Source organism: Terriglobia bacterium, from assembly GCA_020072645.1.
Lineage (GTDB): Bacteria > Acidobacteriota > Terriglobia > Terriglobales > Acidobacteriaceae > Angelobacter.
This window is the reverse complement of sequence record JAIQGK010000004.1, coordinates 254,803-312,473: the sequence shown is the minus strand read 5'-3', so window position 1 is coordinate 312,473 and position 57,671 is coordinate 254,803. Positions and strand designations below refer to the sequence as shown.

50 protein-coding genes (2 of these 50 only partly in view) are annotated in these 57,671 nt (G+C 55.1%); 30 read left to right on the top strand and 20 right to left on the bottom strand.

Annotation, left to right across the window (positions count from 1 at the left end):
- Nucleotides 1-1,230, bottom strand: the 5' portion of a protein-coding gene (locus tag LAO76_08335; GenBank protein MBZ5490924.1) for a GGDEF domain-containing protein. The gene continues 60 nt to the left of window position 1, outside the view; the window shows 1,230 of its 1,290 coding nt (coding positions 1-1,230); it begins with the start codon at nt 1,228-1,230; the stop codon falls past the left edge of the window.
- 395 nt (nt 1,231-1,625) lie between these two features.
- Here LAO76_08335 and aqpZ point away from each other — a divergent pair, with 395 nt between their 5' ends.
- Nucleotides 1,626-2,372: an aquaporin Z gene (gene aqpZ, locus LAO76_08330; protein MBZ5490923.1), complete on the top strand. Its 747-nt coding sequence runs from the start codon at nt 1,626-1,628 to the stop codon at nt 2,370-2,372.
- Between the two features lie 328 nt (nt 2,373-2,700).
- Here the strand turns inward: aqpZ and LAO76_08325 are convergent, their stop codons facing one another.
- Nucleotides 2,701-3,303, bottom strand: coding sequence for a hypothetical protein (locus LAO76_08325; GenBank protein ID MBZ5490922.1), 603 nt, complete (start codon nt 3,301-3,303; stop codon nt 2,701-2,703).
- A 677-nt stretch (nt 3,304-3,980) separates the two neighbouring features.
- Between LAO76_08325 and LAO76_08320 the strand changes: the two genes are divergently transcribed.
- From LAO76_08320 to LAO76_08290, 7 genes are all read left to right on the top strand, one after another.
- Nucleotides 3,981-5,324: a hypothetical protein gene (locus LAO76_08320; GenBank protein ID MBZ5490921.1), complete on the top strand. Its 1,344-nt coding sequence runs from the start codon at nt 3,981-3,983 to the stop codon at nt 5,322-5,324.
- A 1,020-nt stretch (nt 5,325-6,344) separates the two neighbouring features.
- Nucleotides 6,345-7,028: a hypothetical protein gene (locus tag LAO76_08315; GenBank protein MBZ5490920.1), complete on the top strand. Its 684-nt coding sequence runs from the start codon at nt 6,345-6,347 to the stop codon at nt 7,026-7,028.
- Entirely contained in the window at nt 6,980-7,294 is a 315-nt protein-coding gene (locus tag LAO76_08310; GenBank protein ID MBZ5490919.1) for a hypothetical protein, read from the top strand. Before LAO76_08315 ends, LAO76_08310 begins: the two co-directional genes overlap by 49 nt.
- 381 nt (nt 7,295-7,675) lie before the next feature.
- Nucleotides 7,676-8,161, top strand: coding sequence for a (2Fe-2S)-binding protein (locus tag LAO76_08305; GenBank protein ID MBZ5490918.1), 486 nt, complete (start codon nt 7,676-7,678; stop codon nt 8,159-8,161).
- Between the two features lie 297 nt (nt 8,162-8,458).
- The gene (locus LAO76_08300) at nt 8,459-10,867 is read left to right on the top strand and encodes a xanthine dehydrogenase family protein molybdopterin-binding subunit (GenBank protein MBZ5490917.1); all 2,409 of its coding nucleotides are present in this window, start codon (nt 8,459-8,461) and stop codon (nt 10,865-10,867) included.
- Nucleotides 10,868-10,882: 15 nt separating this feature from the next.
- Nucleotides 10,883-11,746 carry a xanthine dehydrogenase family protein subunit M gene (locus LAO76_08295; GenBank protein MBZ5490916.1) on the top strand — a complete coding sequence of 288 codons (864 nt, stop codon included), beginning with the start codon at nt 10,883-10,885 and terminating at the stop codon, nt 11,744-11,746.
- 196 nt (nt 11,747-11,942) lie between these two features.
- Nucleotides 11,943-12,407 (top strand): carbon monoxide dehydrogenase subunit G, encoded by a 465-nt coding sequence (locus LAO76_08290; GenBank protein MBZ5490915.1) that lies wholly within the window; start codon nt 11,943-11,945, stop codon nt 12,405-12,407.
- A gap of 333 nt (nt 12,408-12,740) precedes the next feature.
- On the opposite strand, the gene LAO76_08285 is transcribed toward LAO76_08290, so the two are convergent.
- Nucleotides 12,741-14,192, bottom strand: coding sequence for a nicotinate phosphoribosyltransferase (locus LAO76_08285; protein MBZ5490914.1), 1,452 nt, complete (start codon nt 14,190-14,192; stop codon nt 12,741-12,743).
- Nucleotides 14,193-14,607: 415 nt separating this feature from the next.
- Here LAO76_08285 and LAO76_08280 point away from each other — a divergent pair, with 415 nt between their 5' ends.
- Genes LAO76_08280 through LAO76_08270 form a run of 3 tightly spaced genes read left to right on the top strand, consistent with a single transcriptional unit; the run spans nt 14,608 to nt 18,262 of the window.
- Nucleotides 14,608-15,825, top strand: coding sequence for a hypothetical protein (locus LAO76_08280; protein MBZ5490913.1), 1,218 nt, complete (start codon nt 14,608-14,610; stop codon nt 15,823-15,825).
- Complete coding sequence (locus LAO76_08275; protein MBZ5490912.1) at nt 15,822-16,304, top strand: DUF6521 family protein; 483 nt, start codon at nt 15,822-15,824, stop codon at nt 16,302-16,304. The genes LAO76_08280 and LAO76_08275 overlap by 4 nt, the downstream gene beginning before the upstream one ends.
- The gene (locus LAO76_08270) at nt 16,301-18,262 is read left to right on the top strand and encodes a DUF3732 domain-containing protein (GenBank protein ID MBZ5490911.1); all 1,962 of its coding nucleotides are present in this window, start codon (nt 16,301-16,303) and stop codon (nt 18,260-18,262) included. Before LAO76_08275 ends, LAO76_08270 begins: the two co-directional genes overlap by 4 nt.
- A gap of 210 nt (nt 18,263-18,472) precedes the next feature.
- Here the strand turns inward: LAO76_08270 and LAO76_08265 are convergent, their stop codons facing one another.
- The 3 genes from LAO76_08265 to LAO76_08255 are packed head-to-tail and all read right to left on the bottom strand — an operon-like array spanning nt 18,473 to nt 25,687.
- On the bottom strand, nt 18,473-22,435 hold the full coding sequence (locus LAO76_08265) for a translocation/assembly module TamB domain-containing protein (GenBank protein MBZ5490910.1): 3,963 nt from the start codon (nt 22,433-22,435) through the stop codon (nt 18,473-18,475).
- A 31-nt stretch (nt 22,436-22,466) separates the two neighbouring features.
- On the bottom strand, nt 22,467-25,445 hold the full coding sequence (locus tag LAO76_08260) for a BamA/TamA family outer membrane protein (GenBank protein ID MBZ5490909.1): 2,979 nt from the start codon (nt 25,443-25,445) through the stop codon (nt 22,467-22,469).
- Nucleotides 25,442-25,687 carry a hypothetical protein gene (locus LAO76_08255; GenBank protein MBZ5490908.1) on the bottom strand — a complete coding sequence of 82 codons (246 nt, stop codon included), beginning with the start codon at nt 25,685-25,687 and terminating at the stop codon, nt 25,442-25,444. Before LAO76_08255 ends, LAO76_08260 begins: the two co-directional genes overlap by 4 nt.
- A gap of 103 nt (nt 25,688-25,790) precedes the next feature.
- On the opposite strand from LAO76_08255, the gene LAO76_08250 reads away from it, so the two are divergent.
- Nucleotides 25,791-25,940: a lmo0937 family membrane protein gene (locus LAO76_08250; protein ID MBZ5490907.1), complete on the top strand. Its 150-nt coding sequence runs from the start codon at nt 25,791-25,793 to the stop codon at nt 25,938-25,940.
- A gap of 66 nt (nt 25,941-26,006) precedes the next feature.
- On the opposite strand, the gene LAO76_08245 is transcribed toward LAO76_08250, so the two are convergent.
- Nucleotides 26,007-26,222, bottom strand: a complete 216-nt coding sequence (locus tag LAO76_08245) for a hypothetical protein (protein MBZ5490906.1) — start codon at nt 26,220-26,222, stop codon at nt 26,007-26,009.
- 111 nt (nt 26,223-26,333) lie between these two features.
- Here LAO76_08245 and LAO76_08240 point away from each other — a divergent pair, with 111 nt between their 5' ends.
- The 4 genes from LAO76_08240 to LAO76_08225 are packed head-to-tail and all read left to right on the top strand — an operon-like array spanning nt 26,334 to nt 30,420.
- The gene (locus LAO76_08240; GenBank protein MBZ5490905.1) at nt 26,334-27,743 is read left to right on the top strand and encodes a M20/M25/M40 family metallo-hydrolase; all 1,410 of its coding nucleotides are present in this window, start codon (nt 26,334-26,336) and stop codon (nt 27,741-27,743) included.
- A gap of 35 nt (nt 27,744-27,778) precedes the next feature.
- On the top strand, nt 27,779-28,699 hold the full coding sequence (locus LAO76_08235) for a CoA ester lyase (GenBank protein MBZ5490904.1): 921 nt from the start codon (nt 27,779-27,781) through the stop codon (nt 28,697-28,699).
- A gap of 30 nt (nt 28,700-28,729) precedes the next feature.
- The gene (locus tag LAO76_08230) at nt 28,730-29,896 is read left to right on the top strand and encodes an acyl-CoA/acyl-ACP dehydrogenase (GenBank protein ID MBZ5490903.1); all 1,167 of its coding nucleotides are present in this window, start codon (nt 28,730-28,732) and stop codon (nt 29,894-29,896) included.
- Nucleotides 29,897-29,910: 14 nt separating this feature from the next.
- Entirely contained in the window at nt 29,911-30,420 is a 510-nt protein-coding gene (locus tag LAO76_08225; protein ID MBZ5490902.1) for a MaoC family dehydratase, read from the top strand.
- A gap of 9 nt (nt 30,421-30,429) precedes the next feature.
- Here the strand turns inward: LAO76_08225 and LAO76_08220 are convergent, their stop codons facing one another.
- Entirely contained in the window at nt 30,430-31,251 is an 822-nt protein-coding gene (locus LAO76_08220) for a response regulator (GenBank protein MBZ5490901.1), read from the bottom strand.
- A 164-nt stretch (nt 31,252-31,415) separates the two neighbouring features.
- A complete protein-coding gene (locus LAO76_08215) occupies nt 31,416-32,000 on the bottom strand; it encodes a porin family protein (protein ID MBZ5490900.1) in 585 nt (194 codons plus the stop codon).
- A gap of 214 nt (nt 32,001-32,214) precedes the next feature.
- Here LAO76_08215 and LAO76_08210 point away from each other — a divergent pair, with 214 nt between their 5' ends.
- Nucleotides 32,215-32,877, top strand: a complete 663-nt coding sequence (locus LAO76_08210; GenBank protein MBZ5490899.1) for an HAD family hydrolase — start codon at nt 32,215-32,217, stop codon at nt 32,875-32,877.
- A 10-nt stretch (nt 32,878-32,887) separates the two neighbouring features.
- On the opposite strand, the gene LAO76_08205 is transcribed toward LAO76_08210, so the two are convergent.
- Nucleotides 32,888-34,414 carry an AAA family ATPase gene (locus LAO76_08205; GenBank protein MBZ5490898.1) on the bottom strand — a complete coding sequence of 509 codons (1,527 nt, stop codon included), beginning with the start codon at nt 34,412-34,414 and terminating at the stop codon, nt 32,888-32,890.
- A gap of 180 nt (nt 34,415-34,594) precedes the next feature.
- Here LAO76_08205 and LAO76_08200 point away from each other — a divergent pair, with 180 nt between their 5' ends.
- The 5 genes from LAO76_08200 (at nt 34,595) to LAO76_08180 (ending at nt 38,261) form a co-directional block, all read left to right on the top strand.
- Entirely contained in the window at nt 34,595-35,020 is a 426-nt protein-coding gene (locus LAO76_08200) for an OsmC family protein (GenBank protein MBZ5490897.1), read from the top strand.
- Between the two features lie 102 nt (nt 35,021-35,122).
- Nucleotides 35,123-36,187, top strand: a complete 1,065-nt coding sequence (locus LAO76_08195) for a DUF2911 domain-containing protein (GenBank protein ID MBZ5490896.1) — start codon at nt 35,123-35,125, stop codon at nt 36,185-36,187.
- A 90-nt stretch (nt 36,188-36,277) separates the two neighbouring features.
- Nucleotides 36,278-36,589, top strand: coding sequence for a DUF1203 domain-containing protein (locus tag LAO76_08190; protein ID MBZ5490895.1), 312 nt, complete (start codon nt 36,278-36,280; stop codon nt 36,587-36,589).
- The gene (locus LAO76_08185) at nt 36,517-36,780 is read left to right on the top strand and encodes a DUF1203 domain-containing protein (GenBank protein MBZ5490894.1); all 264 of its coding nucleotides are present in this window, start codon (nt 36,517-36,519) and stop codon (nt 36,778-36,780) included. The genes LAO76_08190 and LAO76_08185 overlap by 73 nt, the downstream gene beginning before the upstream one ends.
- Before the next feature lie 101 nt (nt 36,781-36,881).
- Nucleotides 36,882-38,261: a glycoside hydrolase family 47 protein gene (locus LAO76_08180; protein MBZ5490893.1), complete on the top strand. Its 1,380-nt coding sequence runs from the start codon at nt 36,882-36,884 to the stop codon at nt 38,259-38,261.
- Between the two features lie 445 nt (nt 38,262-38,706).
- On the opposite strand, the gene LAO76_08175 is transcribed toward LAO76_08180, so the two are convergent.
- Both LAO76_08175 and LAO76_08170 read right to left on the bottom strand, forming a co-directional pair.
- Entirely contained in the window at nt 38,707-39,579 is an 873-nt protein-coding gene (locus LAO76_08175; protein ID MBZ5490892.1) for an arsenite methyltransferase, read from the bottom strand.
- 30 nt (nt 39,580-39,609) lie between these two features.
- Nucleotides 39,610-39,951 (bottom strand): metalloregulator ArsR/SmtB family transcription factor, encoded by a 342-nt coding sequence (locus LAO76_08170; GenBank protein MBZ5490891.1) that lies wholly within the window; start codon nt 39,949-39,951, stop codon nt 39,610-39,612.
- 98 nt (nt 39,952-40,049) lie between these two features.
- Here LAO76_08170 and LAO76_08165 point away from each other — a divergent pair, with 98 nt between their 5' ends.
- On the top strand, nt 40,050-40,841 hold the full coding sequence (locus tag LAO76_08165) for a urate hydroxylase PuuD (GenBank protein MBZ5490890.1): 792 nt from the start codon (nt 40,050-40,052) through the stop codon (nt 40,839-40,841).
- 6 nt (nt 40,842-40,847) lie between these two features.
- Here LAO76_08165 and LAO76_08160 read toward each other — a convergent pair whose 3' ends face one another.
- Both LAO76_08160 and LAO76_08155 read right to left on the bottom strand, forming a co-directional pair.
- Nucleotides 40,848-41,240 carry a hypothetical protein gene (locus LAO76_08160; GenBank protein MBZ5490889.1) on the bottom strand — a complete coding sequence of 131 codons (393 nt, stop codon included), beginning with the start codon at nt 41,238-41,240 and terminating at the stop codon, nt 40,848-40,850.
- An 85-nt stretch (nt 41,241-41,325) separates the two neighbouring features.
- Nucleotides 41,326-42,087: an RNA methyltransferase gene (locus LAO76_08155; protein ID MBZ5490888.1), complete on the bottom strand. Its 762-nt coding sequence runs from the start codon at nt 42,085-42,087 to the stop codon at nt 41,326-41,328.
- Nucleotides 42,088-42,288: 201 nt separating this feature from the next.
- Here LAO76_08155 and LAO76_08150 point away from each other — a divergent pair, with 201 nt between their 5' ends.
- Both LAO76_08150 and LAO76_08145 read left to right on the top strand, forming a co-directional pair.
- A complete protein-coding gene (locus LAO76_08150) occupies nt 42,289-42,678 on the top strand; it encodes a BlaI/MecI/CopY family transcriptional regulator (GenBank protein MBZ5490887.1) in 390 nt (129 codons plus the stop codon).
- A 2-nt stretch (nt 42,679-42,680) separates the two neighbouring features.
- Nucleotides 42,681-45,761: a hypothetical protein gene (locus LAO76_08145; GenBank protein MBZ5490886.1), complete on the top strand. Its 3,081-nt coding sequence runs from the start codon at nt 42,681-42,683 to the stop codon at nt 45,759-45,761.
- A 177-nt stretch (nt 45,762-45,938) separates the two neighbouring features.
- On the opposite strand, the gene LAO76_08140 is transcribed toward LAO76_08145, so the two are convergent.
- The 4 genes from LAO76_08140 to LAO76_08125 form a co-directional block, all read right to left on the bottom strand.
- A complete protein-coding gene (locus LAO76_08140) occupies nt 45,939-46,718 on the bottom strand; it encodes a cyclase family protein (protein ID MBZ5490885.1) in 780 nt (259 codons plus the stop codon).
- 128 nt (nt 46,719-46,846) lie between these two features.
- Nucleotides 46,847-47,446: a thiamine pyrophosphate-binding protein gene (locus tag LAO76_08135; protein ID MBZ5490884.1), complete on the bottom strand. Its 600-nt coding sequence runs from the start codon at nt 47,444-47,446 to the stop codon at nt 46,847-46,849.
- A complete protein-coding gene (locus LAO76_08130; protein MBZ5490883.1) occupies nt 47,446-47,964 on the bottom strand; it encodes a sulfopyruvate decarboxylase in 519 nt (172 codons plus the stop codon). The genes LAO76_08135 and LAO76_08130 overlap by 1 nt, the downstream gene beginning before the upstream one ends.
- Before the next feature lie 72 nt (nt 47,965-48,036).
- Nucleotides 48,037-48,810: a hypothetical protein gene (locus tag LAO76_08125; GenBank protein MBZ5490882.1), complete on the bottom strand. Its 774-nt coding sequence runs from the start codon at nt 48,808-48,810 to the stop codon at nt 48,037-48,039.
- 336 nt (nt 48,811-49,146) lie between these two features.
- Here LAO76_08125 and LAO76_08120 point away from each other — a divergent pair, with 336 nt between their 5' ends.
- The 3 genes from LAO76_08120 to LAO76_08110 all read left to right on the top strand — a co-directional run bounded on the left by LAO76_08120 (nt 49,147) and on the right by LAO76_08110 (nt 52,361).
- Nucleotides 49,147-49,836 carry an outer membrane beta-barrel protein gene (locus tag LAO76_08120; protein ID MBZ5490881.1) on the top strand — a complete coding sequence of 230 codons (690 nt, stop codon included), beginning with the start codon at nt 49,147-49,149 and terminating at the stop codon, nt 49,834-49,836.
- 407 nt (nt 49,837-50,243) lie between these two features.
- Nucleotides 50,244-50,789, top strand: a complete 546-nt coding sequence (locus tag LAO76_08115) for an NUDIX domain-containing protein (protein MBZ5490880.1) — start codon at nt 50,244-50,246, stop codon at nt 50,787-50,789.
- A 111-nt stretch (nt 50,790-50,900) separates the two neighbouring features.
- The gene (locus tag LAO76_08110; protein MBZ5490879.1) at nt 50,901-52,361 is read left to right on the top strand and encodes a CHAD domain-containing protein; all 1,461 of its coding nucleotides are present in this window, start codon (nt 50,901-50,903) and stop codon (nt 52,359-52,361) included.
- A gap of 38 nt (nt 52,362-52,399) precedes the next feature.
- Here LAO76_08110 and LAO76_08105 read toward each other — a convergent pair whose 3' ends face one another.
- Together LAO76_08105 and LAO76_08100 are read right to left on the bottom strand one after the other, a co-directional pair.
- Nucleotides 52,400-52,804, bottom strand: coding sequence for a response regulator transcription factor (locus LAO76_08105; protein MBZ5490878.1), 405 nt, complete (start codon nt 52,802-52,804; stop codon nt 52,400-52,402).
- A 198-nt stretch (nt 52,805-53,002) separates the two neighbouring features.
- Nucleotides 53,003-55,009 (bottom strand): PAS domain-containing sensor histidine kinase, encoded by a 2,007-nt coding sequence (locus tag LAO76_08100; GenBank protein ID MBZ5490877.1) that lies wholly within the window; start codon nt 55,007-55,009, stop codon nt 53,003-53,005.
- Nucleotides 55,010-55,500: 491 nt separating this feature from the next.
- Between LAO76_08100 and LAO76_08095 the strand changes: the two genes are divergently transcribed.
- Together LAO76_08095 and LAO76_08090 are read left to right on the top strand one after the other, a co-directional pair.
- Entirely contained in the window at nt 55,501-56,133 is a 633-nt protein-coding gene (locus LAO76_08095) for a response regulator transcription factor (GenBank protein ID MBZ5490876.1), read from the top strand.
- A 294-nt stretch (nt 56,134-56,427) separates the two neighbouring features.
- Nucleotides 56,428-57,671, top strand: the 5' end (the start) of a protein-coding gene (locus LAO76_08090; GenBank protein MBZ5490875.1) for a hypothetical protein. 1,300 nt of this gene lie beyond the right edge of the window; the window shows 1,244 of its 2,544 coding nt (coding positions 1-1,244); its start codon is at nt 56,428-56,430; its stop codon lies beyond the right edge, outside the window.

Below are 57,671 nucleotides of genomic sequence, written 5' to 3'. Positions count from 1 at the left end.
CTTGGCGGTAATGGTGCAGTTGCGGCCTTTGGCTTTTGCCTTGTAGAGCGCCTGGTCGGCCATGCGGAGCACTTCTGCCGGGGCAAGTTTGTCGCCGTTGGTTGCGGCCAGCCCAATGCTTACTGTTACGTTGGTTTGTTTCCTGGCACCGCGACCGATTCCGCTCTTCCCTTTTCTGCGCCGGTCCGCGCCGCGCACGGTGAAGACCGATTGCTCAATCACCCGCCGCATCCGGTCAAGGTAAACAAACACTTCCTCTGAAGATTTATTCGGGAACACTATGGCGAATTCTTCTCCGCCGTAGCGATAAGCTTTTCCGCCACCGGTAATGTGTGACAGCCTGGACGCCACGAGCCTCAACGCCTGATCGCCCGACTCATGGCCGTAACTGTCATTAAATTTTTTGAAGTGGTCAACATCCAGCATGGCGATGGAGTATGTATCGCCCAGTTTGAGCAGCGCTTCATTCAACGACCTGCGGCTGGGAAGCTGCGTCAGCTCGTCCAGGTACGCCATGGCGTAAGACGTTTCAATTAACGCCACGATCAGCGCCAGCCCACCGGCGGCGAAGTAAACTCCGTCCAGATGGCTTGTGCCCGCGGCGTGTAGCGCGATAAACGACGCTACAACGCTCCACAACAAGCTGCTTTCCACCGCTTTATAACGACGCAGCAGCAGGGCCGTCATCACGGTTATCGCCAGGATAAACGCCAGCAGCGCCGGCTGTGACAAGCGGCTCCACTGCGAGAATATCAGTGGGATAAATGCGCGCCTTAGCTGCGCGGCAATATGTGCCACGGCAGGCATGCACAGAATGGCGACGCTCATCACCTGCAAAGCCACCATCGCAAGGCGACGGCGGCCTGCGGGTGAAATAATTCCGCGCTCACGCAGGAACGCCAGCACCAGCAGGTTCAGCGGCAACAGGATGGCGATTGCGTTAGCTACGATCCTGGCGGAATCCACTGATAGACGTGGCATCACCCATGCGAAAGCGCTTTGCGCCAGAGCGATCACCAGCAGCGCAAAGAACAACCGGCTGCGCCGGAAAAATGCACTGACCGCCAGCCCGATACCGAAGACCGTTACGGGAAAAAACTTGACCAACGATGATTGCGGATCGGCCAGCACGCCTACGCGGATCAGAAGCGCGGAGAAAACCAAAAGAAGGCTTCCCGGCAGAGTCAGCCGGTACAAAATGGTGAATATTTTTCGATTGACCTTGATCACTGCGCCGCGCTCCCGGTTTGCAGATTGAAGGGGTGCCGAATGAAGCCGAGCTTTTGTTAAACCATTTGGTTACAGCAACTTACAGACAGACAATCCATAGCCTGATAGAAAACTATATAGAGACCGCGGCACTCCATAACAGATGCCAATAGTGCCATGGCCTATTTCTCTCCTTTATTAAACTCCTGGGTACCTTGTGCCGCTAAACCAGGTCCGCCAACCGCAACGCACCAGCCCAGATACGTGCGAAAACAACTTCCGCCATGTAGAATTCCCGCTGAGAATTTCAAGGCAATTTTTTGCAGAATGAGTCTGCACTATAACTGTCAGGCCTTGCCGCGCGGGACATTGCGCGGACCAGGCAGTGGCTGAATTTTCCCTGAGGTGAAAGTCGCATGAAATACGCTGCAGAGTTGTTTGGCACATTTGTTCTGGTCTTCGCCGGGTTGACCACAGCCGTGATCGCTGGCGGAAAAGTTGGCAATGTGGGCGTTGCCATGGCCTTTGGGCTCTCTCTGCTGGCCATGGCATTTGCCGTGGGCCCAATTTCCGGCTGCCACATCAATCCCGCCGTCACTCTGGGGATGTTGGTCAGCCGCCGCATGGGGATCAAAGAAGCGGCCGGCTACTGGGTGGCCCAGTGCGTGGGCGCGATTATCGCCTCCGCCATAGTGCTGTTTATAGCGAGCGGTGCGCCGGGCGGCTCCATTGCATCATTGGCTGGCGCGGCCAATGGTTTTGGCGAGCATTCTCCCGCCAACTATTCCATGGCAGCCGCTTTTGTGGCGGAAATGTTTCTTACCTCCCTGCTGGTGTTTACGGTCCTTGGCGCCACAGATGATCGGGCCCCGGCGGGGTTTGCCGCAATCCCTATCGGCCTGATCCTCACAGTTATTATTCTCGCCGGCATCCCGGTCACCAATGGATCGTTTAATCCTGCCCGCAGCATTGGACCCGCGGTGCTGGTGGGCGGATGGGCCATACAGCAACTTTGGCTGTTCATTGTGGCGCCGATGTGCGGCGGCGTTCTCGCCGCTGTGCTTTATAAGACCATCCGCGTGCCGGGCCCGCTCATCTCTGCCAAGCAGGCGGAGCAGGCACTGCCCAGCCATCGTGCTGAACGTCGCCAAAACAGCAAATAAAATGTCCGGCGCGGGGTTGGTCCCGCTCCGCGCCCATGTCTTCCCAGACGGTAGAGCGCGGCACGGCTGCCGTCTGAGTAAGAAAAGGTAGCCTTCCCAAGGCGAAGCGGGAGCGAGCAGCTAGCAATTAGCCATTAGCAATTAGCCTTTGTATCTGGGTACGCCCATGGTTATGGCGCGCAGCGCGCAGAAGAATAACTCTGTGGCGCACCTACGGCGCTCGAGTTTCATTTTGCAGCCTACGTTCCACGAAACTAGAAAAGCTAATGCAGAGTGAGTTGTCGGGCCGAGTTGTTTTGCGACATTGCGCGAAAATGCGCTCCAACGGTCATCTAATCCAATCATCGGCCAACTGCATTGCTACGCATTTTTTGTCTTGTCTCAACAGATAAAGGCTCGTTGGTGATGGCATCGAACTGTTGGAAACCCAAGAGAAGAATCCGCCCAAGATTCTGTCCGGTACCGAATCCGTAGGTGTTGCATTCTTTGAATCTCTGCATACCAACTCGAAGAGGTTCCACACACCGAGTTTGTGGGGGTAGTTTTTGGGCAGCGCAACAATTGCAAAATCAGCACCACAGTGCAAATACATGTGACACTTCAGGATGTCGCGGAGAATTTTCTCTTGATTCGTTTTCTCGATTTCAACAGCTATGGTGCGCCCAGCATATTCGAAGGCGAAATCCAATTCTTGGGGAACCCCCAAGGGAAGCGGAAAATCAACGGACAATGCCCCAAGGGCAACGATGCTCTTTTCCAGGGCCTTATCCAGGTCGGACATCATCTGCCCTGGGTTTCGCGAAGGATCTGCGACGCTGAGAACATAATCAACCCTCTTAAGATGCCCTAGGAGTGTCGACAAGAAATCATGCGCTATACCGTCCTTCGGGTACGTTTCGAAGTTTCCAAGGAAAGCTGGAAATGTGACCATGATGTATCTCGACCAATCTGAATCATAGGCAGTCAAATGCGATTTGTCTGTTGCCTTTTGATGGTGATCAGAATACCGGGAATTTCAAAGCCCAAGGAAATTTTTTGTGGATGTGCCGCACCTACGGCGCTCGAAGTCATTTTTCCCGTTTACCCGCCCTTCCGGCTTCCTGCCCAAAACGCGCAAAAGCGGCGCGTTCCGGGGCCCGTTCGCATGCGCTCGCCTTCAGCGCGGGCTAATCTGTGGGCGCGCCTCCGGCGCTTCCCTGCCTACATGGTATCGAAACCATGTACACCTCGACCTCAAGAAACCCATCTTGCGGTGGCAGGGCAAGCCCTCTATCTATCAGCCCACCCAAAATACACCTTCGCAATCTAACCATAGCTTTTTCACAAAGCCCTTGTGACGAAAGGGATGGTACCAATGAAGTCCCATAATGGGAAGCAACATAATATTTTTTAGTTTACTTAGATCATATCTATCAAGGCAAAGCCTACAATGTAGACAAACTCAGTAGTTAAATGTTCGTTCACTATCTCACTATAGCTTCACAACCTGAAATAACCAGGCTGAAGAAGTAGCTGCATACCAGCATGCAGAAAGCAAAGGCTTGGCGGGCGTGGTGTATGCATCAGATCGCAACTCTAGAAAGCATCCAAGGAAAAAGGACCTCCTCTATGTATAGAAAATTTCTCTTTCTACTGCTGGCAATAGCCATACTATCAGTGCATGCCAGCGCCCAAGCTACCACGACCCAATGTACTTCTGTCTCCGTTCCAGCGGGATGGGTATCCGTTAGCTATTCGACGAACTCAGGCTGCGGCGTCGGAACCAACAACCAGAGAACGATTGAACAGATTTCAACCTTGTCCACGGGAGCCAGTGTAGGAGCGTGCAACGACGGCCTGCCAATTCCCTCGGGATGGGTGATTACCGGGTTTCCAGCTAGCTCCGTCTGCGGCTCCAACACCGCGGAAAGCCTCTTCAACATCAACGGCGAGTCATCCGGATTCTCCGTAAATAATGTGTGCTTTCAATCGACCATTCCTGCCTTCTGGGTGATCACCGACACGCCAACAATCAGCGCTTGCGGAAGCGGTACAGGAACTGGCCGCAACATCCTGAATGTGGCGAATTTACCCACGGGGATCCAGGAGACCGTGTGCCGCATCAGTACCGTTCCGTCAGGCTGGTCTGTGATCAGCACGGGCAGCAATTCAACGTGCGGAGGATCCAGCGGCAGCGGGTATGAAGTGATTCAAAATAATAACGTGCCGCCGCCGCAGCCGATCCATGCGACCATGCAGAGCGACGGGAATTTTGTTGTCTTTAATTCTTCCGGCTCGGCAGTGTTTTCAACAGGAACGGCCGGCACCGGCGCAGTGATCATTCGAGTACAGGATGATGGCAATCTTGTGCTCTATAAATTCATATGGCAGGCAGGCACCTATGCAACCCCAGCTCCGGGCCCATTCCCGCCACAAACCTGTAAGATTGGTACCCTTCTCCATGCCCCGCAGTTCATGTTTGGCGGCCAGTGTATTGTTTCACCCAGCGGACAATACATGTTCTATGTTGACCCCAGCGGGCTTACCTTTATCTACGACATCGCACATTCTACTGGAACCTGGGCAGCGCCAGGAACCGGAGGAAACGCAGGCGACTATGTCCTCCTTCAGACGAACGGCAACCTGGTTGTCTACAACTCGGCTGGTACGATAGGTTTGTGGAACAGCGTAACGACAGGCTCCGGCGCTGATCTGCTCAACATGGAAAACGATGGACGAATCATTCTCTATGCCCCTGTCTGGAATGCAGGTACTTCACGGGGATGGGACACTAACAGCTATCCCCACCCGGCATGCGACGTCGGGCCTGGAACAGGATCGACCGGAGTACTGGGTGTAGGCCAATGTTTTGTTTCACCGAATGGAAGGTATGAGCTATTGATGCAGGATAACGATCACGTAGTGCTTTATGACCAATCCGTGAGCCCGCCGGCAATTCTGTGGACGAGCTAACTCTTCAGCGTTCACAACTAACAAAGGCAAGCTCGCGTGTGGAGTATGCGCGGGCTTGCTTTCCGTCAGTTCCAGCATGCCAGCCACCTCGCAAAAAGCAACTCATGACTATGCGGGAAGCGGCTCCCGCTGCACCTCTATGGATACCCAATGTGTCCGAAAGCATTGATTCTGGACTCAGCCATCCCTGAAGGGGACTAATCGGGCGGGACTGGAGTTTCTCCCTGATGCAGCCTGTTGAAGGATGCATCCTCGGGGTGCTTCCACTCCCATCCCAATGCGCGAAAACCGCGCGCGTTGGGGACCCCGACCCGGGACGCCACCAATACGGCCCAAGATGTCCTGTTTCCCGCCCGAGGACTGGCCGAAAATCCCATTGACTGCCGTATTTTTTTCGCCGATAATGCAAGGCGAAAGACCGAGAGCGGCATCGGCGGGAAAAACCCTTGAACACCCGGAAAGGCCAGCAACCCTGCAGTCTGCGGGCCATCGTTGGGTCCACAGTTACCGCGGCCTCATGTGGTTTGAATCAGCCCCTTAAAGTTGCGGGCTTTCGTGTGTTCAAACCGATCCCAATACAAGCACTTAGCAATTAGCCATTGGCAATTAGCTGTTGGGCTCTTAGCTATTGGCTGTTGGCTTTGTGATCCAGCAGGAGATTTGATCGCCAGCTACCGCCAGGCAGCAGCGGAGCCGGTCCCTCACCCTGCGGTCTCACCAAAGGCTCGACCTCGGGATTCGGGATGGCATGTCGTGGGGGATAGGTGTTACTGGAATCGGATGCAGTGCAGATGAGGCTGTCTGGGAAGAACTCCCTGATGCGGCATGTTAAAGGATGCATTCTCGGGGTCCTTCCACTCGCCCGAACTCCTCCGTCGTCCGGACTCGGTCAGGATGACAGGGTTATTGGGCATGGGTGACGTTGGAAGCCTGGTTGGGATAAGGGATGGCTACCGCGAAGTAGCAGCGGAGCAGATCCTTCACCTGCGGTCTCACCAAGGTTCGACCTCGGGATTCAGGATGGCATGTCGTAGGGGAGGCTGGGTTCACTTTGAGAGCTGCTATCGGCAGGTTGGCATTCACTATCTGGCTTTATATAAGGAGCAGGCCGTGAGCAAAGAAGAAATCCTTGAAGCAATCAAGAAGATGGCTGAAGAGCTGGGCCGCGCGCCGAGCCTGCCGGAGCTGAGAGACAGGAGCGGGATCAGTCCGCGGCAGGTCAGGAGAAATTTTTTATCGTACACGGGCGCGCTCAAAGCATGCGGCCTGGAAAGAGGAGGCGCCGGATACACGACGCCGATGGATGCCCTGTTTAAAGACTGGGCGGAGCTCACGCGGAAGCTGGGCAGGGTGCCGAAGATTGGCGAGTACGAGATGTACGCAAAGTACAGCGCCAAGCCACTGCTTACGCGGTTTGGGACATGGGGCGATGTCCCGGCTGGGCTGCTGTTTGCCGCAGAACAGCAGGGCTGGGAAGGCGGATGGGAAGACGTACTGGAGGTGGCGCGCGTCCATTTACGGGACGCGGGGAAGGCGGTAAGGAGGTCAAGGACGGCCAACAGGACGCCAAACCAGCCCAAGATCATGAGAGACCGTCCAACCTATGGGCCTCCGCTGATGAAGGTGCCGCTAGTGGGCCGACCAATGAGCAGGGCGTGCTGTTTCTGTTTGGATCAATTGCCGAAGACCTGGGATTTGTGGTGACTCGAGTCCAGATCGCGTTCCCTGACTGCGAAGCCATGCGCGAGGTTGCGCCCGGCGTATGGCAGCCGGTGGACATTGAACTGGAGCAATACAGCCGGAATTTTGTTTCACACATGCACGATCCCAACAAATGCGATTTGATTGTGTGCTGGGAACATAACTGGCCGGAGTGTCCGATTGAAGTAATTGAGCTGAAGACGGAGTTTGAACGGCTGCAGAGAGAGGGCAGGAGACGTTCGCCGCAGATTGACGCAGATGAGCGCTGATGAGGAAAATCGGAAAAAACTTAACCACAAAGGACACGAAGGAACACAGAGGAAGATCGGGAGATCGCGGGTGATCTGGTGATCTGGTGATCGGCAAAACAACACCTACCACGGAGACACGGAGAAGGGAGGAGAAAAAGGCTTGCCGCGGATTTACGCGGATGAACGCGGATCAGGAAACCGGAAAAACCTTTAACCACAAAGGACACGAAGGAACACAGACGAAGATCGGGAGATCGCGCGTGATCGGGTGATCGGAAAATTCAAAATCGGAAATCGCCAGCCCCCGTGGTGGCAAGTCGCTGTGGAACCATTTAATATGTCCTGCGACCAAAAGTTACAAGCTCTTGCAGACCAGCTGCTGGATATGAGGTGGAGCAAATGAAGAAACAAATCAACGTGACCGTGAATGGCGTGACGCACCAGAACGAAATTGAGCCGCGCCTGCTGCTGGTGCAGTACATACGCGACGTGCTGAACCTGACCGGCACACACGTGGGATGCGAAACCTCTTTGTGCGGCGCATGCACGGTGATGGTTGACGGGCAGGCCGTGAAGAGCTGCACGATGCTGGCGGCGCAGGCGGACGGATCGACGGTGACGACGATTGAAGGGCTGGCGCAGGGCGGCGAGCTGCATCCGGTGCAGAACGGTTTCTGGGAACATCATGGGCTGCAATGCGGATACTGCACGCCGGGAATGATCATGGCGGCAGCGCAGATTCTGCAGCGCAATCCTGATCCCACGGATGAAGAGATACGGCACGGGCTGGAAGGAAATCTGTGCCGGTGTACTGGATACCAGAACATTGTGCAGGCGGTGCAGTGCGCGGCTAAGAAGATGAAATCGAAGAGCGTGGCGCGGTAGAGGAGGGTTCACCGCGGAGACGCGGAGAAAAGCAACTGCTTACCGCGGATTAACACGGATAAACGCGGATTAGGAAAACGGAAAAAGCTTGAACCACAAAGGGCACTAAGGAACACAAAGGTGGATCAGGTGATCGGAAAAGCAAAGGCATACCACGGCTTAACACGGATAAGCAGGGATTAGGAAAAGCGGCCATGATTGAAATCCGAGCTTAAGAACCAAGAACCAAGAGCCAAAAGCTAATGGCCAGCAGCTAGCAGCTAGTCGAGAGCGACGGGAAACTTAAAGAGGCGATATATGGAAAAGACAGTTGGCAAACCAATCAAGCGCACGGAAGATCCCCGGCTGATTCAGGGGCTGGCGCATTACGTTGACGACATTCGCCTGCCGGACACGCTGCATGCGGCGTTTCTGCGCTCCATTTATGCGCACGCTCGGATCAAGAGCATTGACACCACGGCGGCGCAGAAGCTGCCTGGAGTGGTGGCCGTCTATACGGGTAAAGACACAGCCAAGATTGGGCCGGTGCCGTGCGCGGCGGCGTTGCCGGACTTGAAGGTGCCGGACCATCGTCCGTTGGCGGGCAACAAAGTTTATTTTGTGGGGCATCCGGTGGCGGTGGTGGTGGCGGAAACAAAATCTGCCGCGCGTGACGCCGTGGACCTGATTGAAGTTGACTATGAAGAGCTGCCGGTGGCGCTGGATGAAGAAAAAGCCGCGGACGCAAAGAGCGCGGTGATCCATGAGCAGTTTGGCACGAACGTGGCTTACAAGCTGACGGCGGGCGAGGGCGATATTGAAGCGGCGCTGAAGAGTGCGGACAAAGTGGTGAAGCAGAGAATCCTGCACAAACGCCTGGCGCCGATTGCGATGGAACCGCGCGGCGTGCTGGCGAGATATTTTCCGGGCGAGCAGGAGCTGACGCTGTGGACGTCGACACAGATACCGCATTTGTGCAGGACGCAAGTGGCGATCATGATTGGCATGCCGGAAAACAAGCTGCGGCTGATTACGCCGGAGGTCGGCGGCGGCTTTGGCTCAAAGCTCAACGTGTATGCGGAAGAAGCGCTGATGGGATGGATTTCCATGCAGCTCAATCGTCCGGTGAAATGGATTGAAGGCCGCCGCGAAAATATGCAAGCAACGATCCATGGGCGCGGGCAGACTGGGTACATTGAGATTGGCTTCAAGAAAGACGGCACGCTTACCGGTCTGCGCTACAACGTGTTTGCCGATATGGGATCGTACTTCCAACTGCTGACGCCGGCGATTCCGACGCTGACCGGGCTGATGCTTTCTGGCTGCTACAAAATTCCGGCGATCCAGATTAACGTGACCGGCGTGTTTACGAACAAGATGTCAACCGATGCTTACCGCGGCGCGGGACGGCCGGAAGCAACATATGTAGTGGAGCGCGCGCTCGACCTTGTAGCTGCGGAGTTGGGGATGGATCCGGTAGAAGTGCGGCGAAAGAATTTTCCGCAGCCGAATGAATTCCCTTTCAAGACCGCAACCGGACTTTTTTATGACAGCGGCAATTATCAAGGCGCGCTGGATAAAGCGCTGAAGATGGCGGATTACAAGAAGCTTCGTGAAGAGCAGAAAGCCGCGCGCAAAGATGGCCGCATTATGGGGATTGGCGTATCGACCTATGTGGAGATCTGCGCGCTTGGGCCTTCTTCTGCAATGCCGGCGGGCGGCTGGGAAAGCGCAACTGTCCGTGTGGAGCCGACGGGAAAAGTTACGGTGCTGACAGGAGCTTCTCCGCACGGCCAGGGCGAGGAGACTTCTTTTGCGCAAATCGCCGCGGACGAACTGGGCGTGGCAGTGAATGACGTGACGGTGATCCACGGTGATACCGCCATCGTGCAGTACGGCATTGGCACGTTTGGCAGCCGCGGGCTTGCAGTAGGCGGAGTCGCGGTGTATATGGCGATCCAAAAGCTGAAAGACAAGGCCAGCAAGATTGCGGCGCACGTGTTGCAGTGCGAGAAGGCGAGTTTCGTTGACGGAAAATTTTGCGCCGATGGGAAAGCCAAGGGCGAAGTGGGCGCGCCGTCGATGCCGGTGGGACAGGCTCCCGCAGCGGCTTTGCCGGAGCCGAATACAAGCGGAAAAACTTTGACGATGATGGATATCGCGTTGGAAGCGCACGTCGCCAAAAACCTGCCTGCGGACATGGAGCCCGGACTTTCCGCCACGGCTTTTTACGAGCCGAAGAACTTTACGTTCCCGTTCGGCACGCATATTGCAGTGGTGGATATTGACCCCGACACCGGCGAAATCCATTTCCAGCGTTACGTCGCGGTCGATGATTGCGGCAAGCAGATCAATCCCATGCTTGTGGCTGGGCAGGTCCACGGAGGAATTGTTCAGTCGATCGGCCAGGCCATGTTTGAAGAAGTTGTGTACGACGAGACCGGCCAGCTCGTCACCGGCACGCTGATGGATTACGCTCTGCCCAAAGCTGTGATGATCCCACATCTTGAGCTTGATCACACAGAAACGCCGTCGCCGGTGAATCCTCTTGGGGCAAAAGGGGTAGGTGAGGCTGGGACAATCGGAGCGACACCGGCAATCGTGGCCGCAATCGTTGATGCGCTCTCGCCTTACGGGGTTCGCCACATCGATATGCCCATCAAGCCGGAAGTCGTCTGGCAGCTCATCAAAAACGGTCCTAAAAAGAATTCAGCAGGCGCCGCGTAAGCGCAGGAGACTCACATGATCCCAGCAAGTTTTGATTACATCGCCGCCAAGTCCCTCGACGAAGCACTCTCGCTCCTGGCCAAGCACAAAGATGACGCCAAGATTCTGGCTGGCGGACACAGCCTGCTCCCCGCCATGAAGCTGCGTCTCATGCAGCCCAAAGTTCTCATCGATCTCGGCCGCATCCGCGACCTCTCCTATATAAAGGAAGATGGCGGACAAATTCGGATCGGCGCCATGACCACGCACTTCCAGGTTGAAATCTCCGATCTCCTGCGCCGCTCCTGCCCGCTGCTCCCTGAAACCGCCAGCCACCTGGGCGATATGCAGGTGCGCAACAAAGGCACCATCGGCGGAAGCCTTGCTCACTCCGATCCCGCGGCTGACTGGCCTGCCGCCATCCTCGCGCTCGACGCAGAGCTTGTCGCCACCAGCGCCAAGGGTGACCGCGTAATCAAAGCCGCTGACTTCTTCGTAGAAATGCTCACCACTTCCCTGCAGCCTGGTGAAATTCTGCGCGAAATCCGCATTCCTGCCGCTAAAGGCAAACTCGCGCAGGCTTATGTCAAGGTTCGTCATCCAGCTTCTGGATTTGCGGTCGTCGGCGTCGCCGTCAATCTCTCCATCGACGGAGGCAAGTGCCAATCGGCTGCCATCGGAATCACCGGTGTCTCTCCCAAGGCGTACCGTGCGAGCAAAGTTGAAGGCGCGCTGAAAGGCAATGCGCTCGATGCCAAGACTCTCAGCGCCGCTTGCGCCCACGCTGCCGCTGGAGTCGATGTCAATTCCGATCTCTACGCTTCAGCCGAGTACCGCAAGCAACTGGCAAGTGTCTATACGCGCCGTGCGATTGAAATGGCGGCAAGCAGAGCAAAATAAAACGTATTAACCACAAAGGCGCTAAGGAGCACGAACGAACCCAACGAATCACAAAACTCCCTCAGTGATCCTCTGTGTCCTCCGTGGTAAAAGTTTTTTGTTTTTGTAAAGCTGTTAACCACAAAGAACACAAGCCAGCACGATGGAATCGCAAGATCAAAACTCCTTCGTGATCCTTTGTGTTTAAAAATTTCCCATGAAGATTGAAGGCACTCAGAAAATCGCCGCACCGCGTGAACGCATCTTTGCCGCGCTGATCGATCCTGCCATCTTGCAAAGGTGCATCCCTGGCTGTGAGCAGATGGAAAAAACCGGGGACAATCAATACAAAGCCAAGCTCACCGCTGGAGTCGGCCCTGTGAAAGGCGTTTTTACCGCCACGGTCTCGCTTCAGGATATCGTCGCACCGGAGCACTACAAACTCGTCGTCGAGGGCAAAGGCCAGCCGGGATTCGTAAAAGGCTCCGGCGAACTTAATTTAAAAGACGCTGATGGCGCAACTGAAATCCAGTACACAGGAGACGTCAACATCGGCGGCCTTATCGCCAGCGTTGGCCAGCGCATGATTCAAGCCACAGCCAACATGCTTGCCGCGCGCTTCTTCAAGGCCCTGGAAGCCGAAACCGCCTCAACCAATCCTGCCTCTTCCACCGGAACCTGAGCACAGTTCAGCCCTGGCAGAGTGCGAGGAATGCAGCATTGCTTCATTTCCCCGCGCCTCCGCAGTGTGATTCTGGTTTTTCCCGATCACCCAATCACCGGGGCGCCCGACACGCGCAGTTTTCGCGTGTTGGGGTGGGATCATGGCGATCACCCGATCTACCTTTGCGTTCCTCTGCGGCCTTTGCGGTAAAAGGTTTTCCACTTTCGGCGACGTTTGGCAATTTTGGCATTTCTAGCAATGTTCCTGATCCGCGTTTATTCGTGTCAGTCCGCGGTAAGGTTTTTGGTTTTCTCCGCTCCTCCGTGGTGAAAATTCCGTCTTTTTGTAGGGCTAGCCGCCACTCTTCCCCGCTCCATTCTCTTCCAGTCTTGCCCGTCTCCGCACTTCCGTCACGCTCTGCTCCACCAAAAGTTCCCCATCGCGGAACACGGGCTTCAGCCTGTCTTCCGGATCTTCCACTCCCCGGCGCGCCCGCACCGTGCTCCACTTGCCATCTTTCAAGTACAGGGCCAGCCGCCCACGTTTTGAAGCTTTGTCGTGTCCTTCCACAGGATCTTTAAACACGTCGCGGTCTTCGCCATCCACCGTCACGTTGGAACATTTGAAAGCAAACTGCTGCGTATCGCGATTCAGTTGTTGCAACAGTGCGCCACCCATGCCAAACGTAATGTTGTCCGCCGACCATCCAGCGCGATTCATCGCCGTAATCGCGTCCTGAATCGTCCAGTAATTCACGCCATCGCCCTGGATCACGCGTATCTTCGGGTTCAACACGCGATAGCCCTTCGCATTCGTCTCATAGCCAAACTTCGCGCCCAGAATGTCCAGCACCTTCAGCACCACCTCGCGCGGCTTGCCTGAATCAGGCCGCACCACCAGCGTTCCCTGCCGATGTTCAATTTTTTCGCGTAGCAGCGTGCCCCAGAGTTTTTCACACGCTTCATAAACGTTATAGGAATCGCTCACTACGGCCACTAAGCCCTGCGGAAATTGTGTGAGCATATTTTCATAGGCTTGGTCTTCATTTTCGCGGCCCCACGCGGTAATCGTCGAATGCTCCGCCGCCGGAATGCTGAATCCTTCCATCTCTTGCGACTGATAAAACTCCTGCAGCACGCGGATGCCCGCCACCGTATCCGTGCCTTTAAAGTTGATCAGGTGCGCCGCCGCGCCAATGCCGGCCGTCTCCTCGCTTGAGACGCCTCGATAACCGAAATCATGCAGTTTGAAATCGATCAACGACGGATCGCCCGAGCGATGCAGCGCATCCAGGATCACCTTACGTATCCCTCGTGAAAGCGTCGCTACCGTGATCGGGTACCACACCTTCAGCAGCAGAGTCTCAAGATAATTCGTCAGCCAGTAGCAGGCAGGGTCGGTATTTTCAATCGTCATCAGTACGTTCTGCACACCCACTGAACTGCCTTCCGGCACGGCCTTAATCTCTACCGGCAATCTTCCGCCCAGATCACGAACAATATGCATCCATCCTTCAACGTTGAACATGCCAGGCCGAATGTGGCGATCAACGAAGTCCCGTGCTTCCCCCACGTCTTCTTCCGTCACCACGGTGCCGCACAAATATCTCAGCAGGTAATATTGCAGGCCAAAGAAAACCGTCTGGGAAAACATTCCGCCGCGCGACTCCAGATAGCTGTAAACGTACTGCGTCCCCGGCGGATACTGCTTCCAGTGCGTGAACTTATAGCTGTCGGTTTGCAGGACCAGGTTTCCAGATAAATGGGTTCTCGATAAAATGTCGCGTTGCTCTGTCTTGGGCATGAGTGTGCATGGTCTCATGCAAGGTGAGTTTGAGGCAATCGTGGCATGGTGCCCGACAGTCGATCATTCCGTGTTGCCGATAGGTCGATAGTGTCCTAGCTAGGTTTAGAACTACTCATAATTCGGCAAAATGACAGAAAAGGCGTTTATTAGAATATATATTGCGCTGCTCTCCGAGCTTTTAATTTGCATCGACATCTGCGTTCGCGGGTGCTACATTCTTCTCACAAGAAAGCTTTAGCCGGACGACGCCTGCCGCATGAGCACGTCGAACAAGACATTTCCGCATCGGCTCATGCGTTGCTCAGGTTACCAGTGCCCGCGGCAATCTGCAGAAGATGGTAGCCGTTTTCTGCCGCGTCGGGTAAGGGTAATTCCAGTCGACTGAGCTAGCTCTCGCTTTGGGAGAAACACCATGGATGACAGTCGGCAGGGCGGAGGTCATTCCGCCGCAGCCGCCGCGCTGGGATTTTACTATCAAGCGTTCTTTGCGCTGCTTACGCTACTCGGACAGAACACCGATAATGCAGCAGTGGCGATCGAGCAGCTCGATGACGTAGAACTGAAGGCCGATGGTCACACGCTTTTGTACCAGCTGAAGCATTCGATGATTTCAGAGCCGCCGGCGATCAGCGTTAAATCTAAGTCTCTCTGGCGTACGATGAAGGCCTGGATCGATATTCTGCCGGCAGTGACGCTATCCGAAACTACCTTTCACCTCGTCGCCGTTGGCAGCATTTCGCCCGATAGCTCGCTTAACGCTCTGAGGGATAGCGATGCAGATCGTGCGGAACTCGTTGCGGTAATTTTAGAAGAAGCGCAGCGGGTGATTGACAGTCGCGCTGCTGCTGAGAAATCCAAGAATCCGCTGCCGTACGCAGATCGTGTGGATGGTTGCCGCGCCTTTATCGCACTCTCAGGAGCGGAGCGGCTGAACCTAATGCGCCGCGTGAAGATCCAGCTTCACAGCCCAAATATCGCTGCGATTGAGGATCTTGTTGCCGACCATTTGAAAATACTCCCCGCCGAGCAGCGGCCGAAGGTAGCGCAGCGCTTGATCGAATGGTGGGATCGCCAGATTGTTTACTCCCTCTGCAACAAGCGGCAACGTGTCATATCGAGAGCTGAGTTGCAGCATCAGGTAAGTGCCATCGTGGCAGACATTCAGCAGGGAAAGCTATTGGCGGAATTCGAAACCGTGAGCCCGCCTGATGATTACCAGCCGGACAGCTTACTCGCTCGTCAGATCAAGCTCGTTGACGGTACGCCGTCCGACCATTCAAAAGCCATTCGAGAGGAGTGGAAGGCCCGCGAACAACGCTCGAAATGGCTTAACAGTAACCCCGCCATGGGGCCGGTTATCAATGAGTATGACAGCATACTGGAAGAACACTGGTCAGATCGCCATAAGCAGATGTCGGAGCGCTGCGCCGAACTTGAGCACAAGGAGAAATGCGCGTCCGGATTGAAGATACTGCGCTGGACACACGAAGAAGCCCCCAACGTGGTGCGTCCAATTGCCGAGGGTTGGAACGCCGCCTATTACGTCCGCGGCAGTTATCAAGTGCTTGCGATTAGCCTGCAAGTTGGCTGGCATCCAGAGTACAGGAAGCTTCTTGGGGAGAATGGATGACTGCCCACGATATCTACTCCGAGACTAACCCCGCATTTTGTGCATACGCTTTGGCTGCCTTCATAAAAACATACCTTTCCATAAATGCGAACGGGCCGGAAGTTCCAGTTGCCTATCTCTCACTGCCTCTTGCCTTATCCGGCGACTTCGACAGCGCCTTCTTGGGAACAAACAAGAATACCGGTTTACTCGAGTGGTTGGAGCGCAGTCCGCAAGTGCAAATCGGTCTCGCCGAACGCGTCAACGGCTCTATAGATATTGTCACAGAGGCGATTCGCTTCGGATGCTTTACGCGTGTCCTGAAGTTTGGTGAGGGTGCCCGCCTTGGTATCGGTGATAGGAAAATCAAAACAAGCGTGGCGAAAGCCCTAGGTGAAGAGCCGGGCCAGGTGCTTAAGCGCGCCGCTCGGCTTGGCTATTGGTTCGCAAAAGCGGGGTCGACTCGCGCGGTCTTCCACATGATGGGGTTCACAGTATGATTCGCTGGAACATTGATAACATTTTTTTTCTTGGAACATCCGGCCAGCGGCGCGATGTGAAACTCGAATCCGATGCCGTTAACATAATTACTGGCGCATCAGGCACCGGGAAGTCAACGTTGATCAAGGCAATCGATTATTGCCTTGGCTCGAACACGTGCGAACTTCCCGTACACGTGCGTAGGCGCAGCGTAGCTGTCGGGGTCAAGTGGATAGCCGGAGATGCGGAGATGATAGTGGGCCGCATCATTCCGCCTGTAGGCCAACGTGCTAGTACGCACATGTTCGTGGTGGCCGGCCGCAATCTACCCTTGCCGAGGAATCTAGATGACTTCGACGGTGCGACCACAATTGAGGCGGCTAAATCTTTTATTGAGCGGGCGTTTGGTATCGGCGACTTGGCGGGCGAACCAAATGAGGAGGGCGAAGAACGAGGACGCGCCACCTTACGCCATGTGACTCCATACCTTTTTGTCACGAAGGAAGTCATCTACAGCGAGTCGGTCCTACTCCACGGGTTGGAGAAGGCCGACAAGGCCCACGACATTGTCGCAGCCATACCCTATTTCCTACGTGCGACGGACGAAGCTAGCGGCGTCGACGAGCGGAAGCTACGCAGGCTGCAGCGGGTACTCGAAAGAGAAAGAGCACGTGAGCGCTCGCGGGCAGCATCTGATAGTGCACTCAAGCAGCGCGCATTTGGTCTAGTAGCGGAGGCTGTCCGAATAGGGATATCTGCCGCATTATCTGAACAGGCTTCCGAAGCAGACTTGCTGGCGCACCTAAGAACGATTTCAGATACCCAACTCCAAGCCAACTCCTACCCGGCTGAGGGTGAACTTGGAACACTACATACCCGCCGGCGCGAAATTTTGGAAGCCGTAGGTATAGCGCGCCGTCAATTACAAGCGACGCGAGACGCTGTTCGGGAAGCAACAGGTTTCGAGGGCGCAGTCACGCGCCAGCGCGACAAGTTGATGTTAGCCGAACATCTCCACCTCCAAGATATTTCGGAAGTTTGCCCTGTTTGTCAGGCTCCTTCGGAGCTTGGACGGGAAGCAGCACGGGCATTGCAGTCCACCCTGCGTACCGTGCGAGCGGAGAGTGCGGCGGTTGAAAGAGTGAAGCCGAGACTAGTTGAGCATGACCGGACTCTCGACGAGGCAATTACCGCGCTCAATGGTGAGTTACGCCGGGTAGACGACCAGATCCAAAGTTGGCTTCGTCAGAGCGCGGAAACGCGGCAACTTGCTAACATTGCGCAACTCCGAGCGCATCTGTTAGGCCGGATCTCCTTTTTCCTTGAGACTAGCGCAGACGAGCCGCGCCAAGTTTCGCGAGACTTGACCGTGCTCAGGGCGGAGATTGCTGAGCTTGAGGCGCGCGTTGATCGCGAATCCAAGGCGATCAAAGTCCACCGGGCAGAGATGAAGATTTCGCAGTTTGCGTCTGAGGCATTCGCTGTCTTGCCAACTGTCGCTCCGTGCGTCGGTGCCGAACTCGCTTTCTCCTCTCACGTGCCCGAAGTTGCGGTTATCGAAGCCGGGAGTCAGGCAGTTCTGCGGATGCCTGATGTGGGTTCGGATCAAAACTACCTGGCCGTGCACATTGCATTATCATTTGCGCTGCAGCGCTACTTCGAAACAGTCGAGGCACCCGTACCTGGGCTGCTCATACTGGATCAAGTGAGTCGGCCATATTTCCCGACACGCGGTGAGGACGAGGATGAAACTGAAATTGTGGGCCGCGAAGAGGATGAGGACATGCAAGCGATGCGCAAGCATATCGACTTCCTTTTCACCGAAACCGCACGGCGATCGGGCTTGCAGGTTCTGCTTATTGAGCACGCATATTTTGCTGATGATGCGCGCTATGTAGCCGCTACCCGGGAGCGTTGGAACCGCGCTTCAGGCAAAGCGCTAATCCCGCTGGACTGGCCCGTGCGCGCCGACGTATAAGCGCCGCCGATTAAGCGCTGTAAACATACTGCAAACCTGCTTCGAGTGCATGAAGTTGCACTTCAGTTTACAGAACAAGGAGTTAATGATGGGCAGCATTAGGCGCAGCGAATAAAACGCCAGCAGCGCGCCAGGCCATGGTCACAAGACAGCAATGTGGGAATTCAGCCAGTGAAACGGCGGCACAAAAATCGGGGCTATGAGTACCGGCTAAAAATCCTTCCTATACCTTCCATCCACGCCAAAGCCGCCGTTCTGGTTGCGCGTTCCGCTCACGGACCATTTTGGATTGAACTTGTACTCAATCTGTATTGCCTGCCGTTGCGTCGATGTAATGTCAGTGGCAAATGTCACCAGCAGGTTGCTGGTAACGCGCTGCTGGATTGCGACGCGCGCCCCGGGGTTCTGTCCGTTGTCGGTTCCCAAGCCGGGGTCGATCTGCAACTGTGACACGCCGGCCAGCTTGGCGATCTTGCCGCTTACCTGGCTGCTGATGCCCGATGCCAGCAGTGATTGCGCGCCCAGCGAACTCGTCGGGCTTGGGCTTGGATTGGCCGCCGCTGACTCCACGGTCTTCCCCGTCGCGATCAGGTTAATAATGTCCACCGGCGGCAATGCAGGATCGGACGTGTACGTTGTTTGCAGGCGTTCCACCGGTCCATTCAACGCCAGCGTGATGTTGTATTCGTCAATCCTGGTTTTTACCTGGATGTTCAGCACCGGCTCTGTGCGTACGGGGTTCAGGAAATCGATTGTTCCGTGGTCCACCTGATAGCGGTTCCCGGCCAGAAAGAATTCGCCGCCTGTCAGGTTGCTGCGCCCCAGAATCACAGGATCAGCGGCCGTGCCCACCACGCGTAAATTCGCGTCACCCTTTACGCTTACCTGGCTGCTCACCAGGTTCATCTGGCTCGTCGATTGCACCGCGATATTCAGCTTCATGCTCTGCGTGAATGAGCCTGGCGTTCCGCTGTCGCTCGACTCCCCACTGAACTGCGAAGTAAATGTGCCCAGATCAAAGTCCGGCGTGAATGATACGCGCTCAATTCTCACCTGGCCGTTTAGCTCTGACGCTTGCGGGTTCCCCGTGAGCGCAAGGTTAGAGGCCAGAATGGCGCGTACCCCTTCCGGATAGCGCACACGGATGTTGTTGGCTGAAAGCCCAAGCTGGAACTGGATTGCCGGCCGGTACGCCACTGCGCCCGTCGCATTGATGGTCCCTCCGCCCATCTGCCCCTGAAAGCTGCTGATCTCCAGCCGTGTATGCGTTACATTGATCACCCCGTTCGCGTGGTCCAGGCCAACGGGGGAATCCGCCGTATGCAGGTTGGCATTCACAATCTTGATCTGGCCGTTCAAATTCGTCCCCTGGCCATAACGCTTTGAATCAACATCAAATTGCAACTGGCCGGAACTGGTAATGTCCGGTACAACCAGTTGCGCAATTCCCAGGTCAACATTGCCTTTCACTAGGAACGACGCGGCCTTTGGCGTAGTCACCGGCACTATTCCTTGCGCATCTATACTCGTGCCGGTCCCGCGAATTGAAGTTGGCTGCAGCGTTGCGGTGCCGTTCTGGTAGTCAACGCGAATGGGTTTTGCCGCCGCCAATTGAAATTGTTTGTAGTTTACGTTCAGGTTCGGCACTTCAAGATGCGCTTCCACTCGGTTCTTATCCGCCAGCGGTCCGCGCACCGTCGCATGCAGCTCTGTCTGACCGGACAAATCTGCCGCCTGCGCCGGAGCATACAGCGCAACCAGCGGCTGGAAATCAATCTTCCCGCTGTCCAGGCGGATGTCCGCCATATACGGCGTCTCGATTCCCACCGTGCCGCGCGCTTTGAGCGCGACCTTGGCTACGTCTGAATCGAGCGCAATTGTCGCCACATGGTTCTGCACCGTGGTTTGGAACTTCACCCCCTGCACCGTCTGCTTCTGCATCTGCAATTGCAGCACTTCGATAGTCGCCTGCAATTGCGGATCTTTGACTGTTCCCTTCCCGCTCACATTCAGGTTCACGCCGCCCGCAATCTGCATGTTCCGCGCGATGACGGTCTGCAGCTTTTCCAGCCGGAAATTTTGCGATTGCACATGCGCATCGTATCCCTCCGTCTTGGGAAAATAATTCACATCCGCCCGCGCCGACCCGGCCGGCATTTGCACCGTCAGATTCGCTTTCACGGTGTTACCATCGCCTTCAAACTTCACGTTCAGATTTTGGATCGGCTCGGTCGATACCTTCGCTTTCGTCACCGTCAACGTTCCCTGCCCCACGGGATTGAGCTGCGATCCGTGGACAGAAACGTTGAGCGCAAGCGTGCCGCTCACCGGGTACGTCTTATTCAACAACCGCTCCAGGTCAGCAATCGAAATCTGCGAGCCGGAAATATTCGCCGTAATCGGACTGGACGGCGTGTAGGCCCAGTTCTTCAGCCGCGCTTGCGCGCTGAAATTGATTCGGCCCTGCGGCACAGCTTCCAGGTTGCCATTGCTCAGCGTCACCTGTGAAGGATTCGCCGCAAAAGCCGTGTGCAGCACCTTCCACGAACTTCCCTTTACGCGGAAATTGCGCGCATCCATCTGGCCATTGATCCGCGGCGCCGTGAGCGATCCACTCACCGTCGCATTCACATTGGCTGTGCCGTAAAGTCCCAGCGGCTGTGGCGCGGGCTGCCCGGGCATGGGTTTCTGCAATGCCGCCGACAACGTCTCCAATTCGTGCAAATCATTCGATCGCAACGCCACCTGCAATTGCGAACGATCACTGATTTTTCCATTCAGGTTAATGCTTGTTTGCGGCGTCCGAATGTAGCTATTAGCCAGCGCAAGCTCTTTATGCGCCGCGGCGTAGTCAGCATGGATCACGCCATTCACCGGCATCGCAGGCCCTTGTCCAAGACTTGCTTTGATTATGGCATCGCTATGCGCTACAAGATTGTCCAGCGTCTTGGCCCAATGCGCGCTCGCATCCGCATCAACGCTTCCGCTCAAATGCGCCTGCCGCATCGACGTGTTGTGCGTCGCCGTCTGCGCCTGGTCCAGCGACAAACCTTTCAGCGAAGCCTGCAACTGCGCGATCGACGCTCCCGCAACGTCTTTAATCGTCAGCTTGCCGCTCAGCGTGCCGCCCAGCACTCGCGCGCGAATGTCATTCACTTCCGCATTGCCGCCTGAAAGCTGGTACTTCGCGTAAAGATCGCGGACTTCGGTCTGCAATCTCGGCGTCTTCACGTTGAGCCCAGCACTGCTCACGTTGCCGTCAATAGACACCGTCTCCAGCATCGGCCGCTTCGGGTCAGCCTGATACTTCATTTGTCCCGTTAGCTTCACCGTCCCGCCGGGAAGCGAAGGATCTTTCAGGATTCGTTTGAAGTCATTGATGACCAGCGTCCCTTCATATCTGCCCGTGGCCTGCATGTTCGGCGAGCTGTAATCGTTTACCGTTGCATTCAACCCAACCCGCGACTCCCCTGCCGTAAGATCAAGTCTGTCCAGCGTGAATTGTTGTGGCGTTACGCCAAACTTTGCCTGCAAGTTGTGCTCTACCGGCGAATATTTTCCATACACGATTTTTCCCGTGTTGTAGCCAAGATCGCCAGTATATTTCTTCTGCGCCGGATCGTAGTTCGCATTCACCGCAAAGTTATGCAGATCGGCTTCCAGCGGCGTCTTCTGGTCGTTGTAATAAATTTCGCCGTTGTTCAGGCGCAGTTCCCGTATCGCCAGATCAAAAACGTTCGTGTTGCTGCTGCTGGTGCTTTTCTTTTCCGGTTTGGGCAGATTGTTTTCCCCTGCCTTGTTCACCGCCATCCGCACCACTGGATGGTCCACAATAATGTCGCGCACATGCCACTTCTTATGCAGCAATGAATCAATCGTCAACCCCACCTGCAGATGGTCAACTGCCACCAATGGCTTGCTGGGATCGGCTTCGGTCCCATGCACCACGACATTGTAAAGATCCAGGCTTAGATTGGAGAGCCTGAGGCTGAAGTCTCGCACCTCTAGCCGCGCGCCGGTCGATTCACGCACGCTCTTCTCCACCTTGGCCAGAATGCTATGGCGAAAACCTTCATTGTGGTCGAGCAACAACACCAGCGTCACCACGGTACCCACAAGCAGCACGATGATTGCCGCCAGACTCCACAGAGTAATCTTTTTCCACTTCTTCACTGATTCACCCTTTTTTAATGCCTCGCCCTTGTTAGAATGCCTGTCCCAGCGTCAAAAAGAATTGATATGTCTTCACTCCCGGCGGCGCATTTAGCAGATGTCCAATATCAATGCGGACCGGCCCCACCGGCGTCTTGTAACGGAATCCGAATCCAACGGTATGCGTCAGGTCGGAGGCCACGTTCTTGAAACTCACGTTGGAATAAACGTTGCCGGCATCATAAAATGCCGCGCCGCCCAGAGTTCCGCCCACAAACGGTACGGAAATGCCCAGCGGAAATCGCAGCTCTGAATTCAGGATCACAAGCTGCTTACCACCTACCGGCACAGCAATCTTTTCACCGCAGTTCGGGTTGTCCGTTGGACAGACCAGGACCTCGCGCTGCGGTCCGGCGCCATTCAAGCTGAAGCCGCGCAACGTGCTGCCGCCTCCAGAGAAAAAGCTTTCGCTGATGGGAATGTGCGCGCCTCCAAATGCATGCTCCATTCCCAGCCGCAGGCTGTTGGCCCACACCAGCGATGAATCGCTCGTCAAAGATTTGTAGTAAGCGGTTTGTCCCAGAAAGCGTCCAAAGCTTGTGCTCGATCCAAGAAAGCTCGGGTTTATGTCCACTTGAAAGCTCTCATAGATTCCTTTGTGCGCATCCAGCAAGTTGTCGCGCGAATCACGGCTGAAGGATGCGGAGAGTGCTGAGAGCCGCACGTTCTGGTCTTCCGGCAGCACCAGGTCTGGTATCACTATGTTCGAAAGGTTCGTGCGGCGGAAGTCGTAGCGGAAAATCACGGACTTTTGCCGGTTCCTATCCAGATAATGCTGGAACTGGACTCCCGCTCCGCCCAGGCGCGCGGTGTAGATGGGATTTTCGCTCGTCCGCTCGCCGGAGAATGTGACGGTGGAACTCCATCCTGTATTCCAGATTGTAGGGTTGTTCCAGCTTGCTGACCCACGCTGGTCCAGCCTTCCGCCAAACGCAGAGAGAGTTACAGTCTCCGCGCGACCTCGGAAATTCCTGCGTGTGTACTCAACCGACCCTTCCGGTCCCCAGAATGTTTTTTGGCTGGTGGTAAATTTCTGCGGCAGACCTACGGGCGGAAGTCCCGGCAGCGCAATCGTTCCGCTGGGAATGCTGCCACCGCGATTGATGACCTGAAAGCCGAATCCATACGCAATGGTGTTGCGCTTTGATTCGTGCAGCTTCACCAGCACGGCCGCATTGGGATCGTCGGTGATCGGCGCGCGTGTATCCACGCTGGCCCAATCAAACACGCCCAGGGTGTAGAGCTGGCTCTCGCCGCGTAGAAGGGCTGTCTCGCTCAACGGCTTGTTCACTTTGATATTTGCATTGCGCGCAATAATTTCCGGACGCGTATGCTGGGCTCCCACTGGCTCCACGCTGGCCGTATGCACCTGCGGTCCCTCGTCTATCTCATAAACCACGTGCACATGGTGCGGATCGTCCTTCGTGTGCTCCACTTTCGACTTAAACGTCACGTTCAGAAAACCTTTGTCCAGGTACGTTGCCATGATCTGGTCGCGGTCTTTGGTTAGCAGCAGTGTGGAGTAAGGCTTCCCCGGCTCCAGGTTCATGCCCTTGGGCGCGAGCTCCTGCTGTGTGAGCGCCTTAGTCCCTTCCACCTGTAATGACTCCACCACGTCACGCACGCCTTCTTCCACCTGGAACGCAAGCTGCAGCTCATTGTCCTTGTTCACCACCTTCGGCGTGACTTTCACCTGGCTATATCCGGCGCCCCGATACAGCCCTTCAATATTCTTCACGCTCTTACGCACCAGCTGTTCGCTATATTTCCCATGAGAAAACGGGATCAGCGGAGTACGTTTGGTTACCAGCACGTGTGATTTCAGGTCTTTGTCAGAAAAGTGCTCGTTGCCATGGAATTCAATAGCTTCTACCTTGCCTCGCGGGCCCTTGGTGATCTGATATAAGACCGTCACGCCCGACGGGTCTCTTTGAATCTTGCTCTGCACTTTTGCGCCAAAGTAACCTTTCGACTGGAAGTAGGACGTCAGGTCCTGTGCGCCTTCATTCACCAGGTCCGGATCAACAGTATTTTCCTGGTACATGGGGATAAGCTTCTTTTGTGTTCGTCCCCAAACGTGCGCTCCAGCCAGCTTGATCTCGATCCTCGACCGTTGATTTATGTCATATCGAATGTCAGTCCGGTTGGTTTCCGGATTGTATAGCGTTGAGACCAGCTTCACCCGGGCGGCAAGGAAGTGCTGGCTTGCCAACTGCTGTTGCAGAAATGCCGTTGCCGCGGTCAACTTCTTCAGGCGATACGGTTTCCCCGGCTTGATGTACGCGCCTTTGATTCGCGCCTTGATGGAACGAAGGCTGGCATTCAACCTCGCGGTTTGCTGCTCTGAAACTCCGGTTAAGATCACGTTTCCAAACTTCGCACGGCGTTTCAAGTTGATGTCGAATTCCACATTGACGATGCGATGGGCCTCGTCGGTTTGCATCTTCGGTTCCACCGTGGCCATAAAGAAACCGACGCGATGAAAGAATTCCAGTAAGTTCGATTCCGCCTCTTCTACTTTTTCCTGGGCGAATGGCTCCTGCTTGGAATAGCTGGCTGCTTGCAGCAGACGCGTGTAAGAAAAAACCTTCTCTGCCTTGGGAAACGTATAAACGCCAAAATAGTAGGCGGGCTTCAACACAAAGAGCACGTGTAGTCCTTCGGGCGCAGGCGTTACCTGTACTTCCACGTCCTTCGCACCCCCACCTTTTATGAGGGCTTGCGCGGTTTCATTTACTTTTGCCTGCGAGTACGGCGCATTGATGGGCTGAGTGATCAATGCCTTCAGCCTGCGTGGCGCGCCATCCGGTTGGCCAGCCAACTGCACTGACGCCACGCGCTGCCCTTCATAAGAAACGGCCGCAGTCTCAGCTTGCACCTGCTGCGAGTGTATCTTTGGCGCCAGCAAAGTCAGCCCCGCGGCCACCGCCACTAGCATTGAAGTGCCGATCCATCTTTGAAAAGTTGTCATTGTGCTGAAGGTCTGCCAATCCGTGCGGCCAGCGATGCCGCAGCTCTGCCAATTGCCTCTTTGGTTAGAGTGGAAGCAGAGACTTCTCGTTGCTCACTCAGAGAGACCTGCCGGAAGACCCGCATCATTGCGGGTAAAGCAGAGCTGCTGCTTTGCAGACCTGCTTCAGCAGAGTTGCTGATTGCGTATTCTGAAGCAGGGTTGAACTTTTCGGAGTTCGTCCACCAGAGTCGCTGGCGCATTCCCGCTCACGGACTCCTAGTTCAGTCCAGCGTGTCAACTCGTGTCTGGACTCAAGCATCTAATAGACAAAAGGTGGGGTGTCGCGCCCGCCTGGAGACGCGAATGCTTTGGACGGTTTTTGCAATTCTGCTGCTTCTCTGGCTGTTAGGTTGGGGATTTCATATCGCCGGAAGTTTGATTCACTTGATTCTAGTCATTGCCCTGGTCGTATTGCTGATTGAGGTGATAACGGGGCGCAGAGCAGCTATTTGATTTCACTCGCTCGGCTATCGGGACACTTCTGGCTTGGCTTCCGCCGAAGTCCGGCTTTGGCGTTCTTTACTGCGGCTTCACCAGCCTGGCCAGCCTCTCGTCGATTTCGCTCAACGCCTGCTGCAAGGACCTGGTGTAACGCTCATTGGTGGAAGCTTCAATCTGATGCACGATATAAGCGCGGGAAAGTTTTAGGCTATCGCGCTCGTGCCGGGCTTTCTTCTCGCCGTCAGTAAGTGGGCCCTTTGCGCCTGGCGTCGCGCCATCATTTGCAGTTTCCATTTGCGCTTCAACTGACTTGCTTTCCCAACCTCTTGCCATACCTTAATTATAAGGATTTTGGTCGCATTGCGAGCTGTTTTTCTGCCGCCAGAATTTATAATCCAACGCACAATGATTAAATGGTTTCTAACTCTGGCTTGCGGCGCGGCTTTGCTGTGCGGCGTCGCTTTCGCCCAATCTCAAGCTGCTCTGTCACCGGAACATCAGTTTGCCCGTGACATTTTTAAGCAGCTCATTGAAATCAACACCACTGACACGCCTGCCGGCAACGTAACCGCCGCCGCAGAAGCTATGGCCGAGCGTTTTCGGGCGGCAGGCTTCCCCGCAGAAGATATTCACGTCGATGGGCCAAAGCCGAACAAGAAGAACCTTGTCGTCCGCCTGCACGGACGCGGCGCAGGCAAGCCCATCCTGTTTATCGCTCATCTCGACGTGGTAGAGGCTCTGCGTCAGGATTGGTCCATGGATCCGTTCAAGTTCAATGAAGTGGATGGCTTTTTCTATGGCCGCGGCACGTCTGACATCAAGCAGGGCGACACCATCCTGGTCGCAAATTTTATCCGCTTGAAAAAAGAAGGCTGGGTTCCCGCGCGCGACCTCATCCTGGCGCTCACGGCAGACGAAGAGGGCGGCGACTCCAATGGCGCGCAATGGCTGGCTAAAAACCATCACGATTGGATCGATGCCGAGTACTGCATCAACACCGATGCCGGCGACTTCGAAACCAAAAAAGGCAAGCGCATGCTGCTGGGCATGCAGACCAGCGAAAAGAACTACGTCGATTTCCGTCTGGAAGTAAAAAGCAATGGCGGCCACAGCTCGCGGCCGGTGAAAGATAACGCAATCTATCATCTTTCGCGGGGATTGGCGCGTCTCGCAGACTTTGATTTTCCTGTGAGCCTCAATGAGACGACGCGTGGATACTTTGAGCGGACCGCCGCGCTGGAGACGCCAGCCACCGGTGCCGACTTTCGCGCAGTGACTGGTTCCGACCACGCCAAAGCGGATGAAGCCGCCAAGCGCCTGAGCCAGTCGGCATTCTTCAATGCTCTTCTGCGCACCACCTGCGTCGCAACGCGTCTTGAAGGCGGGCACGCCAACAACGCCCTGCCGCAAACCGCTGCCGCCAACGTGAATTGCCGCATGCTGCCCCAGGATTCACTACAGAATGTTCAGGACACATTAAAGCGCGTACTGGCGGATGATCGCATCATGGTGAGTGTGTCTGGTGAAGCCATTCCCGCTCCTGCGTCTGCCATCAATCCTTTAATTGTAAGCAAGCTGCAAGCGCTGAGCGCAAAATTGTATGGCGGCCTTCCCATTGTTCCAGTAATGGATACCGGGGCTAGCGACGGCAAGTACCTGCGCATCGCAGGAATTCCCACCTACGGCGTTCCCGGCGTGTTTGAAGATGTGGACGATGTGCGCGCGCATGGCAAAGACGAACGCATTGGAGTAAAGGATTTTTACGATGGCGTGGACTTTTATTATGAATTCATCAAATCTCTGGGAGCACAATAATCCCATGCGAACTCGCCGCGACGGGAGGAGATACGATGTCAGCCTCGCTAGATAGCGCCGACGCCATCACTGTCCGGCGCAGTGAACTCGCCTGTCCCGCGCATTCTCTCAAGATGATGGCCAGGGCCGCGACCAGCGAAGCCGACGAGGTCATCTTCGACTTGGAGGATGGCTGCGCTCCTTCGCAGAAAGTTGCCGCGCGCAAAACGCTGATAGAGGCCCTTACTTCTCTCGACTTTCGTGGCAAGATTCGCGCCTTCCGCGCAAACGGGATTCATACGAAATTCTTCTACCGCGACGTAATCGATGTTGTGGAAGCAGCGGGCAGAAACATTGATGTCGTTGTGGTTCCCAAAGTGGAGGATGCATCTGACGTGCACTTCGCGGACCGGCTGCTCACGCAGATTGAGCAGAACATTGGACTCCCTGCTGGCCGTATCCGGCTGGAAGTTCTAATTGAGAGCGCGAAAGGTGTTCTCCACGCCGAGCAGATTGCAGCATCAACGCCGCGCCTGGCTGGTCTGATTTTTGGCGTGGTGGATTATGCCGGCAGCATCGGCGCAAGAGATGCGGTGCGCGAGCAGTTCGCGCTCTATCACTACCCCAAAGCCAAGACGGCAGCCGCTGCGCGGGCCGCCGGAATCGACGTTGTGGATGGCGTCACGCTTCAGTTTCGCGACCTGAAACAATGCGAGCATGATGCGCGTTCCGCCGCGCAAATGGGTTTCGACGGAAAGTGGGCCATTCATCCCGATCAGGTTCCGGTCATCAACCGGGTCTTCACTCCTTCACCGGAGGAAATCACGCGGGCGCGGGAGATCATTGATCTTTACGAGCACTCTGATGTTAATTCCGGCGTCGGCGCCATGGTTTATAAAGATGAAATGGTGGATGCGGCCAGCTTGCCCGCCGAACGCAAGAAGCTGGCTATCGCCAGAAAAATTGGATTAGTGTAGAGTGCAGTCGCGGTCGAACGCCGAACCATCATGTCTCCTACTACAAAGACCGAGCTGCAACAGGAACTCAAAAGCGCCGTCGCTGAATTGTGCCGCAATTTTCCCGATTCTTACTGGCGTGAACTCGATAGCCGGCGCGCTTATCCTGAAGCTTTTGTGCAGGCGCTGACCAAGGCCGGATACATGGCTACGCTCATTCCAGAAGAATACGGCGGCGCTGGGATGGGTATCAGTGAAGCCGCAACCATTCTGGAAGAAATCCACCGTTCCGGCGGCAACGCCGCGGCCTGCCATGCTCAGATGTATGTAATGGGAACGCTTCTGCGCCACGGCTCGGAGACCCAGAAGAAGAAATATCTACCTGCACTGGCCCGTGGTGAGCTTCGTCTTCAGGCCTTCGGCGTCACCGAGCCGACCACCGGTTCCGACACCACGCAGATGAAGACCTTTGCTCGCCGCGTTGGCGACAAGTACTTGGTGAAAGGCCAGAAGATATGGATCTCCCGCGCGGAACATTCTGACCTGATGCTGCTGGTCGCGCGGACAACGCCAATCGAGCAGGTAAAGAAACGGAGCGAAGGTCTCTCCGCCCTCTTGGTGGATCTTCGCCACGCCAAGAATCATGGGCTCACGATCCGTCCGATACGCACCATGATGAACCATGCAACGACAGAGGTCTTTTTTGATGATGTTGAAGTTCCTGCGGAAAATCTTATCGGCGAAGAAGGTCAGGGTTTCCGCTACTTGCTCGACGGCCTGAATGCCGAGCGCATTCTGATTGCTGCTGAATGCATTGGCGACGGACGCTGGTTTCTGGAGCGCGCATGCCGTTACGCCAGGGATCGCGTCGTGTTTGGTCGGCCTATCGGGCAGAACCAGGGCCTCCAGTTCCCTCTTGCCCGCGCGTATGCCAATGGTGAAGCAGCATCGCTCATGGTGGAAAAAGCCGCAACGCTGTTCGACGCCCACCTGCCTTGCGGCCCACAAGCCAACATGGCCAAGCTGCTGGCAGCGGACGCGTCTTGGGAATCGGCCAATGCCACGGTGCAAACCTATGGCGGCTTCGGCTTCGCCGAGGAGTATGACGTAGAACGCAAGTTCCGTGAAACGCGACTCTACCAGGTAGCGCCGATTTCCACCAACCTTATCCTTTCTTATATTGCCGAACACGTGCTGGGATTGCCGCGTTCGTATTAGCACGGAGAACAACCATGACGGTTAAACAAGGCTGGACTGGACGCGTTTTTGAAGATTTCGAAGTGGGTGATATTTATCAGCATCCACTGGGACGAACTGTGATTGCCGCCGATAATATCTGGTTCACGCTGCTCACGCAGAATACAAATCCCATTCACTTTGACGCGGCGTACAGTGCGCAAACCGAATATGGCAAGCCGCTGGTCGATTCCACGTTCACTCTGGCGCTGGTTACCGGACAGTCCGTGGCCGACGTTTCACAAAACGCCATGGCAAATCTGGGCTGGGATGAAGTGCGCCTGCCCAATCCACTCTTTGAAGGTGACACGGTTTATTCCCGCAGTGAAGTTCTGGAAAAACGCGAATCTAAGTCACGCCCTAACGTGGGTATCGTTAAGGTAAAAACAATTGGCTACAAGCAGGATGGTAGCGTAGTGATCGAATTCACCCGCACGATGATGATTTACAAACGCGGACACGTCCCGGTAATCCCGCAACCAAAAATCGCTCCGGCAAAGAAATAGCCTGTGAAGTTAAGCAGCTTCGCGCGCGCCTTGCTGAAATCCTCGAATGGAGAATTCCAGTTGTTCTTGCAGGCTTTCGCCCACCAGCATCATGTCGCCGATCACCGTGCTTAAGTCCATGCGAATGAGATTGTGTTGCAACACCGCAGAGAGCACATGCTGCAGCAATCGCATTTCAATCACAACCAGCGGGATGCTGTACCCCTGAAGTGCGCGCTGTTTCCCGTGGTCTACCGCTGCCAATTTTGCCCGCTCTGTTGTAATCTCAGAATCTTGATCTACCCGCTTTGCCATTTCATCAATGAGCAGGGGCAAGTGATCAACCCGGTCCTTGTCACTGATCCGTATGGCCCCTATTTCGTGATGTGCTTTCACCAGCCTCAGCCATTCTTTGGTTATTTCCGCAAGGCTTTCTTCCATAAGATCTGAAACTCGCTTGATCGGCCTGTCTGGCGGGACATGGCGGCGGTTCTCCAGCCGGCTCTGTATTGTATGAATCAGTGTCGGAACGTCAGTAGGCTTGAGCAGGTAATCGTCCACCTGGCTGCGAATGGCTTGTAGCGCAGTATCAAAATCCGGATAGCCGGTAAGTATAAAGGTTGCGGCTTTCGGCTGGACGCGGCGCATGGCGCTCACCACGGTAAAGCCGTCTCCCGGCTGCCCTATGTTCAAATCGGAAAGCAGCACATCAAAAGTCGCATGGTTCATGTGTTCCAGTGCTTCAGGAACGGTTGCCGCCGCAGTCACTTCAAACCCATGCTGTTCAAGTATTGGCTTTAGTGTATTGCGTATCCCCGCCTCGTCGTCGACGAACAAAATCCGGGTCGCCATTTTCAACTCCAGCAACTTGGATGATTTTTGCATCCGTATCGTTGGACACCGAGAAAAGATAAGAGGGATGAGCGGTAGGCCAGTTGTCCGGTTGGAAGATACTGCATCGTACGAAAGGCCCATCCTCGCCAGATGGGCCTTCCTGAATGCAATGCTTTGCGGACTTATTCCTGGTTCTTAAACGAATAGCCGATCGATACACCAAAGCGGGTAGCGCGCGCACCGCTGAACTCAACATTGTTATGTACTTCATACAGATGCGCTTCAGGCCGGATGAAAATTTTGGGGGTCACGTACAGCCTGAAGCCCGCGCCAAATTGTCCCAGGAAATGATTGCTGCTCACAAAATTCGTACAGCCGGTGAACGAGCACTGGAAAGTCGGCGTGTAAAAACGGACACTCTCGGCCCCGATTCCGGCCGAAAATTCCAACTGCGCGCGCTTGCCCAGCGGCGGTGCATACACCGCATCCACGTCATAGAAAAAGGGCCGGAACGGTAACTGTCCCTGGTATAGGTTCTGGTTGGCGCGGAAAGCCGCGTTAAATCCGACTCCCAGGTTGTGGTAGAACAGAAAATCCAGACCAAAAGTCGGGTAGGCCCCTCCGCCGATGGTTTGTAAATCGGGAGTGCTGGATGGGCCGGTCAACCCGGAAACGCCGGCCGAAAGGTCAAATTGCTGTGCCAGCGCGGGGCTTCCCAGCAGAAAAATCAGTGCGAATGTCATTACAAGAAACGATAGTTTTTTCAAGTCTCTCTCCAATACGTGAAGGCTGGACGAGCCTAAATGCCAAATCTATCCATCCCTCAATCTATCAGCAACTATGGCCGATTATCCTACCAGCGGCAAACTATGTCCAGAATCCGATGGTATCAAGCTGGTTTCATGCCTTTTGCTCGGGCATTCGTTTTGTTTTGTTAAGACTATCCACTGGCCATCACGGCTCTAGCTGTTATTCTGGAAAATGATCTTCTCCGCCAAAGCAATTCTCTTTGATATGGACGGCGTGTTGATGGATTCCACTCCGTCTGTAGAACGCGTGTGGCGGACATGGGCGGCCAAACATGGGTTCGATCCAGAACGCGTCGCGTCTTTGGCACATGGTCGGCGCAGCGTTGAAACCATCCGCGCGGTGGCTCCGCAATTGGACGCCGAAAAAGAAAATATTGTCGTGGAACAAATGGAAATCGATGACAAAGAAGGCGTAACGGCCCTGCCCGGCGCGGCGGAACTGCTTACCCACCTGCCTCCTGACCGCTTTGCCATCGTCACTTCGGCAACGCGACCATTGGCGGTTGCGCGTCTTGGCTATGCCGGCATTCCGGTTCCCCGCCATATGATCACCGCCAATGACGTCATCCATGGTAAACCTTCGCCCGAGCCTTTCCTTAAAGGCGCGGCATTGCTCGGATTTGTGCCGGCGGAGTGCCTGGTGTTTGAAGATTCTCCGGCAGGGATTGCCTCGGCACGATCTGCCGGGATGAAAGCTATTGCGCTGCAAACCACTTATCCGGCAGATCAACTGCAAGCCGCCCATGCCATCATTGGCAATCTGGCGGATGTGAAGGCAACATTGCGCGACGGGGACGTCGCCCTTGAACTCGCTTCCAGTACTGTGAAGCGCTAAGGCGGCTGTCTTAGGTTTTTTTCTTTGGCTTCTTCTTAGGCAATGTCTTCGGCTTCTGGCTTGCGATTTCCATACTGCGGGAGACCTCCCGCACAGCTTCTATGGGCATTCCGGTCCACCGCGCCAGGGCTTCCTCAACGTCCTCCTTCACGACGATCTGCCTCTCCGGAATATTATGTTTCAGGTGCAACTGCGCCAGGACCTCACGCTGCGTCCGCTCTTCGTTAGCATAAAAACGTGCCTTTTCAAATTCATGGTTGTCTACTGCATTCTCATGACGGGCGGCAATAAATTTAAGCCGCTTTCTCGCCTCCTTTACTTCTTCCGGCAGTACGGCTTTCTCCTGCTTCATCTTCACGTAAGCGCCGGCATCGTCAATTAGGTCAATGGCCTTGTCGGGCAGAGAATGATTTGCAATGAGGCGGTTGGAAAGGACCACGGCTGCGGTAATCGCTTCGTCGGTAAATTGTACGGAGTGAAATTTTTCAAACCGATCTTTCTCGACTTGCAGGATTTTGCGAGCTGTCTCTTCGGTCGGCGGTTCCACCTTTACGGCAAGAAATCGCTCGTTCAGCCATGGAGCTTGCTCGAGCGCCGCGTGATGCTCAGCCGCCGTGGCGGATGCAATGCATCTGACTTTTCCGCTCAGCAGCACAGGCTTGAGCAGCAAAGTAATTTCGTTAGCGCCACCTTCCGGACCTGCAGCGAGCAAGGCGTGCAGTTCGTCGAAAAAGAACTGAGTGTCCTTCTCGGCCTTGACCATTTCCGCTGTAATCGCTTTCAGAAACTCTGTGGAGCGCCGGCTATGCTGGGCCGCAGTAACAACCATCGCCAGATCAATTGAGACAAACAGCTTGTCCTGTAGAAACGCCGTTGCCTTATTGTCTGCCACCCGCTGGGCCAACTCTTCCACCATCGTCTTTTTCCCTACTCCGGGTTCGCCCACAAGGACGACATTATTCTTGTTCGAGCGGCCAAGAATATGGACCATCTGCTCGAACTCCTTCTCTCTTCCGACAAGTGCTGAATAGCGTTGTTCGCGTGCGATTCGCGTCATGTACTCGCTGAATTCTGAAAGCAATACGAATGCTTTGGGCGCAATAGGCTGCGCATCTTCCATTACTCGGGAGAGTTCTTCCCGCACAGCCGGGAGTCGAACACCATTCTCATTCAGGATCCGTGCGGCAAAGGACGTTTCTCCGCGCAGCAGTCCCAGCAGAAGGTGCTCCGTCCCGATATGTTTGTGGGAAAGCCGCTCAGCCTCTTCCGCGGCATGACCAAGAACGCGCTTCCCTTCCTCGCTAAGAGGTAAATCCACTGACGTGGAAACCTTTTCTCGTTTGATCGTGGCCGCTTCAATGGTTCGGTAGATGTCCTCAGTCTTTGCAGGCAGAAAACGATGCGCCAAGGCCTTATCTTCACGCAACAAGCCCAGCAGCAGGTGCTCGGTCTCTATATAAGGGCTGCCGAACTGGCTGGCCTCATACCGGGCGAAAAAGATTACACGCCGCGCCTTTTCTGTATATCTTTCGAACATGGATCGTCCTCTTGCACTAGCGCCGATCATTGTACAATTTGGAGGATATATCGCTGCCTATCAGGACTTTTCGTCTTCGCTTTACTCCGTGTCTCCGTGGTGGGTGTTTCCTGCTTCGTCTCACCAATCGGCGCCATCCGTATACAATTCTTCTATCTCATTTGAGGAGCAAAATAACTCATGCAACGCAATGCAAGCGCACACTGGAGCGGCGGCCTGAAAGATGGCAAGGGCACGCTCACATCCCCCAGCGGAGTTTTAAAGAACACGCCATATTCTTTTGCCACCCGTTTTGAATCGCAGCCAGGCACCAACCCTGAAGAACTGATTGCCGCGGCCCACGCCGGCTGCTTCAGCATGGCCCTTTCAGCGCAGCTCGGCAACGCCGGAATGACGGCGCAGTCCATAGACACCACAGCCACCGTCACGCTGGAAAAGCTCGACTCCGGCTTCGCGGTCACCTCGTCCCACCTGCAGGTAAAAGTGAAGATTCCCGGCGCGGATAAAGCCAAGTTTGAAGAAGCGGCCAAAAACGCCAAAGAGGGCTGCCCCATCTCCAAGCTGCTGAATGCAAAGATCACCATGGACGCTCAACTGGAAAATTAACCATCCGCTCTGACGAAGCCTGCGCTAACAACCGCGCGGGCTTCGCGTCTAAACTTCGGTCATTCCTCGTTCAGTAAAATTGATCCCCCTGGAGGCACTAACATGCGCAGGAACTTCGCGCTTACCCCAGTATTCATCGCCATTGTTTTCGCCGCAACTTTGGGCCACGCGCAATCCGCTGTACTCGATTTGCCGCGTGACAGCCAGCATGCAAAGGTCATCCAGCGAGTAGGTATCACGGACATCACCATCAATTACCATCGCCCGCTGGTGAAAGGCAGAAAAGTATGGGGCGGACTTGTGCCGTACGGTCAGGTGTGGCGTGCCGGCGCCAATGAAAACACAACGATCGAATTCACCGATCCAGTAACCGTGGAGGGCAAGCCGCTGGCCAAGGGCATTTATGGCCTGCACATGCTTCCCACGGAGAACGAATGGACCATCATCTTTTCCAAGGCCGCGACCTCATGGGGCAGCTTTACCTATAACCAGTCTGAGGATGCCCTTCGCGTGACAGTGAAGCCGCAGGCTGCCGAAATGCGTGAAGCCCTTGGTTATGACTTTGACGAGGTCACTCCTGATTCCGCAGTGGTGACCATGCGCTGGGAAAAACTTGCTGTGCCGTTCAAGATAGAGGTCAACACCAATGAGATTGTGGCGCAGAACCTGCATTCGCAACTCCGCGGGCTGGCCCAGTACACCTGGGACGGCTGGAACGACGCCGCCACTTACTTGCTGACCAACAAATACAATCTGGAAGAAGCGCTCAAGTATGAAGATCGATCAATCGGGGTGGAAGAGCGCTTTGACAATCTGATGAACAAGTCGCAGATTCTTGATGCGCTGAACCGCAAGGAAGAAGCAACCGTCGCGCGCAACAAGGCCCTGGGGATCGCGAGCATCACGCAACTGCATGGCTACGGCCGCCAGTTGCAACTGGCTGGCAAACAGGATGAGGCATTTGTGATCTTCCGCAACAACATCAAGAAAGACCCCAATCACTGGTTGGTTCGAACAGAAGCAGCACGGCTGGCAGCGGCCAAGGGCGATTATGACGGCGCAACCAAAGAAATGAAACTTGCCCTGGCCGCTGCTCCTGGTCCGGCAAAGCCGACGCTTGAGGGTCTGGTAAAGCGCCTGGAGGCCAAGCAGGACATCAATAAATAATTTGAACGCAAGCTGCGGAGTGTGCGAGATCCAGCCTTGGCTCTAACCTCTTAATCACGGCGACATCAGCGCCGACTCTAGGAGGAAACCTTGGCTGGATTTCGCGTTGTACCTATCGACTCTAAAATTGCAGAGCAGGTCCGCAGCACACTGAAGTCTCCACAATACGGACACCCTGCCCATAAAGAGCTTGCCACTGGCTACGGCCCTTGCCGCCTGTGTCTAAAACAGTTTCGGACTGGCGAAGAAGACCGCATTCTGTTCACTTACAACCCGTTTGAGAGTCTGGACAGCTACCCGTCACCGGGTCCTGTCTTTATTCATGCAAAATTCATGCAAAATCGTGCCCTGGCTATGACGATCAGCGGGCCTTTCCCGAAGAACTGCGATGTCTCCCTCTGACTCTGGAAGCCTACGGCGAAAACCGCTGGATCATCGTCCGTGAACGTCCGTCGGCAGATGAGATTGAAAGCTCGGTAGAGCGGCTCCTGCAAACCAGTGGCGTTCGTTACATTCACATTCGCAACACTGAGGCGGGCTGCTTCATCGCGCGGATCGAGCGGGATGCTGACGCACCAGACCATCACAGCTAAACGCCTCTCCGCTGGGTTTAAGAATGCATAACCCCGCAGGCTCACCTCTGCGCTATCATGGATGCGATTTCAATCGAATTTGGCAGGGAGACTTTCGCGTCATGCGCAGATGGTTATGCACCTTCACCCTGCTTGGCACTCTTATTCCGCCAGCCGTCGCCGTCGCGCAAAAATCTGTCGTCCCCGCGCCCGGCCCCATGGCGCTGCAAGTTCGGTCTGAGTTTCTCTACGCATGGAATGCCTACAAGCAATATGCCTGGGGACACGATGAGCTCACGCCGCTCAGCAAAGGCCATCATGACTGGCACAGCAAATCTTTGCTCATGACGCCCGTCGATGCCCTGGACACGATGTTGATCATGGGATTGACCGATGAAGCGGACAAGACGCGGGAATTTATCGCGACAAACCTCTCCTTTGATCAGGACATTGAAGTCAAGAATTTTGAAATCACCATCCGCCTTCTGGGCGGATTGCTAAGCAGCTACCAGATGACAGGCGATCATCGGCTGCTGGACCTGGCCGACAATCTGGGGAATCGGCTTCTGCCGGTCTTTAATTCTCCCACCGGCATGCCTTACATGTTCATAAATCTTAAGACGGGCAAAACGCGCGGCATAGAGAGCAATCCCGCGGAAATCGGCACGCTGCTGCTGGAGTTCGGCACGCTCAGCAAACTTACCGGCAAGCCGATTTATTACGACAAGGCGAAAAGTGCCGTGGTCGCGTTGTACAGCAGGCGATCCAAGATCGGCTTGGTGGGTTCTACCATCAACGTTGAAACCGGTCAGTGGATAGACGCCACCAGCCACATCAGCGGAGGCATTGATTCCTATTACGAGTACCTGCTCAAGTCATGGCTGTTGTTTGGTGATAAGGATTGCAAAAAGATGTGGGAGAACAGCGTGAAGGCCGTAAACAAGTATCTGGCTGATAACACTCGCAACGGCCTCTGGTACGGACAGGCGGACATGAACACCGGCAAGCGCATTTCCACGCAGTATGGCGCACTCGATGCGTTCTTTCCCGCAGCGCTGGCGCGTTCTGGCGATCTGGATCGCGCGCGCAAATTGCAGGAATCGTCCTACAAGATGTGGACGACTTTTGGGATTGAGCCAGAGACGCTGGACTACAGCACCATGAAGGTCGTAGCTCCGGGATATCAGCTGCGTCCGGAGATTATCGAGTCCGCCTATTATCTGGCTTTTTATACCAAAGATGATCGCTACCAGGAGATGGGATCCACTTTTCTGCTGAGTCTGGTCCGCTTCTGTAAGACGGACGCCGGATATGCCGCGCTGAGCAGCGTGGAAACCAAGGCCAAACGAGACAGCATGGAAAGTTATTTTCTGGCAGAGACGCTCAAGTACCTTTATTTGCTGTTCGCGCCGCGCGAAACCATGGACCTGAATAAAGTGGTGTTCAACACCGAGGCGCATCCGCTCAGGAAGACCTGGTCAAATCAGGCTAAAGATTTTTAAGTTGAAAAATATTACAGGCGGCATGCCCACGTGATTGCTTTTGGAAGCGGGCCGTAAAGTAACTCGGAAAAAAGAGATAAAAGGACATCCGGACGTAAGAAAAGGCTTGGAGGCACCTTCCCCGGAAAACGCCACAGCCGATGTCCTTTTATCTCACCCACCATACTTCTCCTCCGCAAAGCTCATTTGCTACCAGCGTCAGCGCCACTCTTCACCTACCGACCCAAGCACAGTGCGCGTCGCTCTTAGTCAGCTACCGTCTGCCTATTCTTATTGCAAGACCGAGACCAAACGAGGATGCGCGTAAGTTGATGAAAATAAAGGGACCGTCATTGGTAAACAAAAGCCCTGTGACAAGTTGGCACAGGCTGTTGCGCCATGCGCCCAGCCGTTTTGTCACAGGGCTTGAATTTTAAGGATCGTTCAGCGGCGTTCGCTTCCCGGCTTAGCAGCACTTCAAGACATTCAGTCCCAGGCTTTGTTTCAGTACCGTCCCGAACGGCGGTTTGCTGGCACGGATGAAGGCGCTCATAAACTTGCCTTCTACCAGCGGCGCGATTGCGTCAACGTCCATTCCCTGCCCGGTCAGAAAAGCTCTTGCATCTTCAATCTGGTAAACGCGCGTGGGTTCGATGCTGACGCACTCAAAGCCCACAGCTTTCAATTTGCTCACGTAGTCTTCATCACGCAGCGCCCCGGCAATGCAGCCGACCCACAGCAGCAAGCTCTGCTGGATCTCCTCCGGTACGTCGCCGTGCACCACAACGTCGGAAACCGCCAGGCGGCCACCCGGTTTAAGCACACGGAAGGCCTCGCTGAGCACGCGATCCTTGTCGGCAGAAAGATTGATGACGCAGTTGGAGATGATTACATCCACGGAATCTGCCGGCAGCGGAATGTTTTCAATTTCGCCGCGCAGGAATTCAACGTTCGTAACGCCTGATTTCTTTTGGTTCTCACGCGCCAGCGCCAGCATGTCATCAGTCATGTCCAGGCCGTAAGCTTTGCCGGTTGGCCCAACTCGGCGTGCGGAAAGCAAAACGTCAATCCCGCCGCCCGACCCTAGGTCCAGCACCGTCTCGCCCGGCTTGAGTTCAGCCAGCGCCGTTGGATTGCCACATCCCAGAGAAGCTTTTACCGCCTCTTCGGGCAAAATTCCGGTTTGCGAAGCGTCATACAGATCGCGCGTGATGGGATCGATGTCTGTGCCGCACTGTGCGGACGCGCCGCAGCAGGAGCTTCCTTCACCTGTGGTCACGCGCCGGGCAGCCGCGCCGTAGCGCTCTTTTACGACTTCCTTGATATCTTGTGCGCTCATTTTGCTTCTCCTCAAATCTATGAATACGGATTATTTGCAGCATGTAATACGCTGCGGCTCTACTGCTTTGTTGCGGGTGCAGCACTCGGCATACAAAAAGCCCAGCAGTTCAGCCAGCGCTTTGGTGTTTGCCGAATAACGCAGGAAAGTCCCTTCCCGCCGCACTTCCACCAGGTCTTCATTCTTTAACTTATCCAGATGGTGAGAAAGCGTTGAGTTTGCGATTTCCAATTCCTCGCCAATCTCATTTACCACCATCCCTCCGGGATGAGCCGCCAGCAGCAACCGAAGGATACGCAGCCTCGGCTCCGCGCCCATAGCGGAAAACATCTCTGCATAGCGCGATACCTTCTGGTCACTGGCCGATGCCAATTTAATTTCCATATTTCTATTATTATCGAAATAACTTCAGTTGTCAACGTGGCGCTCTTGCCAGAAATATCGGAGCAATAAATGAAGGATCAGCTACCATGATGACCAGTTCACAACACATGGGAGGCCATATGCAAGCGTTGGCGCTGATGATGTTTCATTCTCCGCAGATCGTTTTTCCTGAAGGCTCTACGCCGCACATCCAGCTCCTGCTGCGTTGGATCCATTTTGCCGCAGGCATTACATGGGTTGGGCTGCTGTATTTCTTTGTTCTCATCAACGCCAAGTTTCTTCCCGCACTGGACGCTCCCACACGCATAAAAGTTGTGCCCCTGCTGATGCCTCGGGCGCTGTGGTGGTTCCGCTGGAGTTCAGTAGTAACGGTGCTGGCCGGCATCTGGTACTGGATGATGATCGTAACTGCCGACGCGCGCAACGCGCAGGCCAGCGGCGGCGGAGCTATTGGAACCTTCTTCGGCATATGGACTGTAGCATTCGCGATTGAAATGGGTCTTCTTATGTCGCCGGCCGAAGCATTAAAGAAGAAGCCGGTGTTTGGAACCCTGATAGCGGTTGTGGTGATAGCTGCCGCGTGGCTTTACTTGGCGCTTAACGCTCACGGATGGGAAAGCAATCGACTACTGGCTATTGGCATTGGCGGCGGGCTGGGCTGGTTCATGCTATTGAACGTCTGGGGAATCGTTTGGCGCATGCAGAAAAAAATCATCCGCTGGACTGAGGTCAGCGCGGCGGACGGCACACCTATGCCGCCGGAAGCAGCGAAGCTTGCGCGCATCGCCCATCTGGCAGCGCAGGCAAATTTCATTTTGTCGTTTCCCATGCTGCTGATGATGGCGGTTGCCAGCCACTACCCTATCTTCAGATCATGAAGCTAATTAGAGAGCTGTAGGATTGGCGGGTTCAGACGTTGCTGTGGTAAGTTCTGCTTCAGCCTTGCTCTCGTCTATTTGGCGCTGGAAATAAGCTTCAATGGCATTCGCGTCGTCAATTATTTCCAGTGGCAGGGTGATGTTGATGCGGTAAATAAAACCGCAGGCATTCTCAACGCCGTGCAAAACAATATTTGCAGCCTTGATTTCAAATCCATCAAAGTCATAGCCGGCTGCGGCAACTTCGGGTGTCCAGTGTTCGGTAAAGAGATTGTCGTTCCGACCGATGAATGCCAGCTTGCGATAACGCTGGAAAACCCCACTGAGACGCACGCGCAATTCAGCATTCGTTGCTTCCTGCAGAGCAAGCAACTCGGACGTGGTTGGGGGAAGCCTCATAGATAATTCAATATTGAAGGCCTCATGTTATCTCATGCTGCGCCCGGCCCCAACACAATTTTGTATAGATTAGGAGGTCTACCTTCTATCGCCCGGGCGGCTTCATCTTCCAGAGCATCTGGCGCAGCATGCCCAGCCAGAGTTCGGCATCGGCTGAAGAGAGTTCCAGGCGTCGGACCATCCGGCGGATTTTTTCTTCCTTCGCCGCAACGGAGCGCTCGCCCAGGTAGCCGCTGGCTCGTAGCGCTTCAATCAGCGCTGCCGTAATGCGTTCGAGTTCGGCCGCCGTCGCGACCTTGAGCTTCTCTGTCTTGAATATTGGTTTCTTGTCAGGGTACTTCCCGGTCTTAGAACTGCGTGCCAGTTCGTAAAGACACACCGCTACCGCCTGCCCAAGATTCATCGACGTATGCTCTTCACGCGTGGGGATATGCAACAGCCAGTGGCAATGGCTGAAATCGTCATTGGACAGCCCGCGCTTTTCCGATCCGAACAACAACGCCACGCGGCCTCCTGCTCGGAGCCTCTTGCGAATCACCGGCGCAGCCTCTTGCAGCAGCCGTAGCGGATGGTGCAGTTCGCGATTTCCCGCCGCTGTGGTTCCGATCACCAGCGAACAGTCAGCCACCGCTTCCGCCACGTTCGAGTATTGTTCCGCTTTTGCCAGCAGCGGCGCTGCTCCCACAGCGGAGCGGGCTTCTCTAAACGAGGCTTCGTAGGGATTCACTACGCGCAAGCGCAGAAAACCCAGGTTGCTCATGGCCCGCGCCGCAGCCCCGATATTAAGGGGATTGCGCGTGGAGACTAGCACCACGCAGAGGCGGTCGAAATCAAGAGAAGTTGGCAAGACGGACTCATTTTAACTGGATCGGCAGCTTGTCTCTCCGGCTGCTTCGAGCTAGTCGTCCCGAAGTACGGTCATCTTGTCCCACAACCAGGCGCTTGTGACTTCGTCTATATCCGTTTTGCCTCTTGACAACTCCTGCTAATGTATTAGCATGTGCTAGTGCACTAGCACATGCGAAGCGGCATTCGAATCAGGAGAACCATGAGCAACGAGAAACATCTTCAACTTGGGCGGCGCGAACGCCAGATTATGGACGTGATCTACCGGCGGGGTCGCGCATCAGTGACTGAAGTCCTGGCCGACCTGACGGATCCACCCAGCTATTCCGCCGTGCGCGGCATGCTGGGCCTGCTGGAAGATAAAGGATACCTGCGGCATGAGCAGGAAGGACTGAAGTATGTCTACCTGCCCGCCGACGATACGCGCCAGGTCCGCGCCAACGCTCTGAAGCACATGGTGAAAACATTTTTTGGCGGCTCTCCTGAGCAGGCCGTGGCCGCGCTGCTGGAAATGTCTGACAGCACGCTTTCCACCAAGGACAAACAATACCTTTCTCAGTTAATCAAAAAGGCGCAGCAGGAGGGACGATAAGCATGCACTCTCTTTCATCATCCGCAATCATTTTGGATACAGTGGTGAAGTCAACGCTCCTGCTGGCGATTGCCTGGTGCGCGGCACTGATCCTGAAAAAACGCTCTGCCGCGACGCAGCACATGGTGCGGACGTTTGCGCTGGCCGCTCTGCTACTGCTTCCCTTCTCCGTGATGGTGGTGCCCACATGGCATATAAAGGGGCTGCCTCAATATCCCAACAGACGGCCTTCGACGCAAAATCTCTCTGGCCAGCAGCCCGTTATCCCGACTTCACCGATGACGGAACACAATGCTCCGGCAGCGGTTGCAGAGCCACTCGCATCGACACCTTCGCCTACTGCGGCTGTCCGTTCGCGAGTCAACCCTGAGTCTCACCGTGCAGGACACCAGCCAAAACGAACCGCCTCTGCCGACACGATGGCCGTTTCCAATTTCCCGACATCCGCGAGTACAGGTTCATTTGAGAAAACTCGGCCCGCCACATCCATAACAGAGTCTATCCCCTCTTTTCTGCCCAGGCTGCTCCTTGGCCTGTGGATCGCCGGTGCCTTGTTTTTCCTGGCACGTTGGCGTTTGAACGCCATGCGTCTGGCAGCTCTGGTACGTCGCGCTGCGGTGCTTACTGATTCAGGCTGGAACGCGCAGGTACGCGCGGTTTGCGCTGAACTGAGAATTGATCGCCACGTTGCTTTGCTGGTAAGCGGCGAAATTGAAGTGCCGATAACCACGGGTATCCTGTTCCCACGCATCGTGCTCTCGCTCGATTACCCGGAGTGGTCTCCGACGCGGCGCTCCGCCATTCTCAACCACGAACTGGCGCACATCAAACGGCTGGACGCATTCACGCAGGCGCTGGCGAATCTGGCAGCATCGTTGTATTGGTTCCATCCACTGGTGTGGCTCATGGTGCGCGCGATGCGCGCGGAGCGCGAACGCGCCTGTGACGATCATGTGCTCGCGGCGGGGACCAAAGCCTCAGACTACGCACATGAGTTGCTGGATATTGTTTCCGGATTGCGCGAACCTGAACTGGCAGCGGCGCTGGCCATGGCACGCAAATCACAATTGGAAGGGCGCGTTCTAGCGGTTCTCAATCCGGCTTTGCCGCGTGGATCAGTTTCCCGCAGGGCCGCTCTAGCTCTGGGTATATTGACGCTTTGCATTGTATTGCCTCTTTCGGCCATGCGGCCTGCATCGCAAAGCACTACGCCTTCCGCCAAGAATGGCAAAGCCAAGCCGAGTCCTGCCACGACTCCAGCCAGCGCACCCCGAGCGAACTATCCCTCCGCAGCCACGCCGGGCAACGGATCACAAGCGCCGGAAGCCAGGCCTTCTTTTGGCAGCGATTCCGAGCCCGCTGAACCAGCTGAAATAGCCGAGGCTCCTGAAGCTCCTGAGGCCCCTGAAGCGCCCGAGGCCGCCGAAGCTCCTGAAGCACCGGAGCCGCCTGCATTGCCTGCGTACCAAAGCGGTAGTGCACCGGCGGCCCCTGCACCTGCTGTTCCCGCAGTCCCCGGTGTTCCGGCAGTGCCAGCCGTACCAGCCGTGCCTGCAGTTCCGGGCGGAGATATCAGTGTTTGCGGAACGCGCGCCAAGCTCCACAACATGAGCATGGAGTCTAACAACGGCTATAAGCATTGGACAGCCAATTGGTCCGGCGGCAACTGCAGTCTTGATCTTCACGCTGAAGGCGAAGTGAAATTCAATGCGGAAGCCACAGACATTCAGAGCATTTCTCCCGGCGGCCTGTTTGAAGTAAATCTGCGCCAGGATGACACGCTGAAGCAGGTAAAAGTCACGCCATCCGCCAATGGCCTGCAATATGTTTACAAGGTCAATGGCAAGCAGCAACCGTTTGAAGGTGAAGCCAAGACCTGGTTCGCACAATTCCTTCTGGCATTGGAACGCAGCACCGGCTTTGCCGCCGATGCGCGCGTCCCCGCACTGCTGGCCAAGGGCGGGCCAAACGCTGTGCTGGACGAAATCAGCAATCTGCAATCTGACTACGTTCGTGGCATCTACTTCCGCAAGCTTCTGGAGCAACCCAAGCTGCCTTCACCGGTGGTGCAGCGCGTGATCAAGCAGGCTGGCGAACAGATCAGTTCGGATTACGAAATGGCCCGCGTTTTGATGACGGTGAGCAAGCAATATGACCTGCCTGACGAAGCTTCACGCACGGCCTTCCTTACCGCGGCCAACCACCTCAAGAGTGACTATGAGCATTCACGTGTGTTGATTGAACTACTGCACCGGCCCAACATTTCGAAGGAAAACGTCAGCATGGCGCTGAACTCAGCCGGCAGCATCAAGAGTGATTACGAAAAGTCGCGCATTCTGCTGTCGCTGCTCGACCAGAAGGCCTTTGATCAATCGCAGCTCGATTTCTACCTGAAGCTCGTATCGTCTATTCATTCCGACTATGAAAAATCGCGCGACCTTCTGGCTCCAATGCAGAAATACAAATTGACTGCGGACCAGACCAACCGAATCATGGACGCAACTACCAGTATTGGCTCTGACTATGAGAAGTCACGCCTGCTGCTGGGGCTGGCGAAACAGGGCAAATTTGATGAAGCGCAAATGGCGAACTACCTGAAAGTGGTCGATTCCATGAAATCTGACTATGAGCGTTCGCGCAGCCTGCTGGAATTGATGCAGAACAACAGCTTGAGCAGCGCGTCCATGACTAAAGCCATGCAGAACATGGCAAAAGCCGGAAATGACTATGAGAAGTCGCGTGTGCTCACCACGCTGCTCAAGGCCAACAAATTTGATGAAAGCCAGATGAATATCTATCTTGGCGTAACGGACTCCATGTCGAGCGATTATGAGCGCTCGCGCTGCCTGATCGCGCTGATGGAACACAACAAGCTGAACAACGATTCAGTTGGCAAAGTCCTCAATGCAGTCGGCCGTATCACGTCTGACTATGAGAAGGCGCGTGTACTCTCAACGGTGGCGCACTCCTATTCATTGGATGGTGCCTTGCGCGAAAGCTACATCAAAGCTGCGAACTCCATCCAGGGCGAATTCGAACGCAATCGCGCGCTGGCTGCTGTGGTGAAGAGGGCGACGCTGTAGGTCCAGCAATTAGTAATTGGCAATTGGCAATTGGCAATTAGCAATTAGCCTTTGTCCTGGTGAAGTGGCAGTTCGTGTCCCCGCAATATTCATTTTTGAAAGCAAAATGGATTTCTGTCGGGAATACGCGGATGCCACGATCTTAAGAGCCTAAGCCAATTGCTATTTGCTAAATTGCTAGCTGCTAACGATCGCAATCGCCCTTAACGGACTGCCCGATCCATTCACAATCTTCAGCGGCGCAGCAATCACGACTGCTCCGGTTGGCGGCAATTGATCAAGGTTGCACAACCCGGCCAGCCCAAATTTGCCACTACCGTGCATCACGTAATGATTAGGAAACGGTGGATCGAATGTCGCGGCGCGGCCAGCGTCCGTTCCGACCGTCTCAACGCCCACGCCCAGAACGTCTCGCTCTTTGGCCAGAAAGTCTGAGCATTCTTTCACAAATCCGGGAGTGTGGGGGCCGTCATCCTGCAGGTTGATGTATTGCTTGGGGTCAGTGCGAGCGGACCAGTCGGTGCGCAGCAGCATCCACGCGCCGGACGGAATACGCCCATATTTTCTTTCCCATTGCTGCACGCGTTCCACCGTTAGCAGAAAGTCAGGATTGCTCTTTACGTCGGCAGTCACGTCAATCACGCAGGCCGGGCCAACAAACTTTTTAGGATTTATCGTATCCACGCTGTTTTCCGGCAGGTCTTTGCCGCTCACCCAGTGGATGGGAGCGTCAAAATGCGTTCCCGTATGTTCGCCGGTTTCAAATCCGTTCCAATACCAGGCGGGACCGCGATCGTCATAATGCGAAAGCTCCCATATCTTGAATGCCGGCGTATTCGGCCATTGCGACGGCAGCGGCAGCAGCGGCGTCTGCGGACTAAGCGGCTGAGTGAGATCAACCACACGCAGAGCGCCGCTGTTGAGTTGGGTAACGAGTTCAGCAAGGACGTTTGCCATATGTGACTCCTCTTGCAAAACTAAAATCCACCACGGAGGCACGGAGACACAGAGAATAGCTTTTTGAAAACTGAAGAGCAAAATAAAAACATTTCGCGTCTGGTCAATTAGGAGCGATGAGCAATTCGTTAGCTTTTGCTTTCTCCGTGTCTCCGTGCCTCCGTGGTGAGCTTCTCGATATACCGCTTGAACTGAAACCGGTTTTCCAGCAACGCCAATTCCGTCACGTATCCTTTTGGCCCCACCGCCTCGACTTTTGCCACCATGGAAGTAAGATCATTGGTTCTTAACGCTTCGTCAAAAGCATGCTTGAACTCTTCGATTGTGCTAACGGTCTTGGTGCGCGCGATGCCGGATGCGCGAGCCACGCCTTCAAGGTCGCTGCCGGTAGAAGTAGCGGTGGGAAAGCCGCCGACAGAGAGCAGGCTCTCATTGTCAAAAACAACATGCACCAGATTCCTGGGGCGATAACGCGCCAGCGTCGTGTATCCGCCAAGGTTCATCAGGATGGAGCCATCGCCATCAAAGACCACGACTTTCTGTTGAGGAAGACAGAGCGCAAGGCCCAAGCCGGTGGACGATCCAAGTCCCATGGCATGTTGCAGGTAGAAAAAGTTCGGCTTGTGACCCAGCGACTGCAGCTCACATGCGACAGCGCCCATGATGGTAACAACCAAACAGTTTTCCAGTTGGTCATAGATCGCGCGCAGGCATTCAAGGCGCTGCATCATGCGGGCTCCTCCCACATGAGTTCACGCGTGAGCAGCAACGCAGCGGGATGCAAACTGGCATAGGCCCAAGTCTGGGCTTCAGCAATGCGCTTTTCTACTTTTGCGGGATCATCTAAAAATGAATATGGAATGCCCAATGCACGCAGCAGAGGCTCCGTCACACCGCCGCCCTGCGTCTGCCAGGGATCGCGCTCGCCAAAGTGGCCGCGATAGCTGATGAGCATCAGCAACGGAATGCGGTAGAGCTGCGCGAAAGAAACAATTCCGTTAATGCTGGCAAGGAAGCCGTGGTTCTGCATCAGCATGGCGGACTTCACGCCCGCAAAGTGTGCGCCCGCGGAAATTCCCACGCCTTCTTCTTCCTTGGCAAGACGTACCAGGATCATTTTGGGATCGTCTTCAGCCATGCGAATCAGGTGCACCAGCCACGTCTCAGGCAGAGCAGAGACAAGGCCGATGCCGCATTTCTTCAGCGCGTCGTAAACCACTCCGGAGTTGGCGAGAGAGACCGGCATTCAGGAAGGAAGTAGCTTAACAGGAAGTGGAAGCATTCGGGAAGATCGGAGATCAGCAGAGCTACCTAACTGCTAAAACGGCAGATGGAATTTTCTGGCAAGTCTGTGAATTTCCGGGTGAAACTCGTCGGCCAGATTGCTGGTGACAAAACCGGTCAATGCGAGCGCGCTGCGGGTGAATCCGTGCGAAGCGTTAGCATACGGATCCGGCAAATAGGCATTGCCGACAAAGCCGCCGGCAAACGCGCCAGCCACATTCGCCACAGCCAGCCGTGGATGCCCGGAGTCACTGCGATCAATCACAGCATAGCGGACCGCATTGGCGACTCGCGCAAAAAAATTCTTGTTTGTCGAGATAAAATATCGCGGGTCTTCATGCAGAATTGACGCAGCCACAAATTTTCCACCCTGCACAGACGCCCAGCTTGCCATAAAGTCGCCATAGTTGCGGGCAAAGCCGGGGAAACCCTGTCGCCATTCCGGCGGATAAGCCTTTGGCGGATTCGCCATGGTTAATCCGTCGTAAAACGCAGCCACCGGATAAATACCCGGCCGAAATGACTCGACGGCGAAGTAACGCAGCTTGTCTTTTACATTGAGCGGCCTGAAAGATGCTGGATCCCCTACGGTGCTGCTCTGATTGGTGGTCGCGCTGGAAGCAGTTCCCTTTTTTGCATCCGATGGAGGCAGAGGAGCGGATTTTGGATGACTGTCTTGATCCGCTGCCTGCGGTGCCTGTTGAGAGTTCGACGATTGAGGCTGAGTTCCCTGCCCGCACACCCGTTGCGAAAAGCTGTTAATGATCACGCACCACAATGCGCCTGCGAGCAGCAATCTCTTTGTCATCAGTTCCAATGGTATATCACGCAACTGCATACTGCATGCACGCTTGCTTGTGGGATAGATGGCGCACATCCCAATACGTCCACCGAATCGAGACCGTGCAAAAAGATTTCATCGATCTCAACCCAGTACTGTTGATCTCGCTAAATTCTCGCACTCCAGCAGAATTGCTTTCCCGATATAACTTCCGATTACACCGGTAAAGGCAAGCAGAGACTGCGCTAGAGCAGTGACCTATATCACAGCAAAGCAGTGTTGATGTGCACTAGATTGGCGGCTTCTGCAAAAACCAGGAAAATCGGGATCGCGGCGACAGGAAAACGTGGAGGGTTAAGGTTTATGCGCAGCTCCTACAGGTTGTTGCTGGCAGCCAGTCTAATAACTTTCTTATGCACCACGCCTTTGTTTGGCCAGCATGAATATGATGAGAACAGCAAACTCAACACGAACCTTGGCTTCCCCGTCACGGTACCTGCAGGCAGCACCTCTGAGTTTGTCACGTTCGGCACTGGCGTAGTTGCTGGCGCTGGATATAACTTCAATCGTTATAACGCATTTGTTGGCGAATTCATGTGGAACTGGCTGTATCCCACGGATGCCGCCCTGGGACCGTTGCGGACAGCTCTGCAATCCACGGATTTAAATGGCCACAGCAATCTTTTTTCGCTCACCGGCAACTACAAACTGGAAGCGCGCGGCAAGCGGGTTGGGGCTTATCTGATCGCCGGCGGAGGGGTTTATTACCGTAACGCAAGCTTCAGCAAAACCGTTACTCCGCCTGCCGGAACCACGTGTACTTCCGCCTGGACATGGTGGGGTTTTACCTGTTCATCCGGGACCGTGGTGGTGGCAACAACCCATACGGGTTTTTCTGACGCGGTTTTTGGCGGCAATGCCGGAGTTGGCTTCACCATTAAGGTCGGTGACACCCCACGATACCGCTTATACTTCGAGGCACGTTATCACTACATACCCAGCAGCACATTCATTACTCGTGTCATTCCTGTCACAACAGGAGTTCGCTTCTGATCACGGGACGATGCTGCGTAAATCTTCGGGCTTGACGGAAAATTGGATAGCAGAAGCACGATGGCAGAAACTCCACAAGGTATGTGTGGCGCCCGATGAGAGACGATCTAAGTTGGGAGCAGCCGTTTTGACCTTGGCTTCCTACCTCTTCTGCCAGCGAGAGAATTATGCCCCCTCAAACACTTCCCCTGCCTGTTCCGCCGGTCCAACCTCCCGATCAAAGAAGATTCGCGTTGGTGCCCTTTGCAAGCCTCAATTTGTGTACAGAAGGTTAAACTCTGGTGAAAAGTGCAGGGAGTATTACCAAAGTTATTGATTTGCGCCATCCTATTACCATAAGGTGACTGCAGCGGACGTTGTGCAGCCCTGTTTAGAGGCCGCCGCACCGCCGCATCAAGGAGGGCTTAGTGGCGCAATTTTTTGCTGGTTTGGCGCGGCTTGCGATGGGTACGGAGCTGCCGGTGCAAGTGGCAGCCGTGTGTTATCGGCTGAACGGCCCATCTGTGGAATTCCTGCTCGTAAATACCAGCTCAGGCAAATGGACTTTTCCCAAAGGCCGGCTGTGTCCCAGCCTGTCACCCAGTGAAAGCGCCTCGCGCGAGGCCTGGGAGGAAGCGGGCGTTAAAGGCAGGATTGAAAACAGTCATTTCGGACATTATCTGGACACCAAGCGCACACTAGGGCACGATTCCCTCACGCGGGAAGTTCGCATCGCAGCATTCCTTCTGGAGGTCCACAGCACGGAGGATCCGCAGGAAAGCGATCGCAATCCAACCTGGTTTTCCGCTCACCAGGCCAGAAAGCGCCTTGCAGAAGGTCGCCCCTCGCCGTACTCGAAGCAAATCGCGAGAATGATTGACGGTGCGCTAGACCAACTCACGGTGAAAAGCAGAAAGCAGACCGAATTTCTGGTTCGCATACAGGGACGGAGACGGCTGGCTTCCGCGCGATAAGCAACTTGCCGCGCTTCCTGACCTGCTCTTTCCGGTGCCTGGTCCGGATATCTGTTGGCGCAGAGCAAAGCCAAACTGTTAACCTAATGTTGTGCGATAAAGAGCTTTGCTGTGACTGCCAAACGTCCAATTCGCAAAGACTCTGGCCTGGTCCATTGGATGAACCAGGTCCCAAAGGAAGCGGACAAAGCTGCAGACGGCTTCGATAGCGAAGCAGTCCACGATCTTCGCGTTGCTCTCCGCAGATGCCGTTCCATGGCAGACGGGTTCCGCGCCATCGACCCGCACAAAGACTGGAAGAGGATGCGCCGGCAGGCTACGGCGCTATTTGACAACCTGGGTGCGTTGCGTGACTGCCACGTCATTACGGAATGGACACAGAAGCTCGGCCAGGCTGACGATCCGATCACACGACAACTTCTAGACCATCTGCGCAGGCAGGAAGCATCTTTACAAGAACAGGCTAAATCCGCGATTGATGTCTTTGATCGAAAACAATGGCAGAGTTGGACTCGCCAACTGGGCCAGCGTGCTCGACGCCTGCCGCTGGGATCGCACGTGTTTCAGGTGCTTGCCCTGGAGAAATTGATTGCTGCGCGAAGATTGGAAGCTGCTGCGCTGAAGTCGGGCAATGACATAGCGTTTCATAAGCTGCGTATCGGACTAAAGAAGTTTCGTTACGTGGTGGAAAACTTTTTGCCACAGCTGCACCACGAATGGAAAGCCGGGCTTAAACACATCCAGGACCTGCTGGGTGAAATCCATGATCTGGATGTAGTACGCGAGACGGTCTTGTCAGTATGCGCTTCCGCCGCGCCTGCGGCGCTGCAACGATGGGAAGAAGCTGTGGCGGCGGAGCGCCTGCAACGAGCCAATCTTTATTCCGAGGTTATGGTTGGAGAAAGCTCCTTGTGGCGCGTTTGGCGGTCCGCGCTGCCTCAAGGGAAAGCTGCGCGAGAGGCGTCGCTTAAAAGGCTGCAAGCCTGGTCCTCTTTCATGGATAGCGATTTGCAGCATAACCGCCGCGTTACCCGGTTCGCCATTCAAATTCATGACAGCCTGGCGCACCTGGGGCTGTTGAAGGGCGCCGACAAAAATTCACGCGAGCTGCTGAAAGCCGCCGCCATGGTGCATGAAGTTGGCAGGTTTGCCGGCGAAAAGAATCATCACAAAAGCACTCAGCAGATGGTCAGTAGTCTTGATCGCATCGTGGGATGGACGCGACTGGAAGTGATGACCATGGCCAGCGTAGCACGCTATCATCGCGGCGCCCTTCCTCAAGCCGCACGGTTGCGGGATATCCCCACCGCACAGCGGAAGATCATCATGCTGCTGGCCGGGATTCTGCGCCTGGCCAATGCTTTGGACGACGAGCGTGATGGCCAGATCAAGCGCATTAAAGTGAGTCACCACGCAAACTATATCTTGATACAGGCCCAAGGGCTGCGCCAGGACAACATGCTGGCAGAAAAGATTGCCGCAGGCCGTCACTTATTGGAAATGATCTGCGGCCTTCCTGTACTGGTGTGTCCCATGCCGAATCGCGCTGCTGCGAGGAGATCTCGCCCCTAGAACCGCAGCCTTTCTTCAGCATTGAAACAGCCTTGATTTCAGTGAACTTGGTTGGCAGCCAAGCTGGCAGCAATTTCAGCAAGCAGATGCGGCAGTTCCCGGCTTACATACAACTTGGGGATGAAAGCCAGAGCGCCGCTTTCCAGCGATGCTTCGCGCAGCTCTGCCGAGTCATATCCGGTGATAATAACAACACGCGTTGACGGAGAACGGCGGCGAATCAGTTCCATGGCTTTAAGACCGTTCACCAATGGCATATGGAAATCCATCAGAACGAGGTCAGGCCTTAGCCTTTCTACAGCCCGGAGCGCCTCGCTGGCGCCATTCGCGGTGGCAACCACTTCAACTGCCTTACACTGCGCGAGAAAACAGCATACGGTACGAATGAACCTGGGCGAATCGTCCACTATCATGGTGCGAATGTGACTGACATCAGCTGTCATCTTTGGCTCCAGTCAGCATCCCGTACAGTCCGCCCTGCATGGGACGATAAAGTCATGCGTGTCGATACACTGCCCGTGGCGTGTAGGAGCGCGAAACTTTAGAATTTCTAATGTCGCACTCCACTTCTAGTGGAAAATTGAAGCGGGCGCATCAGGTAGATTCCTGATTTTGAAAAAGGAAACTCCGGAAGACCCTAACTAGGCAACCGCGCCGGAAGAAGCTGCTTGGTCCTCGGGCACGGGCAGGCTGATTGAGATGATAGTACCCGAGGCATCAGAGCTGATATTCACGGTGCCTTTCAAGAGGCGTACACGCTCCCGTATGCTGCCAATGCCAACCCCCGCTTTGTCCTTGCCCGGCGGCATTCCCCTGCCCTGGTCTGCGATCTCCAGATTCAAAGACGAGCCTTGGCGAATCAGCAGGATATTGGCGGTTGAGCTATGGGAGTGGCGATGGACGTTGGAGAGCGACTCCTGCACAATGCGAAAGACCGCCAACTCCACGTCAAAGCCCAGCCTGTCCAATTCACCCTGTGTGGTCAGGGAGACGGCCACACCACTGCGTCTACTGAAGCCCTCCACATAACCGCGGAGAGTCCGGCTCAAGCCCAGTTCCTCAAGAAGCGGTGGGTGCAGTAGATAAGAAATTGTGCGCAGTTCGCTGGTGCTTTCGTCGATCAGCCGCATGCATTCTTCAATCACGGAACGGGTGGCGGGAGCGACATCAATCGAATCCAGAATAGGGGCCATATTCAGTGTGAGTGCAACCATGTTCTGAGTGGCGCCATCATGGAGTTCACGGGCCAGATTCCGGCGTTCCTCTTCCTGGACGCGCATCATGCGCCGGGAAAGGTCCTCCACCTGTTGCTCGGCTTCCTTGCGCTCGATGATCTCGTTTTGCAGTAACAGATTGCTTTGCTCCAGGTCAGCGGTCCTCTCTCGAACACGGAGTTCCAACTCGTCATGCGCCTTGCGGAGTTCCTCGGCGGCGCGTACCTCCTGGGTTATGTCGCTGCAAATGATGGTGAAAATTTTTTCCTCGCCAAGGTCGAGCCGTGACACTGAAGCCGTCATGGGAAACTCTGTTCCGTCTTTTCTCAGACCAAACACCCGCCGGCGTTTTGACATGTGCAAGCTCTGCTTTGCCGATTCTGAAAATTCTGCCACGTGCCGCGCGTGGGCCGTGTGGAAGTGCCCGGGGATCAATATATCGAGGGGCTGTCCCAACGCCTCCCTGGCGGAAAACCCAAAAATATTTTCGGCGGACTGGTTATACAGCGTGATGCGCATGTCCGCATCAGCCGAGATGATGGCTTCAGCAGAGATCGCCAGAATGCCGGCGAACCGGGCTTGCGACGCACGCAATGAAGCCTCAAAGCGCTTGCGTTCCCCGATCTCCGCTCTTAGCTTTTCCACCATTTGCGCAATCACTACCAGCAGCAGGCAGGCGCTCAGGCCAGCCAACAAAGTCACCATTGGCAGGTTGGAGCGCATTTCCCCCATTGCTTCCGGCTTGGACCAGACCTTCAAACGCCATGTCCGGCCCTGGAGAGGAACATCGATGGTTTGCGGCCATTCTTGTTCGTTCCTGGTTGTACTGCCATCCAGACGAAACGCCTCCATGCCGTTTTCTTCAATGGCGACGGAAAAATTCAGGCCTTTGATGTCCTCAAACATAGTGTCGAGAGAACGCTGGGCGTCAAAAGATGCGAGGACGAATCCCCGAAACTGTCCTTTTTGGTAGATCGGCACAACATTGAGCCATTGCTTCCGGCCGCCGGGCGACTTCAGCAAATTTGAGAGCGCCGGCTCTTTGGATCGCAACGCGCTTTGCAGCAAACTTTCACGCGTGCCGTTGCCGGGGAGAGGAGAAGTTTCTCCAGGGGATCTGACGATCCAGCGTTCCTGATATTTGGGATCAAGCCATTCAATGGCGAGGCAGCCGGGATGATGCTCAACATAGAGTCCGGCGAAAGCCATCCATTGATCGTAGTTGGGCTCATCGAACTCCCACATCTTCGCGAGCCGAACCTGCCCCAGCAGCCGTGCGTCCATGTCAGAGCGGAGATCGGCTGCGACCGCAGAAGCGGCGAGATGAGTCATCCTTTGAATATGGGCGCGCTCATTACCTACCGCCAGCCGCCAGCAGATAAGCGTGCCGGTCAGGCTGATGAACAATACGGCCAATACTAATTTCGATGCCACGGGCCCAGTGGCACTCCGATCCTGGCCCATGCAGCAGCTCCCTCCAAAGGGGGTGATTGATTGAGTGTTTCGACTATTGAGAGGAAGAGATAGTCGTCCGTCGTCTGAGGCCTTGATGTTTTCGTTTCTCAGGCAGCCAGGAACACTTGGAACGAAAGGCTGCGCGCCCCAGAGCTATACCCTTAATATAACGCTGATTTGGCGCTTCAAGTATTAGAAAGTGATTAGAAACACATTAGAGATTCTAATGTGTAGCAAACCTAATTAGCGGTGGCTGGGCGCTACTTTGTGCTGATTCGCGGCTGAAACCATTCATTCCAATCGTTCAATCAGCAGGGTTGGTTGTGGTCAAGCCTAGAGATTTAAAAGGTTTTGATGAGAGGATTCTTGCGCTTGGGTGTAAGCTGCAAAGCAGCTTATCCCAGGTGTAAAGCGAGGCGGAGACCCCATTTTTATCTAGTTCGTTCCGGTCGCATAAGAGGTGTGCGTAGATGGCAGTTCGAGTGGTGCTGGCTGACGATCATGAGATAGTCCGTCAAGGGCTACGTGTGCTCCTGGAGCGGGAAGGGTTTCAAGTGGTTGGCGAGGCTTCTGATGGCCACGATGCATTGAAGCTATGTGACGCGAACCATCCAGAAGTTGCGATCCTGGATTTGTCCATGCCGCTGCTGAACGGAGTGGACGCCGCGCGCGAGATCATGAAATCCAATCCGCGCACCAAAGTTGTGCTGCTCACCATGCATACGGAAGATCACCTGATTCTGGAGAGCTTGCGCGCAGGGGTGACCGGATACGTGCTTAAAACAAAGGCCGCAAGCGAGTTGGTGCAGGCATTGCGCGCCGTTTGCCGGGGCGAGATGTTTTTGACGCAGAGCATCTCCCGCACGATTGTCCAGGCGTTTTTGCAGAACGCGCCGGTGCCGGGCAATCCCATCAGTGACCGTGAGCGACAGGTGCTGCAACTGGTTGCGGAGGGAAAAACCACCAAGGAAATTGCTTCGCTGCTGGGAATCAGCGTCAAGACTGCTGAATCACACCGTTCCAATCTGATGGATAAACTCAACATCCATGACACCGCGGGGTTGGTCCGTTACGCCATACGAATCGGATTAATTGAATCTTAAGATCGCCGCCTATCTCTATCCCAACTGAACCACTGTTTATTACCGCCGTCAGAACCTGAAAATTCAGGAAACAACCCCTTCGACCCTCCTTAATCAGGGATTGAACCACCCCAAAATGCCAACATCACCGGATGGCCCGCATTTCAACTGTGAGCCATGCTGCTCAAGTCTTGATGTCCTGTATTCCGGCCACGTATGAGCTAGCTGCGTGAATGCCAGCAAAAGGTATTCCTGGAGCCAGCTTACAAACGTGAATTTCAAACGGGCCAAGATACGAGTCGACTGGAGTGAGATATGAAAAGTTACACAAGAAATACACCTTTCCGTTTTGCCACCGTCCTGCTTTTCAGCCTTCTGGTTATGGCAAGTGTCGCTGGCGCGCAGTTACCGGTTCCATCATCGTCGCAGTTTGACATTACAGGGTTCATCCAGTCGGCTACGCTGGGCGGACCGGGAACAGGCGCCGGAACTGGCGCGCACCAAGGCGGCGTTATCACCGTTAATGGCCATGTGGTCACGGTACCGTCGGAAACCATAGTAATCCTGCCAGCAAATGCGCTGACGTGGCAGGAGCTTTTCGCACAAGCCCCCGCTCCATACACAGGCGTGGCAACCGGCATGGCGCTGGCCGACGTTCCTGCGCCCCTCACAACTTATGAGGCGCGCATTGTCGGCAACCGCGTAATAGGCGGCCCGGGTGGCGCTGATGTTTACATTGCCGGACTGATTTGGATTTCACAACAGGCCCTGAATAATGGCCAGGGGTTCATCAACTGCATTAACTACGCCACGGGCGAAATTCGTGTCGGTGGCGCCATCGGCAATTGCGCGGCCGGCACTCGTATTCGGCTCAACGATCCAGCAGTAGGCCTTACCGGTACAGGCCGTTACGGCCGTGCGGTAACCCCTGACAAGCGCTTCATGGTGGACCAGGATAATCCAACGGTAAGAAGCGTTTCAGGCTTTCCTATGTGCATACCCCGCGTTCTGGCCGATCCACAAATTCCAGGAAATCCGGACGATCCACTATGTCCGCTGACTCAGCGGCCCATCTCCGTTGCCGGCAATCCACCGGTCTTTCTAACGCTCTACACGATGAACAATCCGGTAACGCTTCCTGGCGTGCCACCCGATCCCACGATACAAGCCCCGTTTGAAGTTGGCGACTATGTGACGTTCGCGGGAACGCTGGTGCAGGATGCCACTCCCGCTACCCCGACCGCCGGCCCGTGGCCTGGAATCGCAAACACTTATATTTCCGCACATACCATCGTTAACAACGTTGGCATTTACACCTGGGCGGGAACCAGTCCAGCTTATGTGGCGATTGACGTTTCCTTTATCGGCACTGGCGGATTGACGGTGATAGGCGCCAATGAAGCGGCGATCATGACCCGCTTCGAAGGCTTCAGCACTGATACAAGCCGGGTCGTCCATTTGTACGGCATCGATCTGAATCCATCAACCGGCGCCCCGAGCGACCGCGACTGGGGCACCATCGGCGTGGATCCCGGCCCCACCATAGGCGCAGCTACGGG

Bases quoted from the DNA above. Each gene is read 5' to 3' on its own strand.
- LAO76_08120 (MBZ5490881.1), top strand. From the start codon at position 49,147: ATGCGCAGCTCCTACAGGTTGTTGCTGGCAGCCAGTCTAATAACTTTC.
- LAO76_08270 (MBZ5490911.1), top strand. From the start codon at position 16,301: ATGATTCGCTGGAACATTGATAACATTTTTTTTCTTGGAACATCCGGC.
- LAO76_08250 (MBZ5490907.1), top strand. From the start codon at position 25,791: ATGCTTTGGACGGTTTTTGCAATTCTGCTGCTTCTCTGGCTGTTAGGT.
- LAO76_08230 (MBZ5490903.1), top strand. From the start codon at position 28,730: ATGTCTCCTACTACAAAGACCGAGCTGCAACAGGAACTCAAAAGCGCC.
- LAO76_08245 (MBZ5490906.1), bottom strand. From the start codon at position 26,222: ATGGAAACTGCAAATGATGGCGCGACGCCAGGCGCAAAGGGCCCACTT.
- LAO76_08160 (MBZ5490889.1), bottom strand. From the start codon at position 41,240: ATGAGGCTTCCCCCAACCACGTCCGAGTTGCTTGCTCTGCAGGAAGCA.
- LAO76_08235 (MBZ5490904.1), top strand. From the start codon at position 27,779: ATGTCAGCCTCGCTAGATAGCGCCGACGCCATCACTGTCCGGCGCAGT.
- LAO76_08220 (MBZ5490901.1), bottom strand. From the start codon at position 31,251: ATGGCGACCCGGATTTTGTTCGTCGACGACGAGGCGGGGATACGCAAT.
- LAO76_08130 (MBZ5490883.1), bottom strand. From the start codon at position 47,964: ATGCCGGTCTCTCTCGCCAACTCCGGAGTGGTTTACGACGCGCTGAAG.
- LAO76_08255 (MBZ5490908.1), bottom strand. From the start codon at position 25,687: ATGCGCCAGCGACTCTGGTGGACGAACTCCGAAAAGTTCAACCCTGCT.
- LAO76_08280 (MBZ5490913.1), top strand. From the start codon at position 14,608: ATGGATGACAGTCGGCAGGGCGGAGGTCATTCCGCCGCAGCCGCCGCG.
- LAO76_08315 (MBZ5490920.1), top strand. From the start codon at position 6,345: ATGGCATGTCGTAGGGGAGGCTGGGTTCACTTTGAGAGCTGCTATCGG.
- LAO76_08320 (MBZ5490921.1), top strand. From the start codon at position 3,981: ATGTATAGAAAATTTCTCTTTCTACTGCTGGCAATAGCCATACTATCA.
- LAO76_08290 (MBZ5490915.1), top strand. From the start codon at position 11,943: ATGAAGATTGAAGGCACTCAGAAAATCGCCGCACCGCGTGAACGCATC.
- aqpZ (MBZ5490923.1), top strand. From the start codon at position 1,626: ATGAAATACGCTGCAGAGTTGTTTGGCACATTTGTTCTGGTCTTCGCC.
- LAO76_08175 (MBZ5490892.1), bottom strand. From the start codon at position 39,579: ATGAGCGCACAAGATATCAAGGAAGTCGTAAAAGAGCGCTACGGCGCG.
- LAO76_08165 (MBZ5490890.1), top strand. From the start codon at position 40,050: ATGATGACCAGTTCACAACACATGGGAGGCCATATGCAAGCGTTGGCG.
- LAO76_08260 (MBZ5490909.1), bottom strand. From the start codon at position 25,445: ATGACAACTTTTCAAAGATGGATCGGCACTTCAATGCTAGTGGCGGTG.
- LAO76_08305 (MBZ5490918.1), top strand. From the start codon at position 7,676: ATGAAGAAACAAATCAACGTGACCGTGAATGGCGTGACGCACCAGAAC.
- LAO76_08325 (MBZ5490922.1), bottom strand. From the start codon at position 3,303: ATGGTCACATTTCCAGCTTTCCTTGGAAACTTCGAAACGTACCCGAAG.
- LAO76_08180 (MBZ5490893.1), top strand. From the start codon at position 36,882: ATGCGCAGATGGTTATGCACCTTCACCCTGCTTGGCACTCTTATTCCG.
- LAO76_08140 (MBZ5490885.1), bottom strand. From the start codon at position 46,718: ATGGCAAACGTCCTTGCTGAACTCGTTACCCAACTCAACAGCGGCGCT.
- LAO76_08210 (MBZ5490899.1), top strand. From the start codon at position 32,215: ATGATCTTCTCCGCCAAAGCAATTCTCTTTGATATGGACGGCGTGTTG.
- LAO76_08150 (MBZ5490887.1), top strand. From the start codon at position 42,289: ATGAGCAACGAGAAACATCTTCAACTTGGGCGGCGCGAACGCCAGATT.
- LAO76_08300 (MBZ5490917.1), top strand. From the start codon at position 8,459: ATGGAAAAGACAGTTGGCAAACCAATCAAGCGCACGGAAGATCCCCGG.
- LAO76_08285 (MBZ5490914.1), bottom strand. From the start codon at position 14,192: ATGCCCAAGACAGAGCAACGCGACATTTTATCGAGAACCCATTTATCT.
- LAO76_08225 (MBZ5490902.1), top strand. From the start codon at position 29,911: ATGACGGTTAAACAAGGCTGGACTGGACGCGTTTTTGAAGATTTCGAA.
- LAO76_08145 (MBZ5490886.1), top strand. From the start codon at position 42,681: ATGCACTCTCTTTCATCATCCGCAATCATTTTGGATACAGTGGTGAAG.
- LAO76_08195 (MBZ5490896.1), top strand. From the start codon at position 35,123: ATGCGCAGGAACTTCGCGCTTACCCCAGTATTCATCGCCATTGTTTTC.
- LAO76_08240 (MBZ5490905.1), top strand. From the start codon at position 26,334: ATGATTAAATGGTTTCTAACTCTGGCTTGCGGCGCGGCTTTGCTGTGC.
- LAO76_08135 (MBZ5490884.1), bottom strand. From the start codon at position 47,446: ATGCAGCGCCTTGAATGCCTGCGCGCGATCTATGACCAACTGGAAAAC.
- LAO76_08275 (MBZ5490912.1), top strand. From the start codon at position 15,822: ATGACTGCCCACGATATCTACTCCGAGACTAACCCCGCATTTTGTGCA.
- LAO76_08295 (MBZ5490916.1), top strand. From the start codon at position 10,883: ATGATCCCAGCAAGTTTTGATTACATCGCCGCCAAGTCCCTCGACGAA.
- LAO76_08125 (MBZ5490882.1), bottom strand. From the start codon at position 48,810: ATGACAAAGAGATTGCTGCTCGCAGGCGCATTGTGGTGCGTGATCATT.
- LAO76_08095 (MBZ5490876.1), top strand. From the start codon at position 55,501: ATGGCAGTTCGAGTGGTGCTGGCTGACGATCATGAGATAGTCCGTCAA.
- LAO76_08105 (MBZ5490878.1), bottom strand. From the start codon at position 52,804: ATGACAGCTGATGTCAGTCACATTCGCACCATGATAGTGGACGATTCG.
- LAO76_08200 (MBZ5490897.1), top strand. From the start codon at position 34,595: ATGCAACGCAATGCAAGCGCACACTGGAGCGGCGGCCTGAAAGATGGC.
- LAO76_08205 (MBZ5490898.1), bottom strand. From the start codon at position 34,414: ATGTTCGAAAGATATACAGAAAAGGCGCGGCGTGTAATCTTTTTCGCC.